The organism is Streptomyces sp. NPDC059851 (genome assembly GCF_042732005.1).
Classification (GTDB): domain Bacteria; phylum Actinomycetota; class Actinomycetes; order Streptomycetales; family Streptomycetaceae; genus Streptomyces.
This window is the reverse complement of sequence record NZ_JBHWJJ010000012.1, coordinates 1-56900: the sequence shown is the minus strand read 5'-3', so window position 1 is coordinate 56900 and position 56900 is coordinate 1. Positions and strand designations below refer to the sequence as shown.

Genomic DNA, 56900 nt, shown 5'->3' with positions numbered 1-56900 from the left:
CCAGGAGTCGAGCATCTCCCTCCTCGCCCGCCTCCACGACCAATTCCCCGCCGAAGAGGCAGAGTTCCTCATCCCCGACGGATCCGGCAGCCCGCTGCGCCGACACGTCGACGCCCAACGCGCCTACTACACCTGGGTGGTGGACGGCCTCGCCCCGTCCCCGCTCCTGGAGCGCTGCTTCGACCGCCTGGAGGAGCTCTGGCCCCCCGACGAGGGCCCCGCCGTCCTCAACTGGGGCGACGCCCGCATCGGCAACATCGTCTACGACGGCTTCGAACCGGTGGCCGTACTCGACTGGGAGATGGCCGCCTGCGCCCCGCGCGAGGTCGACCTCGGCTGGACCGTCTACCTCCACCGCTTCTTCCAGGACCTGACCGCCGGCTTCGGGCAGCGCGGCCTGCCCGGCTTCCTGCGCCGCGAGGACCTGGAGCGCCGCTACGCCGAACTCACCGGTCACACCCCGCGCGACATGGAGTTCCACACCCTCTACGCCGCCCTGCGGCACGGGATCGTCATGTTGCGCATCGCCTACCGGCAGGCCCACTTCGGGGAGGTGGCGGTCCCGGCCGATCCCGACCGGCTGATCCTGCACCACGCCACCCTCGACGCCATGGTGCGCGGCGCGTACTGGTGAGCCGTAGGAGTTGCCCCGCCGCAGGCCCCGTACGCCGGGCCGCCCGCAGGTCCCCCGACACGGCTGAGGCCCGGGCCGAACGGCCCGGGCCCGGTCATGGGCCCGCCGCGCTCCCGCGGCCGGCCGTCCGCCCTGATCAAGCGGCCTGGGCGTGCCGGCTCCGCTGCAGCGGGACCCGGGCCGCGAGCCGCACCGGACGCGAGCCGGGGCCGCCCACGTGCGAGAACGGCTGGGTACGCCAGTCCAGGCCCTGGGGGAGCGTCAGCATGACGACCTCCAGCTCCTGGTGGTCCGCGCCCGCGTCCGCGGCGGGCTGCGCCTCGGCGGCCGGGCGGCCCGTGCCGGCGCACACGGTCAGCCCGAACGGATTCCACGGGCTCGGGCAGAGCGCGTGCTCCGGCAGGTACTCCTCGTCCGCGACGAGGGCGATCGACTGGCCGCAGTCGGGGCAGATCGCGTGGCGGATCTCGAACCCCTCGCCGTCGTCGAGGTAATCGGCGTCGTCGGCGTAGTCGACCGCGCCCGGATCCAGGGGCTCCGGTTCGGTGCGACCGGTGCGCTTGGTGTTCTGCATGGATGTACTCCCCCTTGGGTGGGCCGGGCGGGCAATGTTCTTCGGCCTCGGCCACACCAAGCACTTCCCGTCGCGCGGCACGAGTAACCACAACAACCCGGCGCAGTAGGACATACCCTTGTGGCTTTGGTCACATGCCCGCCGCAGGTGCCACTTGTGGCCGGACAGCACTGTGCCTGGGGCGCCCTCGGGCCGTAGGTTGAGCGGCTATGAGCGCTATGGAGGAGCTGGACCGCCAGATCGTGGATCTGCTGGTACGGGACGGGCGGATGAGCTACACGGACCTGGGCAAGGCCACGGGACTGTCCACGTCGGCGGTCCACCAGCGGGTGCGCCGCCTGGAGCAGCGCGGCGTGATCCGCGGCTACGCGGCCGTGGTCGACCCCGAGGCCGTCGGCCTGCCCCTGACGGCCTTCATCTCGGTGAAGCCCTTCGACCCCAGCGCCCCCGACGACATCGCCGACCGGCTGGCCGGCGTACCGGAGATCGAGGCCTGCCACAGCGTGGCCGGCGACGAGAACTACATCCTCAAGGTCAGGGTCGCCACCCCGCTGGAACTGGAGGACCTGCTCGGCCGGCTGCGCGCCCTCGCCCACGTTTCCACCCGCACCACCGTCGTCCTGTCCACCCCGTACGAGGCGCGCCCGCCCCGCATCTAGCGGAAGCACGACCCGCCGGCGGGAGAACGGCCCGCACGCAGGGGGGCGCGGTCGAACCGGCACCCGCGAACCGGGAGACTGGTGCGCATGACTGACCGCACCGCCCACTCCGCCGACGACGCCGGAGCCTTCGCCTCCGCCTCGGCCCCCGACCGGACCGTCCTCCTGCGCCGCGGCGAGGTACACAGCCCCGCCGACCCCTTCGCCACCGCGATGGTCGTCGAGCGGGGCCACATCGCCTGGGTCGGGTCCGAGGGCGCAGCCGACGCCTTCGCACAGGGCGTGGACGAGGTCGTCGACCTCGACGGAGCGCTCGTCACCCCCGCGTTCACCGACGCGCACGTGCACACCACCTCCGCCGGTCTGGCCCTGACCGGGCTGGACCTCTCCCGGGCCGCCTCCCTCGCCGAAGCCCTCCAGCTCGTCCGCGCCCACGCCGCGCGCCGCCCCGGCGACCGCGTGCTGCTGGGCCACGGCTGGGACGCAGCCCGCTGGCCCGAGCGCCGAGCCCCCCGCCGCGCCGAACTCGACGAGGCCGCCGGCGGCCGCCCGCTCTACCTCAGCCGCATCGACGTGCACTCCGCCGTGGTCACCACCGCCCTGCTGGACCTCGTCCCGGCCGTCACCGTCCGCGGCGACGAACCACTGACCCGTGACGACCACCACGCCGTCCGCAAGGCCGCGCTCGCCGCCGTCACCCCCGGGCAGCGCGCCGAGGCACAGCGGGCCGCCCTCGACCACGCCGCCTCCCTCGGCATCGGCTCCGTCCACGAGTGCGGCGGCCCCGACATCTCCTCCGCCGAGGACTTCGCCGACCTCCTGAACCTCGCCCGGGAGCGGCCCGGCCCGCGGGTCTTCGGCTACTGGGCCGACCGTGACCTGGAGCAGGCCAAGGCCCTCGGCGCCATCGGTGCCGCCGGCGACCTCTTCGCGGACGGCGCCCTCGGCTCCCACACCGCCTGCCTGCACGCCCCGTACGCCGACGCCGGCGACACCACCGGCACCGGCTACCTCGACGCGGCCGAGATCGCCGAGCACGTCACCGCTTGTACGGAGGCGGGCCTCCAAGCCGGCTTCCACGCCATCGGCGACGCCGCCCTCACCGCCGTCGTCGAGGGCTTCCGCACGGCGGCCGACCGGCTCGGCCACGGCCGCGTCCGCGCCGCCCGGCACCGCGTCGAGCACGCCGAAATGATGACCCCCGAGACCATCGCCGCCTTCGCGGAGCTGGGCCTCACCGCCTCCGTGCAGCCCGCCTTCGACGCCGCCTGGGGCGGCGAGGACGGCATGTACGCGGACCGGCTCGGGGCCGAACGGGCCCGTACGCTCAACCCGTTCGCCGCCCTGCTCAAGGCCGGAGTGCCGCTGGCCTTCGGCTCCGACGCCCCCGTCACCCCCTTCGACCCGTGGGGCACCGTCCGGGCCGCCGCCTTCCACCGGACCCCCGAGCACCGCATTTCCGTGCGCGCCGCCTTCACCGCCCACACGCGCGGCGGCTGGCGGGCGCTCGGCCGCGACGGAGCGGGAGTGCTGGTGCCCGGCGCACCCGCCGACTACGCGCTCTGGCAGACCGGCGAGCTGATCGTCCAGGCCCCCGACGACCGGGTCGCCCGCTGGTCCACCGACCCGCGCTCCGGCACCCCCGGACTGCCCGACCTGACCCCGGGCCGGGACCTCCCGGTGTGCCTGGCGACCGTCGTCGGCGGCCGGGAGGTCTTCGTGCGGCCGCAGGGGTGATCCGTCGGGCCCGGGCCAGGGCCCCGCGGGCCGGTGGACAACGGTGAGGTCCACCCGCATCCGGCGGGAGCCGCACCGGCCCGAAGGACCGCGGGCCCCGACCACTGTTCTAGAGTCATCTCCTGTGACAGGACGTACGAGAACACGAAGGCGGACCCAGTGAGCGACGGCGGACAGCGAGGCCACGGACCGCTCGGCACGACCTTGGTGATCATTCCGACCTACAACGAGGCGGAGAACATCGGGCCGATCGTCGCGCGCGTGCGCGCGGCCGTACCCGAGGCGCACGTCCTGGTCGCGGACGACAACAGCCCCGACGGCACCGGCAAGCTCGCCGACGAGCTGGCGGCCGGCGACGACCACGTGCACGTCCTGCACCGCAAGGGCAAGGAGGGGCTGGGCGCCGCCTACATCGCCGGCTTCACCTGGGGCCTGGAGCGCGACTACGGCGTACTGGTCGAGATGGACGCGGACGGCTCCCACCAGCCGGAGGAGCTGCCGCGCCTGCTCACCGCGCTGGCCGGCGCCGACCTGGTGCTCGGCTCGCGCTGGGTGCCGGGCGGCCGGGTGGTCAACTGGCCCAAGAGCCGGGAGTTCCTCTCCCGCGGCGGTTCGACGTACTCCCGGCTGATGCTGGACGTCCCGATCCGTGACGTGACCGGCGGCTACCGCGCCTTCCGCCGCGAAACCCTGGAGGGGCTGGGCCTGGAGCAGGTCGCCTCCGCCGGGTACTGCTTCCAGGTGGACCTGGCCCGCCGGGCCGTGCGGGCGGGCTTCCGCGTCGTGGAGGTGCCGATCACCTTCGTCGAGCGCGAATTCGGCGACAGCAAGATGAGCCGGGACATCGTGGTCGAGGCCCTGTGGCGGGTCACCCAGTGGGGCCTGCAGTCGCACGCGGCCAAGCTGGCGGGCCTGGACAAGAGCCGCTCCCGGGACGGGGGCAGCAGGCACTGAGGCCTCCGGGACCGGCGGCTCCCGCCCCGTGCCGGGGGCTGCCGCCCGCCCGACGGGCAACCCCTAGGGGACGCCCGGTACCTCCGGCTGAGCCCGCTTTTACGCAGGTCCGGGCAGACTGGATGACATGACGACCGGCGCACCCACTTCGACGGCCCACCGGCGGCGGCGCTCGCCTGCCCGTACGTTCCTGCCCCTGGCGATCGCCGTATGGCTGATCCTGGAGATCTGGCTCCTCGGCCTGGTCGCCGACGCGGCGGGCGGCCTCACCGTCGCGGCGCTGATCGTGGGCGGAATCGTGCTCGGCGCCGTCGTCATCAAGCGGGCCGGGCGCCGCGCCTTCAAGAACCTGTCCGATGCCTTCCAGCAGGCCCAGCAGGCCCAGCAGGCCCAGCAGGGGCAGCCGCCCGCCGCGCCCCGGTCCGGCACGGGCAACGCGCTCACCATGCTGGCCGGCCTGCTCCTGATCCTGCCCGGCCTGCTCTCCGACGTCGCGGGCCTGCTGTGCCTGATACCGCCCGTCCGGGCGTGGATCGGCCGCCGCTCCGGACGCCTTCTGGAGCGCCGGATGGCCACGGCCCGCTCCGGGAGCTTGGCCGACGCCTTCCAGCAGGCCCGCATCCACCAGCCGGACGGCAAGGTGGTGCAGGGCCAGGTCATCCGGGAGGACCGGCCGGACGCCCAGGGCCAGGACCGGCCCGGCTCCGACACCGGGTTCCGGCCGCCGTTGGCACCCTGATCCGGGTGCGGCCCGCCGGCGCTCTCACCGACCTGCGTACGCGCCCGGCGGCGCTCTGAGCTGCGTACGAGACCACTGAAACGGGAACGGCAACAGCCGAGGGCCCCCGCCACGAGATGTGGCGGGGGCCCTCGGCTTGTTCTCTCGTCCGGCCGTCAGGCGGACTGGTGGTCCGGCCGTCAGGCGGACTTGCGGCTGTCCCGCGGATGCACGGCGATGTTCATGGCACCGGAGCGCAGGACCGCCAGCCTCTCGGCCAGCACCTCCTCCAGCTCCTCGCGGGTGCGCCGCTCCATGAGCATGTCCCAGTGCGTTCGCGCGGGCTTGCCCTTCTTCTCCTCGGGCCCGTCCCCGTCAACCAGGAGTGCCATGGCGCCGCACGCCTTGCACTCCCACTCCGGCGGAATCTCTGCCTCAACCGAGAACGGCATCTCAAATCGATGTCCGTTCTGGCATGCGTACTCCACCGCCTGGCGCGGGGCCAGATCGATGCCGCGGTCCGTCTCGTAGCTGGTAACCACGAGCCGCGTACCGCGGAGAGCTCGCTCACTCATGAATCGTGCCTCCCGGGCTTGTCGCCCACAGGACAGGTGTCGCTGTCGTCGTCATCCGGTCAACGTCCGGTCGGCGGTATAGATTCCCGCTCCGGGTGATGCGTCGCCCGTCGTGCCGCCCCTTGTTGTACCCACCAATGCCCGTTTTGTCACATCTGGCAGCAGATGTCACCCAACGTCTTCACTTCTTCAGCACGCAGTAACGGTCCGCCTGGCAGGCCAAAGGCGTACACTACCGGCCCTTTGCTTCGACGTCGAAATCCGTTCGGAAATCGCATGAAGATCCGGCCTCCGGTCGCCTGCCGGACGCGCCCCGGTCATGTCCTGATCACGGCCGCGGCCGCCGTCAGAGCCGCTCGGGAACAGGATTGCCCGCCGCCTCGACCGCACGCCGCACCGGCACCCGCGCCAGCAGCACGAAACCCAGTGCGAAGAAGACCACCAACGAGATGATCGCGTCCCGGTAGCTGCCGGTGACCTGGTACGTCAACCCGAACACCAGCGGCCCGACCCAGCTCATCCCGCGGTCGCTCAGCTCGTACGCGGAGAAGTACTCCGCCTCCTTGCCCGCCGGCACCAGGTGCGAGAACAACGACCGCGACAGTGCCTGGCTGCCGCCCAACACCAGCCCGATCATGGCGGCGAGTGCGAAGAACCACATCGGGGTCCGCGCCGGCAGGAAGTAACCGGCACCCAGGGTCAGCGCCCACGCGGCCAGCGAACCCAGGATCGTGCGCTTCGCGCCGTACCGTCCCGCCAGCCGGCCCATTGCCAGGGCCCCCACCACCGCCAGCACCTGCACCAGCAGCACCGCGGCGATCAGCGTGGACTGCTCCAGCTCCAGCTCCTCCGCGCCGTAGACCGAGGCCTGCGAGATCACGGTCTGGACGCCGTCGTTGTAGACCAGGTACGCCAGCAGGAAGGACAGGGTCAGCGGATAGCGCCGCATGTCCTTCAGCGTGGCGACGAGCTGCTTCCAGCCGCTCACCGCCGGAGCCGCACCTGGTTCCCGTACGACCGCCCGGTCCCGGAGCCGGCGCAGCGGGACCAGCGCGAACGCGCCCCACCACAGGCCCGCCGACGCGAGGCAGATCCGCACGGCCATGCCCTCGGAGAGCCCGAAGGAGTCGTGGCCCAGGTAGAGCGCGAGGTTCGCGACGAGCATCAGCGAGCCCGCGGTGTAGCCGAAGGCCCAGCCCCGCGAGGAGACGGTGTCGCGTTCCTCCGGGGTGGAGATCTGCGGCAGGTAGGCGTTGTAGAGCACCATCGACACCGACAGCGCGGAATTCGCGACGACCAGCAGCAGCCCGCCCAGCAGGTACCGCTCGCCCTCCAGGAAGAACATGCCCGTCGTGGCCGCGGCACCCACGTACGCGGCCGCCGCCAGCAGCGGCTTCTTCCGACCCGTCCGGTCCGCGAGCGCCCCCACCAGCGGCATGAGCAGCACTGCCAGGACCACCGATGCCGACACCGCGTACGCGAAGTACGAGCCCGCCCGCACCGGGATCCCCAGCGGGTGCACGAACCCCTCGGCGTCCGCGGCCGCCTTCGCCACCGATGTCAGGTACGGCCCGAGGAACAGGGTCAGCACGCTCGCCGAGTACACCGACACGGCGAAGTCGTAGAAGTACCAGCCCTGCTGTTCGCGCTTGCGCGCGGCGTCCACCGCCGCGGCAGGTCTGCCGTCCTCGGAGCCGGGTCCTGCCCCGTCCGTCGTCTGCGCACTCATCAGTGCCCCCTCGCTGGTCCCCGTGCCGCGCGGCTTCCCGGTACCGCGCGGCGGTCCCGCGGCCCCGTCAGGCCCAGGCCCCCCGCCGGTCCAGCACCGTGCGCAAGATGTCGATCCGGTCGGTCATGATGCCATCGACTCCCAGGTCGAGGAGAGCCTCCATACGTTCCGGTTCGTTCACGGTCCACACGTGGACCTGCAGCCCCCGCTCGTGCGCGGTGCGGACGAACCTCCGGTCGACCACCCGGATCCCGCCCTGCGTCTCGGGGACCTGCGCGGCCACCGCGCCCGCCCGCAGGGCCGCCGGGATCGCGAACGACCGCAGTCGCAGCCCGAGGACCCCGCGCACCCCGTACGAGGTCGCCAACCGCGGCCCCGCGATCTTGTGGGCCCGCGCCACCCGGCTCTCCGAGAACGAGCCCACGCACACCCGTTCCCACGCCCGCGCCCGGGCGATCAGGTTGACCAGCGGGTGCAGCGCCGACTCGGCCTTGACGTCGACGTTCCAGCGGGCGTCCGGGAACTCCTCCAGCAGCTCCTCGAAGAGCGGCAGCGGCTCGCTGCCGCCCACCCGGACCTGCCGCAGGTCCTTCCAGTACCGCTCCGCGATCCGGCCCGTGCCGTCGGTCACCCGGTCCAGCGTCGCGTCGTGGAAGGCGACCAGCTTGCCGTCGGCCGTGGCGTGCACATCGGTCTCGAAGTACCGGTACCCGGCGCGGGCGGCCCGCCGGAAGGCGGCGGCGGTGTTCTCCAGCCCGTCCGCGGCCCCGCCCCGATGGGCGAAGGGGATCGGAGCGGGGTGGTCCAAATACGGATGGCGAAGGCTTGCGTGCGTCACTGCCGCAGTATGCCCCTTCCTCGCGGCGGCCCGGCAGCCGTGCCGTGGAGCCCCGGTGAACCCACGGCAGCTCCGCGATGCGGGCTCCCGGATGCGGGCCCGCCCCCCGGGCCCGCATCCGGGAGTGCCCCGGGCGGCCGGGCCGGCGCCGCACCGGCCCCGGGCGGCAGCAGCACCGGTACCCCCGCCCTGGCCCGGGCGGCCCGCCCGTGGCACCCTGAGGCTTCACGGGCAATCCAATCCGGGGTTCGTCCCGGCCCCGGAGGGGCCAATCCGAGGAAGGTGGACCGGACGCAATGGCGGAGTGGACCTCGGCAGTGGGGGCCGCGCAGCTCGCGCGGCTCATCACCTCCCAGCAGCAGCGGCCCGGCACGGCCGGCACGCGCAAGCCGCCCGCGTACCGCTCCCTGGCCGACGGCATCCGCCTGCTGGTCCTCGAAGGACGCGTTCCGGTCGCCGCCCGGCTGCCCGCCGAACGCGAGCTCGCCGTCGCCCTCTCCGTTTCCCGCACCACCGTCGCCGCTGCGTACGAAGCGCTGCGCGGCGAGGGCTTCCTCGAATCCCGCCGCGGCGCAGGCAGCTGGACCTCCGTACCCGCCGGCAACCCGCTGCCCGCCCGCGGCCTCGAACCCCTGCCACCCGAGTCCCTCGGCTCGATGATCGACCTCGGCTGCGCCGCGCTACCGGCCCCGGAGCCCTGGCTCACCAAGGCCGTACAGGGCGCGCTGGAGGAACTGCCCCCGTACGCGCACACCCACGGCGACTACCCGGCCGGGCTCCCCGCCCTCCGCCGGATGCTCGCCGACCGGTACAGCGAGCAGGGCATCCCCACCATGCCCGAGCAGATCATGGTCACCACCGGGGCCATGGGCGCCATGGACGCCATCTGCAGCCTCTTCGCGGGCCGCGGCGAGCGGATCGCCGTCGAGTCCCCCTCCTACGCCAACATCCTCCAGTTGATGCGCGCGGCCGGCCTACGGCTCGTCCCCGTCGCCATGGCCGACGGACTGGCCGGCTGGGACCTGGCCGTGTGGCGGCAGGTGCTGCGCGACGCCGCCCCCCGCCTCGCCTACGTCGTCGCCGACTTCCACAATCCGACCGGCGCCCTGGCCTCCGCGGAGCAGCGGCGCGCCATGGTGGAGGCTGCACGCTCCGCCGGCACCGTGCTCGTGGTCGACGAGACCATGGCCGAGCTCAGGCTCGACCCCGGCCTGGAGATGCCCCGGCCCGTCTGCTCCTTCGACCCGTCCGGCTCCACGGTGATCACCGTCGGATCCGCCAGCAAGGCCTTCTGGGCCGGCCTGCGGATCGGCTGGGTCCGCGCCGCCCCCGACGTCATCCGCAGCCTCGTCGCGGCCCGGGCCTACGCCGACCTCGGCACGCCGGTGCTGGAGCAGCTCGCGCTGAACTGGCTGATGCGGACCGGCGGCTGGCGGGAGGCCGTGGAGCTGCGCCGCGAGCAGGCCCGGGAGAACCGGGACGCGCTGGTCGCCGCGGTGCGCCGGGAGCTGCCCGACTGGGAGTTCGAGGTCCCGCGGGGCGGGCTGACCCTGTGGGCCAGGGCCGGCGGGCTGTCCGGCTCCCGGCTGGCCGAGGTCGGCGAGCGGGTCGGCGTACGGGTCCCCTCGGGCCCGCGGTTCGGTGTGGACGGGGCCTTCGAGGGCTACGTCCGGCTGCCCTTCACGGTCGGCGGACCCGTGGCCGACGAGGCCGCGGTCCGGCTCGCGGCGGCCGCCCGGCTGGTGAGCACGGGTGCGGGCGGCAGCGGCGCGGAGCCCCCGCGCACGTTCGTGGCCTAACGGCGCGGGTCCCCGCGCGCGTGCAGGACCCCGCGCACGGGCGTGGCCCAGCGGCTCAAGGAGCCTCCGCCGGTACCTCCGTAGTACGGGCGGCGGTACCGGACTCCGGGCCCAGTGCCTGCGCCGGGGGCTGGGCCTGGAGCGACTTGGCCGGCGCGGGCCGCCCGCCCGCTCCGTCCCCTCCCGGGGACGTCTGTCCCCGGGAGGGCAGCAGCTCCAGCACCGCCTGCCGGTGCGCCGGGTCCGCGTCCTCGTCGTACGGGTCCGGCGCCGCCGGCACCTGGACGCGGTGCACCGGCCCGGAGCCGAGTCGGGCGTACCCGCGGCCCGGCGGCACCTGTGCGGCCGGGGTGGTGTGCGGCGGCAGCCCCAGCACGTCGCCGATCTGCCGGACCGATGCCGGGCCGAGCACCACCCGGGCCCGCGCGTGCTGCCGGACTGCGTCGCCCAGCAGCTCCAGGTGGTCGAACTGCTCGGCCACCACGACCGTGACGTGCGCGGCGCGGCCGTGCCGCAGCGGCACCTGGAGCCGGCCGAAGGGGTCGGGCGCCCCCTCGGCCGCCGCGACCTGGGCCAGTACGCCGGGCCGGTCCAGCAGGATCCACAGCGGCCGCCGGACGTCCTCCGGCACCGGACGGCCGGCCTCCCGCGCCCGGTGCGTGGCGACGAGGCGGCGCTCGGTCTCGTGTGCGGCCCACTCCAGCGCCGACAGTGCCCCGGCCGGCCCGCACTCCACGGCCGGCACGCCGGTCCGGCCCGACAGGCAGGCGAACTCGCCGCTGCCGCCGCCCTCCACGACCAGGACGTCGCCCCCCTGCCGCAGCGCCTGCAGGGCGATCGAGCGCAGCAGGGTGGACGTACCGCTGCCGGGGTGACCGACGGCCAGCAGGTGCGGCTCGGTGGACCGCGGGCCGGTGCGCCAGATCACCGGCGGCACGTCGCGCAGCTCGCCGTCCTCCACCACGGGCAGCGTGCGTGGTACGCCGTCCGCGTCCGTGAAGCCCAGCACGGTTTCGCCGGGCGAGGTGACGAACGGCTGGGCGGCGATGCCCGTGGGCAGGGGCTCCAGGACCCTCAGGTCCAGTTGGTTGCCCTCCTCGTCCCAGTCGAAGAGGTACTCCCGGCCGCGCCCCGACTTCGCGTGCAGCAGGGCTTCGATCCGGGCCCGGGAGCCGGGCTCGCCGTCGGTGAAGTACGCCGGGTAGCGGATCCGGAGCCGGGTGATCCGGCCCGCTCCGTCGAAGGCGTGGTCGCTGAAGGCCCGCTCCCACTCACCGCCGTGCGCGAAGAGCGGGCTGGGGTCCTCCGGTGCGGAGAAGTAGGGCACCAGGGCCTCGTACAGGGAGCCGAGCCGTTCGCGCTCGGCCTCGGTGGGCCCGGTCCCGACCGGGGAGCGCCGGCGGCCCTGCCAGGCCGCGGCCGCCATGAGGGTGGCCAGGGCGAGCCCGGGCCCGTACGGGACGAGTGCGAGGACCAGGACGACGGCGGTGCCCAGGAACAGGGCGGGACCGCGCTTGTCCTTGGGGGTGGCGGCCCACCTGCGCCGGGCGGCCGCGGCCAGGATGCGCAGGCCGCGCCCGATGACCAGCAGCGGATGGAGGACGTCCGTGGCACTGTCGGCCGCCGTTCGGGCGAGCTCGCGTCCCCGGGCGGGCGACAGGATGCCGCTGCCGAGGAGGCGGGGGAGTGGGCGCCGGGCCACGGGCGTCTCCTGGAGTGGTGGTGGGGCGGGGGCGGCTAGAGCTTGATCCCGCCGAGGAGGCTCGCGAGGCTGGCCGTACTCGCCGTGATGCTGGGGGCGATGGCGGAACCGGCGAGGAAGAACCCGAACAGCGCGCAGACGAAGGCGTGGCTGAGCTTCATCCCGTCCTTCTTGAAGAAGAGGAAGGCGATGATGCCGAGCAGAAGGACGCCCGAAATGGAGAGGATCATGAGAGTTTCTCCTGGTGGGTGGGGACAGTCACCATCAGTTGTCCCAAGCTCACAGGAAGTATCAATGCGATAAAAGGTGCATACGGGTGAATTTATGGATCTTTCACTTGACCGGCTCAGCCCGCGCGGCGACCCGGCCACCCGCGGGCGCCTCCCGGCGGGCTCCGTCCCGGCAGGGGTGCGGGTGGGAGGGTGCCCGCGCCGTGGACACGGACCCCGTCGGCGCAGGTCGGGGCGCTACCCTGGCGATTCACCCGAATGGACGCGCACGGAACCCGGCCGGCCCGGACCGGCGAGCACGGAACCGGCGAGCAGGGAGCCGCTGGAGGGGAACCGGCGCGCACGTGAGAGCAACGAGTGGAAGGCGGAACGCGACCGATGAGTGAGCACCAGCCCACCGACAGGGGCCCCGAGGACGCCCCCGACGCGGACGTCATCGAGCTGGCCAGCAAGGTCTTCGACCTCGCCCGCCAGGGCGAGACCGCCGTGCTCGCCGCCTACGTCGACGCCGGCGTCCCCGCCAACCTCACCAACGACCGCGGCGACACCCTCGTCATGCTGGCCGCCTACCACGGCCACGCCGACGCCGTCACCGCACTGCTCCAGCGCGGCGCCGAGCCGGACCGCGCCAACGACCGCGGCCAGACCCCGCTCGCCGGAGCCGTCTTCAAGGGCGAGGAAGCCGTCATCCGCGCGCTCCTCGCCGCCGGCGCGGACCCGCACGCCGGGACCCCGTCCGCCGTGGACACGGCGCGCATGTTCGCCAAGGCCGACTTGCTCGAACTCTTCGGAGTCAAGTAGTCCGCTTTCCGCCGTGACCTGGCATGGTGTGACCCGGCACCGACCTCACGGGTTGGTCACGGCGGCCGTAAATGTGGTCGCGGCGCACAAACCGGCTGGGTCATCATGGCGTCGGATTCGATTCGCGAGCACGGCGGACGGGCAGGAGGGGGCAGGACACGACCGTGTCCGGGCCCACCCCTGCGGAACCGGCCGCCCTGGTCGCGAAGCACCGACGAGAGTGAGAAGGCAATGGTCTACATCGAGCGGAACAAGACGGCGGACGTCCTCACATGCTGTTACGCGGCCCTGTGAATCCCGATTCCCGGTTGCGTCCCCAGCTTGATTTGAGGCCATTCCCATGTTCGAACCAGTCATAGCGCCAAGCGGGACCCTGCTCGGGCTCCTCCAGCGGGGCCGCGGCGACGGCACCCTGCACGCACTCGCGGCCCCCCGGGCCGAGGCCCTCCAGGCCCTCAACCAGTGCGTGCTCCGTGACCCGCGCCAGGACTGGCAGGTCGAGAACCGCTCCCTGTACTACGCCCGCCTGTACCTGGACCTCGACGGTCCCCTGGGCGAGATCGAGAGCCACCTCTTCAGCGCCGACGACCTCGTCGACGACAGCGACCACCGGACCGGCCTCGCCCTGTCCGTCCTGGGCCACCTGGCCTCGTACGGCCGCGACGACGCACTCGTCCTGCTGCGCCGGTACGCCGCCTCAGGCGCCAACTGGGCCTGGGCCCTCGACGAGCTCGCCCTGCGCGACGACGACGAGGGCCTGCTGTCCTTGGCCGCGCCCGTGCTCGCCCGCTTCCCCGGCACGGCGGAGGGTGAGGCGCGGCTGGCCGCCGCCGTCCGCGACGCCTACGAGCCCCGCCCCTGGCGCCTGTGGGAGGAGACCACCGAGCACGGCACCCGCCTCGGCGCGGCACGCCGCCAGGGCTCCTTCGACCGCTGGCAGCGCCAGCTCACCCCCAACGGCCCCCGCCCCGGCTGGGGCGTCCAAGCCGTCTTCGACTGGGCCGCCGACGGGCTGCGCCGCGGCACCCCGCTGCACGTGCCCGCCGCGCGCTGTCTCGCCGCCGTAGCCTCCCCCGAGGACCGCGGCACCATCCTCGCCGCGGCCGCAGGCGCCACCGGTGACGCCGCACGGGCCACCGCCCTGCACCACCTGGTCCTCGCCGAGCCGGAGAACCCGGTCGTCCTGGACCTCATCGAAGCCGCCGCCGACGAGCCCGCCGTCGCCGCCTACGAGCGCATGTCCGGCCCCGCCGCCCTCGACCGCGCCCGCACCTGGGTCCACCGCCCCGACGCCCTCGGCGAGGCCGCCGCCGCCCTCCTCGCCGCCCACGGCGAAGCCGAGGACGCGAACCTGGTCCTCGGCGCCCTCCGCTCCGCCGTCCGCGGCTCGGGCCCGGACTCCCCGCGCCTGTACGCCCTCGTCGACGGCGCCGGCCGGCTCTCCATCGGCTGCGCTGCGCCCGTCCTGCGGCACATCTACCGCGAGACGGCCTCCTCCCACCTCCGCGGGCGCGCCGCCCGCGCCTTGGCGGGCACCGACCCCACCTTCGCCTCGGGCTTCGCGGTGGAGTGCCTGTGGGACTGCGAGGAGACCACCCGCGAGGTGGCGGCCCGCCACGCGGAAACCGCCGACGTCCGGGTCGCCCCGAGGCTCCGCCGCCTGGCGTCCGATCCGGCGGAGGAGGAAGACGTCCAGTCCGCCGTCCGCAGCCGCATCGCCCCGGAGACGGCCCTGTAGGGCGGTCCGGCCCGCCTGCGGGCCCAGGCGTACCCACGCGCACCGCGCAACGCGTCGACCCGGCCGTTCAACGGCCGGGTCGACGCGTTCCGCGGTCGCCACTGGCCCGGCCCCGAACGCGGGGTCGGCTGCGGGTTCCGGCCGGCGGCCGCGGGCAGGACCACCAGCCCCACCGTCACGGCCGTCGCCGCGGCGATGGCGGACGGTACGCCGTACCGGCAGGGGTAGGACGGGCTGACCCGGACGGGGTGGCCTGGACGATTCCCCGGGGCGCGCGGCCTCGGCCGGGCTGAGCCCGTCGACGACGGCCGCGTCCCGGACGCGCGCCCCGGTGGGCCGGTGGCAGGAGCTCGTCGGGAGGCCCGGAACCCGTCACCGGAAGGGAACTCACCGGGAGGGCACTCACCGGGAGGGCACTCACCGGGAGGGGACTCACCGGGAGGGGACGAACCTGACCGGAACCCCCGGCCGGGCCTGCGCGGCGGCGTCCAGGGCAGGGCCCGGCGGGACCACGCCCACCACCGGGTAGCCACCCGTCACCGGATGGTCGGCCAGGAACACCACCGGCAGGCCGTCCGGCGGCACCTGCACCGCGCCCAGCACCATGCCCTCGCTCGGCAGCTCCCCGACCCGGGCGCGGGCCAGCGGCGTCCCCGCCTCCGTGCGCAGGCCGATCCGGTTCGACGCGGGGGAGACCCGGTAAGCCGAACGCCACAGCGAGGCCAGCGAAGCCGGCTCGAACCAGTCCGCCCGCGGCCCCGGACAGAGCGGCAGCACCAGCTCCGCCGGAGCCGCCGGCACCGGCAGCACGTCCGCGCCCCGCACCGGATCCGGCCCGGCCGGGCCCACCGGCAGCACGGTCCCGCCCGACGGCACGGCCGGCCCCAGGCCCGACAGCAGGTCCGTGGAGCGACTGCCCAGCACCGGCGGCACGGCTAGGCCGCCCCGCACGGCCACGTAGCTGCGCACCCCCGACTCCGCCCGGCCCACTTCCAGATCCGCTCCCGCCGGGACCCGGACCGGCGCCCCCCAGGCCACCGGGCGGCCTGCCACCCGTACGGCGCAGGGAGCGCCCGTGACCGCAACCGTCACCGCGCCGGCGGATCCGGCCCGCAGCCCCACCCCGTCCAGGGTGGTCTCCAGGACGGCCGCGTCCGGCGGATTGCCCACCAGCCGGTTGGCCAGGGCGTACGCGGCCGCGTCCAGCACACCCGACCGGGGCACGCCCAGGTGCGCGTGACCGGGCCGGCCCGCGTCCTGGACCGTGGTCAGCGCGCCCGGCCGGACCACCTCCAGCACCCTCGCCCCGCTCACCCGGCCACCTCCTCGAAACGCACCCGTACCCCCGGCGCGAACAGGGCCGCAGGCTCGCGCGCCGGGTCCCACAGCACGGCGTCCGTGGTCCCGATCAGCTGCCAGCCGCCGGGAGAGGAGCGCGGGTACACCCCGGCGTACTCGCCCGCCAGCGCCAGCGACCCTGCCGGGACCGCAGTGCGCGGGCTGTCCCGCCGCGGCAGGTGGAAGCGCTCCGGCAGACCGGTCAGGTAGCCGAAACCGGGCGCGAAACCGCAGAACGCCACCCGGAAGACGACCGACCCGACGACCTCCGCCACCTCCCGCTCCCGCATCCGCCACAGCCCGGCCACCTCCGCCAGGTCCGGCCCGTCGTACCGCACCGGGACGGTGACCAGCGGCCCCTCGGCCTCCGCGAGCGGCGGCACCTCCCAGCGCACGATCCGTTCCGCCAGCGCCGCGGGCTCCCGCACCCCGTCCAGCAACACCGTGCGCGCGGCCGGTACGACGTCCCGTACGGGCCCCAGCCCGCCCGCGTCGCGCCGCCGCAACACCTCGGCGTGGAGCGCGGCGACCTCCGCCGCCGAGTCGAGCTCGACCAGCACGGCCTCGACGCCCACGACCAGGGCCCTCACGCGAAGGCCTCCACGCGCACGCCGGCCGCTTCCAGGGCCTGCCGCACGCGCCGCGCCAGCCCGGCCGCCCCCGGCGTGTCCCCGTGCACGCACAGCGAGCGCGCCGGCACCGCGATCGTCGAGCCGTCCGCCGCCGCCACCGCGCCCTCGGCGGCCAGGGCCACCGCCCGCGCGACCACGGCGTCCGGGTCGTGCAGCACCGCCCCCGGCTCCCCCCGCGGCACCAGCGTCCCGGCGGGTGTGTACGCCCGGTCCGCGAACGCCTCGGGGACGGGCGTCAGACCGGCCGCCTCCACCGCGCTGAGCAGCAGGGAACCCGGCAGGCCCAGGACCGGCAGATCGCCGTCCGGGCCCGCCGCCGTGCGGACGCCCGCGACGACCGCGGCCGCCTGACCGGCGTCGTAGACGGTCCGGTTGTACAGCGCGCCGTGCGGTTTCACGTACGACACACGGGAACCGGCCGCCCGGGCGAACACCTCCAGCGCCCCGATCTGATAGGCGACCTCGTCCGCCAGCTCGTCAGCCGGCACGTCCATCGCACGCCGCCCGAAGCCCGCCAGATCGCGGTACGAGACCTGCGCGCCGATCCGCACCCCCCGCTGGACGGCCAGCTCGCAGACCCGCCGCATGATGGACGGGTCCCCGGCATGGAAGCCGCACGCGACGTTGGCACTGGTCACGACCGACAGCAGGGCTTCGTCATCGGTGAGCGTCCAGCGCCCGAAACCCTCACCCAGGTCGGCATTGAGATCGATCAGAGGCGTGATCACGGAAGCCATGGCGTGAGCCTAGAGCAGTGCCCGGCCGGCGCGGCCGCCCCGCGGGCGTCTGCGCAGGCGTCTGCGCAGGCGTCTCCGCGGGTGCCGGGGCGGCCCGCCCCGGCGACGCACCAGGTCGGGGACCGATCAGGCCGAACCGTGCCGTTTGGGCCGTTGTCCCTGTCAGCGCCTAATCTTTGTCCGTGACTCTCCTTGCCCCGGCGAAGACCCCTCCGTCCCCGGCGCCGGGCCCGGCCGCCGACGAGGGCCTGGCCCGGCGGCTGCGCGCGCTCGCCTGCACCGCCCCGCTCCACGACCTCGACGTACGCAAGGCCAACCTCGCCGGCGAGTACGGGATCTACGCGATGGCCGAAGTCGCCCTCGCCGCGATCGACCTGGTCACACTCCACATGGACTTCGACACCGGGGCCGACCACGACCAGATAGTGGCCCGGCTGCTGCCGCGCGTGGCCGCCCAGGCCCCCGACCGCCCCGCCGCCGAGCACGAGCGGGTGGCCCGCTGGGTCCTCGAGAACCTGATCAACGTGGGCAGCGTCGACCGCGGCTTCCGCGCGATCTACGGCACGTTCGGCCCCGACGGCGTCTACGTCCGCCGCGACTACGACTTCAAACTGCTCGAAGAGGTGCCCGGCTACGGCGGCGCCGTCTACCTGCGCACCACCGACGAGGCCGTCAACGTCCTCGTCGGCGCCCTCGACACCGACGTCACCAGCGCCCAGATCGCCGCTGAGGTCAAACTGGAGGTCCTCGTCAGCCGCGGCCGCCTCGCGGACGCCCAGCTCGCCGCCGAACAGGCCCGCTACCGCACCGTCCAGTACGCCGAGACCCTGCGCCGCACCCTGGAGGCGACCCGGCGCAACGTCCGGGCCGTCGACTGGCTCCAGTCCGTTCCCGACATGATCGAGGAGGCCCTGGACCACGTCGCCGACCGCTACCGGCACGAAAACGCCATCCTGACGAACATCCGCAAGGTGCGGGACGAGGCCGAGGAGCCGGAGAACAAGCGGCGCGCCGCCGAACTCGTCGACATCGTCAAGGACTGCATCCGCCGCCACACCCAGCTCCAGTCGCGGCTGCTCGAAGCCGGCCCCCTGTTCCGCGCCGAACAGGACCGCCAGGCCTTCGCCGCCCCCGCACCGCGCTCCGGGATCGACCTGTACGGGCAACTGGTGGCCCCCCTGCTGCCGCTGCCCGTCGCCGAAGCGACCCGCGTCACCGACGCCTTCTTCGCCTCCGGCACCGGCCTGCGCACCCCCGTCTCCGTACGCGTCGCCGACCTGGTCGACATCCTGCTGACCCCGCCCGTCGAACGTGAGCACCTCGGCGCCGAAATGCCCGAGCCCGACCTCATCGCCACCCCCGACGACAGCCGCTTCAGCGAGGAGCAGCTCGCCGCCGCGATGGAACTCCTGGACCTGCCGCACGACGCCCCGCGCCGCCTGTCGGGGCTGCTCGCCGAGGCCCGCCGCACCGACCCGGACCTGCCGTACCTGGTGGCCCTGCTCGCCGTCCACGCGGCGAGTCCGGCCGTCGGAACGGCGTACCGCCAGGGCGAGGAGCGGCTCCTGTTCGCAGTGGACGACGGCACCGAGCTCTTCGACCCCGAGTTCGGCGGTGCCGACCTGATCGTCGGGACCGCCCTGCTCGATGCGGCGGCGATGGCCGCCGACCGCACGGAGGCCGCATGACCCCCCGCGCCGGCACCCCGTCCCGCACCGCCACCACCGCCCGGCACCGGCCCCGGCCGTACCGGGCCGCCGGACACCGGACCCGGCCGTACGGCGCCGACCCGGCCGCCGTGCGCGCCCGCACCACCACCGCACACCACGAGAGGCAGTACCCGTGACCGACCACCACGCCGAGCACCCCGCGTGGAGCGAGGCCGACGCCCCGACGGCGCCGTCCGCCCCGGCCGGCTCACACGTGACCCCGGCCGACGCCGCGGACGCGGCCCGGCTCGTCGCCTTCGGGCTCCAGCCCAAGCTGCTGCCGGCCCGTGACGCCGAGTACGCCGAACTGCTGCGCCGCTACCGCGAGGACCCCGGCTTCGGCCGCCTCGCCGACGCCGTCGCCACCGGCCTCGGACTCGTCGTCCTGGAGGTGTCCCCGCGCGCCGGCATGGCCGTCGCCGCCGGAGAGGACTCCGTCTTCGCCGTCCGCATGGGCGACTACGCCCGCCGCACCACCGCCGACTCCGGCGACCGCTTCCTGCACGGCCTCGCCCACCTCGCCCTCGCCGCCCTCGCCTTCCCCCGCCCCGAGGACCTCGCCGACGACGGCTACATCGGGCGCGTCACCGTCAACGGCGTCGACGCGTTCGTCCGCCAGGCCTGCCGCCGCCTGGAGGAGCGGGCCGAGGAGACCGGCGAGAACACCGACCCGGCCACCGACGCCCCCGGCCTGGAGGCCGCGTGGCGGGTCTACGCCCGCCGCAGCGCCACCGGCGCCACCAAGGACGCCCGCCGCCTCGCCGGATCCACCACCGGCATCGTCGGCAAGGCCGCCGCCTTCCTCACCGACTCCGGGTTCCTCCAGCGCACCGGCGACGACGCCGGCGGCACCTACCGCACCACCCCCCGCTACCAGCTCCAGGTCCGCGACATGGCGGGCAGCGCGGCGATGGCCGAGCTCCTGGAGCTCGGCGTGGTCCCCGTCAGCGACGGCACCGCCAGCCTCCTCCCGCCGCCCGAGGGCGACGACCTGGAGCTCGCCCCCGACGCCGGCCTGCCCTTCCACGCCTGAGCCCCGCGCACGCCCGAGCGCCGCGCCCCCACCGCAGACCCCCGTACCACCCACCAGACACCACGAGAGCCCGCCGCCATGTACGAGCTGTCCCGGATCCGCCTCTACTCCATCGGGCCCGCCGGCGCACGCTACGCCGACACCGTGCTCGACCTGCGCGGAGTGGGCGAACCGGTGCCCCACCCGGCACCCGCCCAGGCGGAGTTCTTCGAGGACGAGCCCGCCGGTCCGCCGCGCCGCCCCGCCCCCGCCGGCGTGCTCTTCCTGGAGAACGGCGGCGGCAAGTCCGTCCTGCTCAAGCTGATCTTCTCCGTGATGCTGCCCGGCCACCGCAACACCCTCGGCGGCGCCAGCTCCGGCGTCCTGCGCAAGTTCCTCCTCGCCGACGACTGCGGCCACGTCGCCCTGGAGTGGCAGCACACCCAGACCGGCGAATGCGTCGTCGTCGGCAAGGTCAGCGAATGGCGCGGCCGCCAGGTCTCCAACGACCCCCGCAAGTTCGCCGAGGCCTGGTACTCCTTCCGCCCCGGCCCGGGCCTCAGCCTCGACAACCTGCCCGTGGCCGAGTCCACCGCCGTCCGCCCGCCCGTCGAGGGAGCCTCCGGAGCCCAGGGCCGCCGCCGCACCATGAAGGGCTTCCGTGACGCCCTGACCGAGGCGGGCAAGGCGTACCCGCACCTGGAGGTGTACTTCGAGGAGATCCACGACCGCTGGAACGAGCACCTCACCGAACTCGGCCTCGACCCCGAACTCTTCCGCTACCAGCGCGAGATGAACGCCGACGAGGGTGAGGCCGCAGGCCTCTTCGCGGTCAAGAAGGACTCCGACTTCACCGACCTCCTGCTGCGCGCCGTCACCGACACCCGCGACACCGACGGACTCGCCGACCTCGTCCACGGCTTCGGCAACAAGCTCGGCCGCCGCGCCGAGCTCATGGCCGAGCGGGAGTTCACCGCAGGTTCGGTGGACCTCCTCACCAAGATCGTCGAGGCTGCGGAGACGCGTTCCCGGCTCCGCGACGTCCACGCCGGAGCCGAGCGCCGCACCCGCACCCTCGCCCGGCGCCTTTCCGCGCGCGCCGCCGGGGAACGCGACCGCGCCGCCGAACTGGCCCAGCGCGTCACCGGCGCCGCCCACGCCGTCACCACCGCCGAGACCTCCCGCGACCGCAGCGCCGCCATCGCCGCCGAACTCGCCTACCGGCACGCCTCGCTGGCCCTGACCGTCGCCGACAAGGCCGCCACCGCCCAGCGCCGCGAGCTCCTGGAGGCCCGCACCCTGCACGCCGCCTGGCAGGCCGCCGAGACCGTGCTGCGCCACCGCGCCGCCGCCGACCGCTCCGCCCGCGTCGCCGCCGCCATCCTGGAGGCCGAGCGGGACGCCGCCCCGGCCCTCGCCGCCCGCGCCTCGGCCGCCGCCGCCCTCGTACGGGCCCTGCACACCGCTGCCGAACAGGGCGAGAACGTCGCCAACGAGGAGGAGGAACGCTCCGCCGCCCTCCAGGCCGCCGGAGAGGCAGCCCACCGCGACGCCACCGCCGCGGCCACCGCCGCCCAGCGCGCCCGAAGCGAGGCCGAGCACCTGCGGGCCCGGCTCGCCGAGGTCGAGCAGGAGACCGCCGAGGCCGTCCGGGCCGGCTGGCTCGACGACTCCGCGCCCGACGCCGACCCGGCCCGTGCCGCCCTCGCCGCCAGCGACGCCGAAACCGTCGCCGTCGCCGCATGGGACGAGGCCCGGGACGCCGCCCGCACCGCCGCCGACACCGCCCGGGAGGCCGCCGCCGCGGAATCCCGCGCCGAACTCACCGCCGCCCGCGCCGCGGACGCCGCCGACGCCGCCGAAGCCGCCCACGCCGCCGAACGGCTCGCCGCCGCCTCCCTGGCCGAGTCCCCCCGCCTCGCCGAACTCCTCGGCCTGCCGCTCGCCCGGCCCGCCACCGTCCCGCGCCCGCGCAGCGCGGACGGCACCCCGGCAGCCGCCCCCGACACCGCCCCGGCCCACGACCCGGCCGCCGGTGCACTCTCCGCCGCCGACCTCGACCGGAACGCCGAGGACCTCCGCGGCCTCCTCACCGACGCCGTCGCCTCCGCCGAGCGCCAACTCTTCGACCTGCGCACCGCCGCCGCCGACGACGCGCGCATCCTCGGCGCCCTCGGTGACGGCGGCCTCCTGCCGCCCGGCCCCGACGTCCTCGCCACCGTCGAATACCTCGGCGAGCACGGCATCCCCGCCCTGCCCGGCTGGCGCTACCTCGCCCAGTCCGTCGACCCCGCCGACCACGCCGCCGTCCTCGCAGCCCGTCCCGAACTCGTGGACGGCGTCATCATCACCGACCCCGACACCCACTCCCGGGCCCGCGAGGTCCTCGGCGGTGCCGCCCTGCTGCCCCGCTCCACCGTCGCCGTCGGCACGGCCGCGGCCCTCCTCGCCCCCGTCCCCCCGGCCGGGGCCGGCCCGGCCGGCGACGCCTCCGGCATCTTCATCGTCCCGCCGAACCCGGCCATGCACGACGAGCACGCCGCCGACGAGGAACGCCAGGCCCTGCGCGCCCGCGCCACCGCCCGGGACACCGAGATCCGCGAACTCGCCGCCCGCCTCGCCGGCGACCGGGAACTCGCCGCCCGCCTCGCCTCCTGGCGCACCGGCTGCCCACCCGGCCGCCTCACCGAACTCGCCGAGCAGGCCACGGCCGCCCGCGCCTTCGCCGAAGAGGCCGACGCCGAACTCGCCGAGGCCCGCACCGTCCGCGCCGAGGCCGACGAGGCCGCCGCGGACGCCGCCCGCGTCCGCGACGAGCGCCAGGACGCCGCCCAGCGCGCCCGCCGCGCCGCCGACGCCCTCGCCGGCCTCGCCTACCGCCTGCGCGAACGAGCCGGCTGGCAGGCCAAGGCCCGCGAGCTCGCCGACGAGGCCGCCGAGTGCGAGGCCCGCGCCGAAATCTGCCTCGACCGCGCCCGCGCCGCCGACGAGGACCGCCGCGCCGCCCAGCGCGCCGCCGATGACGCCCGCCGCACCGCGCGCGCCCTGCGAGCCGAACGCGCCGAGATCGCAGGCGCCCCCGAGACCCTCCCCGAGGACGAGACCGCCGCCCAGGACGGCCACCGCCCGCTGCCCGACCTCCGCGAGGCCTACCGGGCCGCCTCCCAGCTCTACGAGAAGGTCGGTGTCGGCGCAGACCTGCGCGCCGAACAGGCCCGCGCCGAGAGCGACGAGAGCGCCGCCCTCGCCGAACTCGACCGGCTCACCAACAAGGTCCGCACCCGCGCCGCCCAGCTCCTCGAAGGCACCGACGGCGCCGACGGCCCCTCCCGCCAGGCGGCCGCCGCCCGCGCCGAGGCCCTCGTCCACATGCTGGAGAGCCGCGCCTCCGCGGCCAGCGAGCAGCTCGGTCGGCTCCGCGGCGAGGCCGAACGCCACGCGCCCGCCGAAGGCGAGGCCCACACCGACCTGCCCGAGGAGATGATCCCCGAGGACGTCGAACAGGCCCAGGTCCTGCTGCGCACCGCCACCGCCCAGCTCGCCGCCCACACCGCCGCCGTGGAAGCCGCCCGCGCCGCCCACACCGACCTGCTGCGCGCCCACCGCGCCGCAGAGGACGGCGCCGGAGGCTTCGACGAGACCGCCGCCCTCCTGCGGGACCTCCTGCGCGACCACACCCCGCACGACGACGAGCAGGAGCAGGCCCCCCACCCCGGCACCCTGGAGGAGGCCCGGCAGTCCGCCACCGAGACCCGCCGCGCCCTGCGCGCCGCGGCCGCCGACCTCTCCGCCGCCGAGGCCGCCGTGCGCGAGGCGAGCGACGTCCTCGTCCGGCACGCCAACGCCAGCCGCTACGAGCAGGTACGCACCCCCGCGCGCCAGCAGATCCGCGAACTTCCCGCCTCCGCCCTGCCCGAGCACGCCGCGGCCTGGGCCGCCGCCTTCGCACCCCGTCTGCGCGTCCTCACCGACGAGCTCGCCCAGCTGGAACGCAACCGCGACAGCATCGTCGACCGGCTCCGCGGACTCGTGGAGTCCGCCCTGGCCACCCTGCGCTCCGCCCAGCGGCTCTCCCGCCTCCCCGACGGCCTCGGCGAATGGTCGGGCCAGGAGTTCCTGCGCATCCGCTTCGAGGAGCCCGACCAGGCCACCCTCACGGAACGGCTCGGCGAGGTCATCGACGACGCCACCCGCTCGGCGGTCAAGAAGAACACCGCCTTCGGCGAGGGCCGCCGCGACGGCATGTCCCTGCTGCTCCGCGGGGTCCAGGCGGCCCTGGAGCCCAAGGGCATCGCGGTGGAGATCCTCAAGCCGGATGCCGTGCTGCGCGCCGAGCGCGTCCCCGTCGGCCAGATGGGCGACGTCTTCTCCGGCGGCCAGCTGCTGACCGCCGCGATCGCGCTCTACTGCACCATGGCGGCACTGCGCAGCAACGACCGCGGCCGCGACAAGCACCGTCACGCGGGCACGCTGTTCCTCGACAACCCCATCGGCCGCGCCAACGCCACGTACCTGCTCGAACTCCAGCGGGCGGTCTCCGACGCGCTGGGCGTCCAGCTGCTGTACACCACCGGCCTGTTCGACACGACGGCCCTCGCTGAGTTCCCGTTGGTCATCCGGCTGCGCAACGACGCGGACCTGCGGGCCGGACTGAAGTACATCAGCGTCGAGGAGCACCTGCGCCCCGGCCTGCCCCAGCCCTCCGCCGAGGGCGAGACGATCCACGGTGAGATCACGGCGACCCGCATGTTCCGCCGTACCGGCGCGGCCTCCTGACCACCCGCGCCCGCGCCCCCGCCCGCGGGCCGGCCCGCCCGGCCCGCCCGGCCCGCGAGCAGCGCCCCACCGGTCTGCCGACCGGCCGGCCGTCGGTGGGGCCGGCCGTCCCCGCCGGGCCCTGTCGCGCCCGCGGCCGGGCGGCGGATCAGCCCCTGCCCGAGGTCGCCCCGTAGCGGGAGTCCGCGGACGCGGACGGCCACACGGCCCGAGGCCTGCCCTTCCTCGGTATTCGCCCGGCGGACCGGGCCTCGCGCCGGGCCCGGCGCGCCTCGCGCCGCGTGCTCCGCGCCGTGCTGCTCGGCTCCGACAGCACCCCGTACCGCTGGTTCCACATCTGTCGGGTGATCAGCACGTCCAGCACGGACCACGTCGCCACCACGGTCCCGGCTATCGACGCGAGGGCCATCGGGAAGGCCAGCCACGAGCCGGTCAGCGTCAGGAAGAAGGTGATCGTCGCCCCGGTCAGCGTGACGGCCACGATCAGTACCGCCCGCACCGCCGACTCCCGCACCGGGTCCGGCAGCCGTCGCCGCCCGACCGGCTCCTCCTGCCACAGAGAGGCCCTCGGCACGCCCGGGCCGGCCCCCCGTCCCGCGCCCGCCCCGGCGTCCCTTCCCGCTTCCGTGCCCCTGCCCTCGTAGATCCCCATGGCCCGCGCCTTCCCCTCCGCACTGCCGGTCATGTCTACCCGGCCGCCCCCGGCCGAACGACCCCGCCCGACGAATCCCCTCGAACAGGTAGACGTACGACGACGCCGAGGGATTCCCGCATCGCGGACTTTCCCCCACCCCGCCGACCACCGCGAACCCCGTCCGAGCCCGCCCGGAACGAAGACTTCCAGCCATCCGTTCCCTCGGCGGGACCGAGGCCCCACGAAGTGTCATCTGCCACATAACGGGCCGTGCTTGACCGGAAGTATCGGACAACTCGTGATCTTCGCCAAGGCGTCCGGCCGAAAACGTCCGGACACGCCTTCGAAGCCGTCGCACGGCAGTAGTAGGCTCACGCCGTTTGAACGACGGAACACCAATCCCCTGAACGGGGGTTGAGCTGGGGGAGGCTGGGGAGGCCATGCGGCTTCGCGGGAAGTCCATCCGCCGGAAGATCGTGGCGCTGTTGCTCGTGCCGCTCGTCTCCCTCACCGCGCTCTGGGGCTTCTCCACCGTCGTCACCGGCCGCGAGGCCCTCCAACTCCTCGACGTCGCCTACGTCATCGACAAGGTCGGCTACCCCGTCGAGGACGTCGTCCGCGTCCTGCAGAAGGAACGCCGCCAGACCCTCGTCGTCATCGGCGACCCCCGCGCCTCCGCCGCCACCGCAGAGCTCGCCAAACGGCGGGCCGCGACCGACCAACTCCTCGACCGCATCAGCAAGAACGCCAAGGACCCCGAGGTCGCCGAGGAGCTCGCACCTGCGGCCGCCCAGCGGCTGGACTCCATCCTCGACGCCTTCCACGGCATCGGCGCACTGCGCCGCTCCGTCGACCAGAACACCCTCGACCCCAACCAGGCGCTCGATCTCTACAGCCGCCTCGTCGACCCCTGCTACGACTTCCTCATGAACCTCCACGCCCTGGAGAACGTGGAGATGGACAAGCAGGGACGCGCCCTCGTCGGCATCACCCGCGCCCGCGAGACGCTCTCCCGCGAGGACGCCGTCATCGCCTCCTCCCTCGCCGCCCGCAACGTCAGCACCACCGACCTCCGGCACGTCTCGGACTTCGCCGCCAACCGCAACCTGCTCTACGGCCTCAACCTCGCGATCCTCCCCGCCGCCGACCGGGAGGTCTTCGAGCAGTACTGGAACGGCCCCCAGACCAAGTCGCTGCGCGACGCCGAGGAGCGGTTCCTCGCCGGCGGCGCCGGAAAGAACCCGCGCAGCCTCACCCCCGCCCAGTGGGACGAGGCCGCGAACAAGGTCCTCGACGACCTCGCCACCATGGGCACGGCCGCGGGCGACCGCTACCAGGAACGCGTCGAGCCCGTCGCGCTCAACGTCCTCCTCCAGGCCGCCATCGCCGGCATCCTCGGCTTCGTCGCCCTCCTCGTCTCCCTGATCCTCTCCGTGCGCATCGGCCGCGACCTCGTCCGCGACCTGTCCCGGCTGCGCAAGGAGGCCCACGAGGTCTCCGGCGTCCGGCTGCCCGCCGTCATGCGCCGCCTCGCCGCGGGCGAGCACGTCGACGTCGAAACCGAAGCGCCCCGCCTGGAGTACGAGAAGGACGAGGTCGGCCAGGTCGGCCAGGCCCTCAACACCCTCCAGCGCGCCGCCGTCGAAGCCGCCGTCAAGCAGGCCGAACTCCGCAAGGGCGTCTCCGAGGTCTTCGTCAACCTCGCCCGCCGCAACCAGGTGCTGCTGCACCGCCAGTTGACCCTGCTCGACACCATGGAACGGCGCACCGAGGACGCCGAGGAGCTCGCCGACCTCTTCCGCCTCGACCACATGACCACCCGCATGCGCCGCCACGCCGAGGGCCTCGTGATCCTCTCCGGCGCCGCCCCCTCCCGCCAGTGGCGCAAGCCCGTCCAGCTGATGGACGTCGTACGGGCGGCGGTCGCCGAGGTGGAGGACTACGAGCGCATCGAGGTGCGCCGCCTGCCGCGCCTCGGCATCGCCGGCCCCGCCGTCGCCGACGTCACCCACCTCGTCGCCGAACTCCTCGAGAACGCCACCGTCTTCTCGCCCCCGCACACCGCCGTCCAGGTCCACGGCGAGCACGTCGCCAACGGCTTCACCCTGGAGATCCACGACCGCGGCCTCGGCATGAACCCCGAGGCCCTCCTCGACGCGAACCTCCGGCTGGCCGAGACCCCCGAGTTCGAGCTCTCCGACACCGACCGGCTCGGACTGTTCGTCGTCAGCCGCCTCGCCCAGCGCCACAACATCAAGGTCGTCCTCCAGCCCAGTCCGTACGGAGGCACCACCGCCGTGGTCTTCCTCCCCGTCGCCCTGCTCACCGATGCCCCCGACACCAACGGCGCCGGCCTCCGCGTCGGCGACGCCAAGCACGGCAGGCCCGGCTCGGCGCCCGGCGCCGCCGGCAAGCGGCCCGCGCGCACCGCCCCGACCGCCCTGCGGCACAACCCCGCCGGCCGCCCCCTGCGCTCCGGCGACAGCCGCCGCCCGGTCGAGCTGGAGGCCCCCCTCGGCGCACTCGGCCTCGACGCCCTCGACGACCCCGCCGCACCGGACGGGATGACCACCGGCGCCGGCGGCCGCCCCGCCATGGCCACCCTCGACGACGAGACCCCGCCCCACGGCACCCCGCGCAGCGCCCTGCTGGGACTCCGCCCGGCCGACCGGTCGCACCCCGACCGGAGGCCGGCCCGCGACCGCGAACGCGAGCCGCTGGCCCCCACCGGCCCGGTCCGGCTCGACAGCCACCGCTCCGACACGCTGCGCGGCGCCCGCCCCGACGGCACCCGCAGTTCCGGGCCCGTGCCCCTGCCCCGCCGTCGGCCCACCCCGACGCTCGTCGCCGAGCACGGCCGCCGCGTGGAACCCCGCCCGGTCTCCGCGGTCCCCCCGGCCCCGCAGCCCACGGGCGAGCCCGAACCGGCCCCCGGGCGGGCCACGGGCCCCGGCGGGCTGCCCAAGCGCATCCGCCAGGCCAGCCTGGCACCGCAGCTGAGGAAGAAGACGGATGCGGCACGCGCCGAGGCCGCCGCCGATCCGGTGACCGACCGGGACGCCGAGGAAGTACGTACGCGGATGTCCGCACTCCAGCGAGGCTGGACGGCGGGCCGCGAACAGCAGGCACAGCAGCAGTCCGAGGCCGGGACGGGCACCAGCACCGCCGGTCCCGTGCACACGAGCGAGAACGAGAACGAGGGGGACGGTCGATGACCGCACCGCAGACCGGCAACGACATCCGGAGCCGCGGCTCCGGTCAGCTCAACTGGCTGCTCGACGAGCTCGTCGACCGGGTCGGCAGCATCCGCAAGGCAGTGATCCTCTCCGGGGACGGCCTTCCCACGGGCAGCTCCAAGGACCTGACCCGCGAGGACAGCGAGCACCTGGCCGCCGTCGCCTCCGGCTTCCACAGCCTGGCCAAGGGCGTCGGCCGCCACTTCGACTCCGGTGGCGTCCGCCAGACCGTGGTCGAACTGGACGAGGCCTTCCTCTTCGTCATGGCCGCTGGCGAGGGCAGCTGCCTGGCCGTGCTCTCCGACGCCGACTCCGACGTGGGCCAGGTCGCGTACGAGATGACGTTGATGGTCAAGCGGGTGGGCGACCACCTGTCGACCGCGCCGCGCTCCGGGCTGCCAGCCGGGGGGTGAAACGGACCGTATGAGCGATCCAGGCCAGGACCACCCGGACCACCGGGACCAGCCGGACCACGGGGACCACGCAGACCACCGGGATTACGGGGCCTACGCGGGCCACGCCGCCCACGGGGCCCACGGCGGCAACGGCACGGCCCCCGCCGGGTCCCCCGGCGCGGGCGGCGCGCCGGACCCCGCCCACCCCCACTGGTTCGACGACGAAGCCGGTCCCGTCGTCCGCCCGTACGCCATGACCCGCGGCCGGACCAGCCACGCCGCCCGCCACCGGCTCGACCTGATCGCGCTCGTCGTCGCCGAACCGGCGGCCGACGATCCGGTCTGGGAGCTGACCCTGTCCCCGGAGCACGCCCACATCCTCGACCTGTGCCGCGAGCGGCCGCAGTCGGTCGCCGAGCTCGCGGCCGAACTCGACCTGGCGGTCGGTGTCGTACGGGTCCTGATCGGGGACCTGGCCGACGAGGAACTGGTCCACGTGACCCGGCCGGTACCGCCGGCCGAACTGCCCGATGAATCCATTCTGCGTGAGGTGATCGATGGCCTTCGGGCGCTCTAGTCGTACCGGCGCCATGCACGCCGTGTCCCCGGTCGAGCCGCTGACCCTGAAGATCCTCGTCGCGGGGGGCTTCGGGGTCGGCAAGACCACGCTGGTCGGAGCCGTCAGCGAGATCAGACCGCTCCGGACCGAGGAGGACCTCTCCGAACCCGGCACCGGCATCGACGACACCGGCGGCGTGGAGAGCAAGAGCACCACCACCGTGGCCATGGACTTCGGGCGCATCACCCTGCGCGAGGACCTGGTCCTGTACCTGTTCGGTACTCCCGGACAGGACCGCTTCTGGTTCCTCTGGGACGAACTGGCCCAGGGCGCCCTCGGCGCGGTGGTCCTCGCCGACACCCGCCGGCTCGCCGACTGCTTCGCGGCCGTGGACTACTTCGAGCGCCGCGGGATCCCGTTCACGGTCGCCGTCAACTGCTTCGACGGTGCCGAACGACACCCGGTGGTGTCCGTGCGCGAGGCACTCGACCTCGATCCCGGGGTGCCGGTGCTGCTGTGCGACGCGCGTGACCGGGAGTCCGTCAAGGACGTCCTCGTCGGGGTCGTGGAACACGCGATGTCCCTGGCCCGCGCCCGCCGCCGGAGCCTGCCCGCCGGCACCTGAGCCCGGAGCCCCGAGCGCGGCAGCCCACGTACACGGAGGCGGCCCGTACCCCCGCCGACTGGGGTACGGGCCGCAGCTCTCACGGGGGGTTCCGGGGTCTGCGCGCGAGACCGTGGAGCGAGTGTGAACCCGCGGCCGGGGGCCGTCAAGCACGAGCACAGCACCGGTTTCCGTGGGCCCGCCCGCCCGCCCGCCCGCGCGCGCGCCCGCCCCCGAGCCCGCACCGCCCCGCGGAGCCCGCGCCGGCCTCCCGAGGGCCCGCGGCCCGTCTTCCGCGCGCCCCCGGCCCGGCTCTCCGCAGGACCGCCCGCCACGCGTCGTCACCGCACGGCGACGACGGCCGACCCGTGCCCGAACAGCCCTTGGTTCGCGGTGATCCCGACCCGCGCCCCCGGCACCTGCCGCTCCCCGGCCGTACCGCGCAACTGCCACGTCAGCTCGCACACCTGGGCGATCGCCTGTGCCGGCACCGCCTCCCCGAAGGAGGCCAGCCCGCCACTGGTGTTGACGGGCACCCGCCCGCCGAGCGAGGTCACCCCCTTCCGCAGCAGCGCCGCCCCCTCCCCCTCACCGCACAGACCGATGTCCTCGTACCACTGGAGCTCCAGCGCGGTGGACAGGTCGTACACCTCGGCCAACGAGAGGTCCTCCGGCCCGATCCCGGCCTCCTCGTACGCGGCCCGGGCGATGGACGCCCGGAACGGGCCCGGCGCAGGCACCCCGCCCGTCAGGGAGTCGGTGGCGATGTCCGGCAGGTCCAGGATCGTACGCGGATACACCGGCGTCACCGTCGACACCGCCCGGATCCGCACCGGATCCGCCACCCCGCGCGCCCGCGCGAAGTCCATGCTGCTCAGCACCAGTGCCGCAGCCCCGTCCGATGTCGCGCAGATGTCCAGCAGCCGCAGCGGATCGGCGACCACGGCCGACGCCGCCACCTCCCCGGCCGTCACGGCCCTGCGGTATCGGGCGAGGGGGTTCAGCACGCCGGCCGCCGCGTTCTTGACCTTCACCAGCGCGAAGTCCTCCGGTGTGTCCCCGTACACGGCCATCCGGCGGCGGGCGTACAACGCGAAGTAGGTCGGGTTCGTCGCGCCCAGCAGCCGGAACCGCAGCCAGTCCGGATCGTCCGGCCGGTCCCCGCCCGCCGGCGCGAAGAACCCCTTGGGAGCCGCGTCCGCCCCGACCACCAGCACGACGTCGGCCAGCCCCGCCAGGATTTGGGCCCGGGCCGCACCGATGGCCTGGGCCCCCGAGGCACACGCCGCGTACACGCTGGTCACCCGCGCCCCCTGCCAGCCCAAGGCCCGGGCGAAGGTCGCGCCGGCGACGTAGCCGGGGTAACCGGAGCGCACCGTGTCCGCCCCCACGACGGACCGTACGTCGGCCCAGTCCAGCCCCGCGTCGCAGAGCGCGGCCCGCGCGGCCGCCCGCCCGTACGTGACGAAGCTGCGACCCCACTTGCCCCACGGATGCATCCCGGCCCCGAGCACGGCCACGTCGCCGTGCCCGCTCACGACGCGCCCTCCGCGGCCCCGGCCCCCGCGCCGGACACCGGCCGGAACCGCCAGGTCGTCCACCGGGCCCCGCCGGTCGGGTCGTCCCCGCCGGCCCCCTCGTCCCCGTCGAGCACCCCGCCCACGACCTCGACCTCCATGCCGACCGCCAGATCGGCGACCGTGACGCCGGGCGCAGCCTGCCCGAGCACGACCATCCCCTCGGCCTCCAGTTCCACCGCGACCAGGGCGTACGGCTCCCAGGGCGCGTCCGGATCCGACACGTAGGGCGCAGGCGGCCGGTAGCGCCCGTCGGTGTACGACCACACCCGGCCGCGCGGCGACAGGGGCACCTCGGCCAGGACGCCGTCACCGGGGCAGCGGGGGTTGCGGCAGTACGCGTCCTCCCGCGGGAAGAACACCGCGGCGCAGGCGGAGCACCGGGTGCCGAGCAGCCGGAAGCCGCCTTCCGTCCCCGTGTCGGTGAACCACCCGTCCACGACGGGTGCCGGTGTGCGTTCCAAGACCCCTCCCGAGCAGCGTGATCGGTCTGACGCAGCCGCGTTGGCTGACGGAGCGTCAGAAGTGTGCCACGCCGCGCACGGAACGGACAGCGACCGGGAAGTCGAAGTAAGTGCTCGCGAACGCCTCCGGCTCGAAGGTGTAGTGCCACCACTCCTCAGGCAGGTTCACGAAGCCCTCCGCCCCGAGCACCCGCTTGAGCAGCTGCCGGTTGGCCCGGGCGGCGGCCGGAACCCGCGGGTCATCGGTGTGCGACAGGGGATCGAACAGGTCGAACGGCGTCCCCATGTCCACCGCGCGCCGTGACGGCAGCCGCACCAGCGTCACGTCCACCGTGCTCCCGCGACTGTGCCCGGACCTCTCGGCGATGTACCCGTCCGGGATCAGCCGCGCCTTGTCGACCCGCGGATAGAACTCGGCCTTCGTCTGCTGGTCCTCCGGGTCCGCGGCCCACCGCACGAACCGGTCCACGGCCCGCTGCGGCCGGTAGCAGTCGTACACCAGGAGCGAATACCCCTGTGCCAGCAGCGCCCGCTGGGCCCTCCGCAGCGCCTCGGCCGCCGGCCGGGCCAGCAGGCAGACCGGCTCCTCGTACCCGTCGACGACGCCACCGGTGAAGTTGTTCGGGCTGGCGTACCGGATGTCCTGGCCGATGGTCGGATCCACATCCGCCAACACCGCGAACCCCGGCGCGCCCGACCCACCGGCCAGCACCGCCACACATCCCGCAACCACAGCCGTACGCATGCCCCTTGCCTTACCATCGCGGGATGCCGCCACACCTGAGGGACTCGCACTGCTCCACCTGCGGAGCCTCGTTCGGCACCGCCGACTGGCCCCGTAGGTGCGGCGCCTGCGGCGCTGTCACCTATCGCAACCCGCTGCCGGTGGCGGTCGCACTGCTCCCGGTCGAGGACGGGTCCGGGACCGGCCTGCTGGTGATCACCCGCACGATCGAGCCGGCCCTGGGCGGCATCGCCCTCCCGGGCGGCTTCATGGACTTCGGAGAGGACTGGCGCGAGGCGGTCGTGCGCGAGCTGCGCGAGGAGACGGGCGTCGACGCCCGGGCCGAGGACGTCGCCCTCGCCGACGCCCTGAGCTCCCCGGGCGGCCACCTGCTGGTGTTCGGGCTCCTCCCGCCGCGTCCGGTGGCGTCCCTCCCGCCACCGGAGCCGACGGACGAAACCCTGGGCTGGCACGTCCTCCACGCCCCCACGGAACTGGCGTTCCCCCTCCACACACGGGCGGCGAAGGCCTGGTTCGCGGGCAGCTACGGCTGAGCGCGGCGGGGGAGGGGCGGCCGATCGGGCCGCATTCCCCGCCCCGCAGGGCGGGACCACGCCACCGCAGCGCGTCGCGCCCGCCCCCCGCTACACCGGCAGCTCCCTCACGAAGCCGGCGATCGCCGCCACGGCCACGGCGGCAGCCGTCACCGTCAGACCGCGCCGCCACAGGGTGGTCGCCGGGAGCGGGTGCCCGCGCAGCCACGCTCCTGCGACCGTGGGGAGCACCGCGATCGCCGCCGTGCAGGCCCACACCACCCCGAACGCGGGGGCCGACGCAACATGACCGTGCAGCCACCACCGGACCAGGACCGCCGGGGGTGCCGAGACCGGCACCATCAGCACCGCCACCGCGACAGGCTCCGGCCACGCCGTCAGACGGGCCGTCAGCCGGCCCATCAGCGCCAACGGTTTGACGAGCAGCACCCCGTGCAGGAAACCCGCCGCCACGGCCGCAACCGGTCCGACCGCGAGCACCAGCAAGCCCCTGCCCGGAGCCGGCTGCTGCGTCGCGACGACGAGCAGCGCCCATCCCGCGAGCAGCTGGCACGCACCCACGACCTCCGCTCCGGGCGCCACGTCCCATGCACGCGGGCCCTGTAACCACCGCAGCCGGGGGGCGTACGGCCGCGCAGCCCCCGCCGGGCTCGCCGAGACCATGACCAACCAACCCCCTGATCGACCCGCTCCGCGCAGCACGGCCGGTCCGCCGCGCTCGGGCAGGTTCCCGCGAGGACCTATGGCGGACCTACACCGTCCGCGGAGTCAGGACCGTACCCGAAAGCGCCGGCCGTATCCGTACTCGCCACCACACCCGCACCCCCGCCCGTGCTCACGCCCCCACCTCCAGCACCTCGACCACCCGCACCCACGTCAACCCCCCGCACCACGACACCCTCGACCAGCCCCCCGCCCTCGCCCTCCACCACCACCGCATCCCCCACCCACCGCACCGTGTACCGCTCCACCACGCCCGGCTCGAAGCCCGGCCCCGCGTCCCGGACCAGCACCCCGCCCCCCGTACGCCCCCGCGCCGGTGCCCACGCCTCCAGGGCCACCCCCTCGCCCCCCGGCCCGCGGACCGGCAGCACGGTCCCCGCCCGGACCAGCACCGGGATGCGGTCCGGCGGGGCGTCGAGGAGGACCTGGCCCGGGCCCTCGTACGCCCTCCCGGTCGCGGTGTCGTACCAGCACCCCCGCGGGAGCCGGACCGCCCGCCGCTCGACCCCGGGCTCCAGCACCGGCGCCACCAGCAGGGCGTCCCCCAGCAGGAAGACGTCCTCGCAATCCCGCAGCGCCCGGTCCTCCGGCGCCCCCCACCACACCGGCCGCACGTACGGCGCCCCGGTCCGCCGCGCCAGCTGGGCCAACGTCAGGAAGTACGGGCGCAGCCGCTCCCGCTCCGCCAGCACGGCCCCCGCGTGCCGCTCCACCTCGGGCCCGAACTCCCAGGGCTCCCGCCGCCCCGCCCAGATCGCCGAGTGCGTCCGGAACAGCGGCAGGTACGCACCCAACTGCAGCCACCGCAGGTACAGCTCCGGCGACGGCGAACCGCCGAACCCGCCCACGTCCGGGCCCGAGTACGGCACCCCGCACAACCCCATCCCCAGCACCAGCGCCAGCGAGGCCCGTAGCCCCTCCCAGCCGGTCTCCACGTCCCCGGACCAGGTGCCCCCGTACCGCTGCATGCCCGCCCACCCGGACCGGGAGAACAGGAACGGCCGCTCGTCGGGCCGCAGTCGGACGAGGCCCTCCCAGCCGGCCCTGGCCATTCCCAGCGCGTACACGTTGTGCGCCGACCGGTGGTCCCCACCGGCCCCGTCCATGGCGTGCCGGGCCGACCTGGGTAGCGTCGGGTCCCCGAACGGGGCGAAGGAAACGGGCTCGTTCATGTCGTGCCACACCCCGGAGAACCCCTGCGCCAGGCGCTCCGCGTACAGTCCGCCCCACCACTCGCGCACCGCCGGGTCCGTGAAGTCCGGGTAGGCGCACTCGCCCGGCCAGACCTCGCCCCGCACCTCGTCGCCCCGGGCGTCCCGTACGAACGCCCCAGCCGGCCCCACCGCCCGCCCGGCCGTGTGCAGCGGGTCGCCGACCTTCACCGCCGGATCGACGATCGACACGAGCCGTACGCCCTGCTCCCGCAACTCCCGTGCCAGGCCGGGCAGATCCGGAAACCGCTCACCGTCCACGGTGAACACCCGGTGCTCCGCGAAGTGGTCGATGTCCAGGTGTACGGCCGACAGGGCCAGCCCGCGAGACCGGTAGCCGGACACCACCCGCCGCACCTCCTCCGAGCTCCCGAACCCCCACCGCGCGTGCTGGTAGCCCAGCGCCCACGCGGGCGGCACGGCGGGGGCGCCGGTCAGCGCCGACCAGCCCTGCAACACCCGCGCCGGTGTTCCCACCAGCACCCAGCACCGCAACGGCCCGCCGTCCATGCGCAGCTCGCACGTCCCCGGCCGGTCGGGACCCGAGCCGGCGCCCTCCCGGCCCTCCCGCAGCACGACCCGCCCGTCCCACGGGTCGTCGTGGAACACCAGGTGCGTCCCCGCGTCCGCGACGACCATCTGCACCGGCATGGTGATGTACAGCGGGTCGTCGCCGGGCCCGAAGCCGCCCTTGGGGTCGGTGTTCCACAGCCGGTACACGCCGTCGCGCAGCCGCGGCCCGTCGGCCCGCCCGCCGAGCCCGAAGAACCGGGCGTCGGCCGGCACCTCGGCACGCACCGCCCAACGCGCCTCACGCCCACCACCCGCCGTGCCCGCCGCACCACGGGAACCACCGACATCACCCACGTCGCCCACACCGTCGCGACCGCCCGACCGCGCCCCCACCGGCTCCCACCACCGCGGGGGCAGTTCCCGCCGCAGCACCACCCCGCCGGGCGTGCGCACCTCCACGGCCCCGTGCCGGGACACGGCGACCGTCACCCGCTCCGACACCACCCGCCAGCCGCCGCCGGTGTCCGGCTCCAGCACCGCCCGCGGGTCGGGCTCCGGCCCGTCCCCCACCACGGCGTACGAGGGCGTAGCGCCGGCCCCGTCCCAGCTCCAGAACACGGCGCCGCCCGCCGCGACCCGCACGAGCAGCGCCGAGCGGGCGAACCGCAGCACCCCGCCGCCCGGCCTCGGCTCGGTACCGATCAGCGCCCCCGGCACACGAGCCCGCTCCGGCCCCCGACGCGGGAGCCCCACCGCGTCCGCGCGCCGGTGGCGCAGCGCTGCCCGCCATGCCCGCCGCCCCCGCTCCGTACCGATCTCCCTCACCGCATTCACCGCACGCACCAGATCGCGACCGTTCATGCTGCTCACCCTGCCACTGGCCGCCGACCGCACGGGGTGCGTTCAACTTCCGTTCACCCGTCCATCCACCTCCCGGGCACCCCTGGTGCAGAGGTAGATCACATGGCATCGTCCCTGTGTGCCGCCGCACGCACACCCACCGCGCGATGGCACCGTACGCACATCCCGCGCGCACCCCGCGCGAGCCGCAGACTGACCGGGAGCCCACCCATGACCTCGACCACCCAGCCGGAACCCCTCTGGTCCCCGGGGCCCGACCGGATCGCCGGGGCCCGCATCACCGCCTTCCAGGCCTGGGCCGCGGAGCGCCACGGCGCCCCCGCCGACGGCGGCTACCCCGCGCTGCACGCCTGGTCCGTCGCCGAGCTCGACACCTTCTGGCAGGCCGTCGCCGAATGGTTCGACGTACGGTTCACCACCCCCTACGAATCCGTCCTCGCCGACCGCTCCATGCCGGGCGCGCGCTGGTTCACCGGCGCCACCCTGAACTACGCCGAGCACGCCCTGCGCGCCGCCGAGGACGCGGCACGCGCCGACGACGCCGCCCTGCTGTACGTGGACGAGACCCACGACACCACCCCCATCACCTGGGCCGAGCTCCGCGGCCAGGTCGGCGCGCTCGCCGCCGAGCTGCGCGCCCTCGGCGTACGCCCCGGCGACCGGGTCAGCGGCTACCTCCCCAACATCCCGGAGGCGGTGGTCGCGCTCCTCGCCACCGCGGCCGTCGGCGGTGTGTGGACCTCCTGCGCCCCCGACTTCGGCGCCCGCAGCGTGCTCGACCGCTTCCAGCAGGTCGAGCCGGTCGTCCTGTTCACCGTCGACGGCTACCGCTACGGCGGCAAGGAGCACGACCGCCGCGACACCGTCGCCGAGCTCCGCGCGGACCTGCCCTCGCTCCGGGCCGTCGTCCACATCCCGCTGCTCGGCACGCCGGCCCCCGACGGCACGCTGGACTGGGCGGACCTGACCTCCGCCCGCACCGAGCCGGTCTTCGAGCCGGTGCCCTTCGACCACCCGCTGTGGGTGCTGTACTCCTCCGGCACCACCGGGCTGCCCAAGGCGATCGTGCAGTCGCAGGGCGGCATCCTCCTGGAGCACCTCAAGCAGCTCGGCCTGCACTGCGACCTCGGGCCGGAGGACCGGTTCTTCTGGTACACCTCCACCGGCTGGATGATGTGGAACTTCCTCGTCTCCGGCCTGCTGACCGGCACCACCGTGGTCCTGTACGACGGCAGCCCCGGCTACCCCGACACCGGTGCCCAGTGGCGCATCGCCGAGCGGACCCGGGCCACCCTGTACGGAACCTCGGCCGCCTACGTCATGGCCTGCCGCAAGGCCGGGGTGCACCCCTCGCGCGACCACGACCTCTCCGCCGTGAAGTGCGTGGCGACCACGGGTTCGCCGCTGCCGCCCGACGGTTTCCGCTGGCTGCACGACGAGGTCGCCGAGGACCTGTGGATCGCCTCCGTCAGCGGCGGCACGGACGTCTGCAGCTGCTTCGCCGGCGCCGTCCCCACCCTCCCCGTCCACATCGGCGAGCTCCAGGCCGCCTGCCTGGGCACGGACCTCCAGTCGTGGGACCCGTCCGGAAAGCCGCTCATCGGGGAGGTCGGCGAGCTGGTCGTCACCAACCCCATGCCCTCCATGCCGATCCACTTCTGGAACGACCCGGACGGCAGCCGCTACCGCGACAGCTACTTCGAGATGTTCCCCGGCGTCTGGCGACACGGGGACTGGATCACCCTCACCGAGCACGGCTCGGTGGTCATCCACGGCCGCTCCGACTCCACCCTCAACCGGCAGGGCGTACGGATGGGCTCCGCCGACATCTACGAGGCCGTCGAACGCCTCCCCGAAATCAAGGAATCCCTGGTCATCGGCCTGGAGGAGCCGAACGGCGGCTACTGGATGCCGCTGTTCGTGCACCTCGCCCCCGGCGCCACCCTGGACGACGACCTGCGCGCCCGCATCAAGGCCACGATCCGCGAGGAGCTCTCCCCGCGGCACGTGCCCGACGAGGTCATCGAGGTCCCCGGCATCCCGCACACCCTCACCGGCAAGCGCATCGAGGTCCCGGTCAAGCGCCTGCTCCAGGGCACGCCCCTGGAGAAGGCCGTCAACCCGGGCTCGGTCGACAACCTCGACCTCCTGCCCTTCTACGAGGAGCTCTCCCGCACCCGCACCCGCTCCTGAACCCACTGTCAGTGGCCGTCGTTACTCTGAGTGAGCAATTGACTGCTCATTCAGGGGGGACCCCATGTCCGGAACGCACCGCACCCCAACCGGCGACCACGGCACTGACCGCACCAGCCGCTCCGGCAAACGCCGCATGCTGCGCCGCGAGATCCCCGGAACCATCGGCCTCCTCGCCGACCCCGGGGATTTCGCGGCCATGCGCCGCTACCGCAGCTTCGCCTTCGACGACCACCAGGACTACCTGCGGCACGTCGACGAACTCCTCAGGTCCCTCGCCGCCCAGGGCATCCACACCACCGTGGCCCTCTTCGACCCGGAGGAGTACGCCGACTTCTGTGCCGAGCAGCGCCTCGACCCGGACAGCGCCGCCTCCCGCAGCCGCTTCACCGCCGAGCTCGCCGGCACCGGCCCCGGCCTGCCCTACACCGGCCGCCCCATCGACGAGATCGTCCCGCTCCTGATCGACGAGGCCGTCCGCCAGGCCACCTGGGAGTACGCCACCGCGCTCCTCGCCGACCTCGGCACTTGCGCCGACTGCGGCGAGGACATCGGCCGCTCCTCCTTCGAACGGGCCGCCGACCTGCTCACCCGCCTCGTCCGAGGAGCCGGACCGGGCCACCACCACCTCGTCTGCAGCATCCCCACCAAGGACCGGCAGCTCCTGGCCGTGCTCCACACCGAGTCACCCGCACACCCACCCGGACATTCACCCGCGAGCGCCGGACCGGACGGCCCGGACCGCACGCCGCGTCCCGACGGCCGCGACAGCCTCGACTTCGTGACCGTCCTGGCCGCCGGCCTCGCCCTCGGCGGCCCGGGGGGACTGGTCCTGCGCACCACCGGCGCGGGATCCGGCGACCGCGTCCACGGATGGCGCCTCGACCGGGGCCGCCTGGTCCCCCTGTCCGCGGCGGCCGTCTTCAACGCCTACTGCACCGACGCCGACACCGGCGAACCCGTGGCCCCGGAGCACGGCGTCGAACACTGCCCCGGATACGAGGTGGACGACCCCGACCCCCACCACGGGAGGAGGTAGCCGACGCGGCCGGGACCGAACGGCCGGGGGGGGGGCCCCCCCCCCCCGGCGGGGGGGGGGGGGGGGGGGGGCGCGGGCCCCCCCCCCCGGAGCCCGGTGCGCGCGGGATACCGCCGCTGACCTGTGCTTACAGCACCGGGAGGTTCTTGCGGAGTTCGAAGGCGGTGACCTCCGAGCGGTATTCCTCCCACTCCTGCTTCTTGTTGCGGAGGAAGAAGTCGAAGACGTGTTCGCCGAGGGTTTCGGCGACCAGTTCGCTCTTCTCCATCAGGGAGATCGCCTCGCCCAGGTTCTGCGGGAGGGGCTCGATGCCCATCGCACGGCGCTCGGAGTCGGACAGCGCCCACACGTCGTCGTCGGCGCCGGCCGGGAGTTCGTAGCCCTCCTCGATGCCCTTCAGGCCGGCGGCCAGGAGGACGGCGTACGTGAGGTAGGGGTTGGCGCCCGAGTCGATCGAGCGGACCTCGATGCGGGAGGAGCCCATCTTGCCCGGCTTGTACATCGGGACGCGGATCAGCGCCGAGCGGTTGTTGTGGCCCCAGCAGATGTACGAGGGGGCCTCGCCGCCGGAGCCGGCGGTGCGCGAGGAGCCGCCCCAGATCCGCTTGTACGAGTTGACCCACTGGTTGGTGACGGCCGAGGTCTCCGCCGCGTGCCGCAGCAGGCCCGCGATGAAGGAGCGGCCGACCTTGGAGAGCTGGTACTCGGCGCCGGACTCGTAGAAGGCGTTGCGGTCCCCCTCGAAGAGGGAGAGGTGGGTGTGCATGCCGGAGCCGGGGTACTCGGAGAAGGGCTTCGGCATGAAGGTGGCCTGGACGCCCTGCTCCAGGGCGACCTGCTTCATGACCAGGCGGAAGGTCATGATGTTGTCGGCGGTGGAGAGGGCGTCGGCGTAGCGCAGGTCGATCTCCTGCTGGCCGGGGGCGCCCTCGTGGTGGCTGAACTCGACGGAGATGCCCATGGATTCGAGCATGGTGATCGCCTGGCGGCGGAAGTCCATGCCGACGTTCTGCGGGGTGTGGTCGAAGTAGCCGGAATTGTCCGCCGGGACGGGGCGTGAACCGTCCAGCGGCTTGTCCTTCAGCAGGAAGAACTCGATCTCCGGGTGGGTGTAGAAGGTGAAGCCCAGGTCGGAGGTCTTGGCCAGGATCCGCTTCAGGACGAAGCGCGGGTCGGCGAAGGAGGGGGAGCCGTCCGGCATGAGGATGTCGCAGAACATGCGGGCGGTGCCCGGGGCCTCGGCGCGCCAGGGCAGTATCTGGAACGTGCCCGGGTCCGGCTTGGCGATCATGTCGGACTCGTACACCCGCGCGAAGCCCTCGATGGCCGAGCCGTCGAAGCCGATGCCCTCGTCGAAGGCCTGCTCCAGCTCGGCCGGGGCGACGGCCACCGATTTCAGGAAGCCCAGCACGTCGGTGAACCACAGGCGCACGAAGCGGATGTCGCGCTCCTCCAGCGTCCGGAGGACGAATTCCTGCTGCTTGTCCATGCCTTCATCCTCGCAGTTCAGACGGCTTGTGCACCACCGCCCCCAGGGGTGGTCGCACAGGAGGGCGGGCCCAGTATCGCCAGCCGCGGTTTCCGCCACATTACGCACCCCGCAAAGGTGGCGGCACCCCCGCACTGACCTCGGACCCGTCATGAGCATTACCATCTGCGGCCATGGGGGGACGGGAGCACACGCGGCACGGGCGCATCGGACGCCACCTGCCCCGGCGCGCCCTCATCGCGGTCGCCCTCTCCGTGCTGCTCGGCGCGCTGCTGCTGTGCGTACGCCCGGGTGAGCCGCACGCCGTGACCGCGGCTGCCGGGGTCACGGCTTCCTCCGGTCCCGTCGTGCGCGGGCACGCACATCCGGCCCCGCACGCCCCCGCGCATGCCGTGTGCGTGTCGCACGACGACCTGCCCGGCTGCTCGCCCTTCTCCCACGTCACCCCCGGCGTCCTGCCCGCCCCGCCGCCCGCCGTGCCGGTGGCGGCGGCCGCCGCGGATCCCGTCGCGCGCGTCGCCGACGCCGGGCGGGCCCGCCCGCACGGCACGCTCGCCCGGGCCCCCGACCTCCACGCCCTCCAGGTGTTGCGGACCTGACAGGTCCGGTGCGCTCCAGCGCGCGCCCCGACCGGATCCACACCTCCACCCCCCTCAGCAAAGGAACAGGGCTCATGGCCGGCACCACCAGGAACGACCAGCACTCCCGTCAGGCGCGCATAGCCGAGATGCGCCGCGCGGAACGCTCCCGCGAGCGCCGCAACAAGGTCATCGCGATCACCGCCTCCGTGGCCGTCGTCGGCGGCCTCGTCGGCTTCGGCACATGGGTGCTGGTCGACCAGAAGAACAAGGAGAAGGCCGAGGCCGCCGCCGTCGAGGCCGCCCGTACGACCCCGATCGCCCAGGAACAGACCTGGGAGGCCAAGACGCTGGGCCGCAACCACGTCGAGACCCCCGTGTCGTACCCGATGAACCCGCCGGTCGGCGGCGACCACAGCCTCCGCTGGATGAACTGCAACGGCGACGTGTACAAGGAGCCGATCCCGCAGGTGAACGCCGTGCACTCGCTGGAGCACGGCGCGGTGTGGGTGACGTACAACGAGAAGGCCCCGCAGGCCGAGGTCGACAAGCTCGCCGAGACGGTGGCGAAGACCCCGTACTCGCTGATGAGCCCCGTCAAGGACCAGGCCGGCGCCATCATGCTGAGCGCGTGGGGCAAGCAGGTCACCGTCGACAGCGCGTCCGACCCCCGGGTGAAGCAGTTCTTCACCCAGTACGTGCAGGGCCCGCAGACTCCCGAGCCGGGCGCGGCCTGCACCAACGGGCTGGCCGGCAAGTGAGGCGCACGTACTGGGCGGCCGGCACGGCGGTCCTGCTCGCGCTGGTGTTCGCGGTGGCGGCCACGGTCGCCGCCGCGAACGGAAGCTCCGGCGCCGGCACCGCGCGCGAGCAGCGGACACCGGCCCTGTACTCGCCGGACGCGGGCTTCGCCCGGGACATGGCCGTGCACCACCAGCAGGCCGTGGAAATGTCCTTCATCGTGCGCGACCGCACCCAGGACGAGGCCGTGCGCAACCTCGCCTACGACATCGCCAACACCCAGGCCAACCAGCGGGGCATGCTGCTGGGCTGGCTGGACCTGTGGGGCCTGCCGAAGGTGCTGGCCGACGAGCCGCCGATGTCGTGGATGTCCACGGGCGGCGGCAGCGGAGGCGGCGGCAACGGCAACGGCCACTCCGGGCACGACATGGGCGGCGTCACCGCCAAGCCGGGCGCGCTCATGCCCGGCATGGCGACCAAGGAGGAGCTCGCCGCTCTCGGCGCCGCTCAGGGCCGGGACGCGGAAGTGCTGTACCTCCAGCTGATGACCGACCACCACAAGGGCGGCGTCGCGATGGCCCAGGGCTGTGCGACGCAGTGCCGGACCCCGGCCGAGCGGACGCTCGCCCAGGGCATGGTCGACGCCCAGCAGTCGGAGCTCACCTTGATGGCGGACATGCTGCGGCAGCGCGGGGCTGCGCCGCGCGGGTGACGGAACACCCTCGTACGGTGGTGGGAGGGCGCCCTCACCGGCCCTCCCCCATCGGCCTCCCGAGGGCGCCGGGGCCGGCGCGACCGCGCCGGCCGCGCGACGGCATGCTCAGGAGGTTCCCCCATGACCACCGCGGCAGACATCATGCACCCCGGAGCCCAGTGGATCCCCGCCACGGAGACCTTGGACCGGGCTGCCGAGCTCATGGGCCGGCTCGGCGTGGGCGCGCTGCCCGTCAGCGACGCCGACGAACGGATGTGCGGCATCATCACCGACCGCGACATCGTCGTGAAGTGCGTTGCCAAGGGCCACGACCCGGCGAAGGTCACCTGCGGCGACCTGTGCGAGGGCACCCCGCGCTGGATCGCCGCCGACGCGGACGTCTCCGACGTCCTGAACGAGATGGAGTCCCACCAGATCAAGCGGCTCCCCGTCATCGAGAACAAGCGCCTGGTCGGCATGATCAGCGAAGCCGACCTGGCCCAGCACCTTCCGGAGGACCAGCTCGCGGAATTCGTGGAGAGGGTCTACGCCCGCCGCTGAGGGGGCGCCGGGGCGCCGGTAGAAGCACTCAGGACCGCTCGGGCCGTTTGGTCCGGGCGGTCCAGCATGACCAGGTGACCGGCGGGGGCGACGGTCTCGAAGCGGGCTCCCAGGGCGGCCGCCAGGCCCCGCTGGCGGTCCAGCCAGTGCAGGGCCGCCGCCGAACCGGAGCCGTCGTACCCGGCGAGGACCGTGGTGGGGGCGGTCAGCGGCCGGTGGGAGCGCAGCGCGAGGACCTCGGCGGCCATGTCGGGGTAGCGGGCGTTCTCCAGCAGGATCCCGCGCCACACCCGGCCGGTGCGGTAGCAGCGGCGTACGAGGTCCCGCGCGGCCGGGTCGGGACCGCCGGTCCGGGACAGGCGGACGGCGGCCCGGCGCGCCGCGGGCCCCACGGCGGCCGGGAGCCCGGCCGCCGCCAGGGCCCGGCCCAGCGCGCGGGCCGCGCCGGTACGGAGCCCGGTGGGCAGGACCGCGTGCGGCTGCTCCTCGACGCTGCCGTCGACCAGGACCAGGGCGGCGGTGCGCTCCGGGTACAGGCGGGCGAAGGCCTCGGCGTGGAAGGCGGCGATGGAGTGCCCGGCCACGGTGACCGGGGCGGCGCCCACGGGGCCCAGCGCGTCCAGCAGCCCGGCGATCCGGCGGGCCTCACCGGCGGCGGTCGGCGGCGCCGTGGCGGGTCCGCTCAGGCCGTGCCCGGGACGGTCGAAGCGGATCACGGTCCGGCCGGCGGCGACGAGCAGCGCCGCGACCGGGTCCCAATCGAACCAGGCCATGGCGAGCCCCGTACTCAGCACGACGGGCGGACCGCTGCCCTCCACGACCACGTGGAGCGGAACCCCGTCGTCCGACCGGACGAACGCGGGGACGACCGCTGCGCCGGCGGTGGCTGAAGCACCTGGGCCAGCTGGGGCACCTGGGGTACCTGGGGCAGCTGGGGCGCCCGGGCCCGTCATGTACGGCGCTCCTCGTACACGGAGTAGGCCAGCAGGCCCAGCCAGAGCGCCACGAGCAGCACCTGCATCCGCTGCCCGGCCCCCAGCGCCCAGGTGCCGTGCCCGGCGGTGAACAGCGAAATGGCGGTCAGGGTCCAGGCGGTGGCGAGGAGCTCCATGACGACCAGGACGGGCCCGTACTCGGCGAGCGCCGCGAAGCGGCCGTAGCGGCGGGCCGCGACGGTCAGGGCGACGATCCCGATGAGGGCGCCGGTCATCGCGAGGCTGCTGCTGACGGCATGGGCCTGGTGGGTGGCCGGAACCAGTTTGGCGGTCTCCAGGGCGGCGCACTCCGGGTCCACGGTGGGGGTGCAGCTCAGCGGGAGCCAGGCGTCCGCGGCGGTGGCGGCACCGAAGAGCGTGATCCCGGCCCAGCCGGTGACGGACCAGCGGCGACGGGCCTCGTGGTGCCACCGGAGCCGGATCAGGGCCAGCAGGCCGCCCGCGAAGGCGAGCAGGCCCGCGGTGAAGTCGGTGGCCCTGAAGAGGCCGCCGAGCGGCTGGTCCTGGGCGGCGAGCTCGCTGACGTACGTCTGGATGGGGTTCAGGCCCGTGGAGAGGACGACCTCCATGACCCAGGCCGTGTACGCCGTGGCGGCGAGGCCGATCAGCACGGCGATGACCTGCGGCCCCCTGGACGCCACCGACCTCCCGGACGCCCCGGACCTCCCCGAGGTCCCCGACGTCCCCGACGTCTCGGAGCTCCCCGACGTCCCGGACCCGGGGGCACCCCCGGACCCCGTGGTGCCCGCGGGATCACTGGGGTTCCCGGTGCTCCGCGAGCGGCCTATTCGGCCCTCGGCCCCCGCTCCACGCATCCCCCTGGCGCTGGCCTTTGCGACTTTCGTGGTCATATTCCCCATCATCCTTAACACGGCCGAGCCGGCCCTCCGTTCGGATACCCACCCGGGGTAGCGTTCCGGGCGTGGCGGCCCCGTTCCGCGCACAACCCCGCGAGCCGCCCCGGCGGCCCCCCGGGCCGTCCGAGTCCGTCCCCCGCCCTGGATGACGTGACCCCGGCCGCTTGCGTTGCCTCGGCCGCCGAGTGCGTCGGACCACACCGCCTCCCGCAGCGCCTCGCCGCCGGACCGGAACCGACCGGACCGGGCACGGAATGTCGGGTACGGCCCGGCTGCCCGTTCCTACGGTGGGGACCGCAGAGAGAAAGACAGAGGAAGGAAGCCGGGATGCTGGAGCGGCTCAACCGAGCCATGGACCACATCGAGGAGCGCCTCCACGACCACGTGGACGCGGCCGAGCTGGCCCGGATCGCGATGACGTCGGAGTACCACTTCCGGCGCCTGTTCTCCGCACTGGCCGGGCTGCCGCTGTCGGAGTACGTCCGGCGCAGGCGGCTGACCGTCGCGGGTGCCGAGGTGCTGGCCGACGAGCGGACGCTGCTCGACATCGCCGTACGCCACGGCTACACGTCGGTCGAGGCGTTCGGGCGGGCGTTCCGGGCCGTTCACGGCATCGGCCCGGGCGAAGCGCGGCGCACCGGTGCGGTCCTGCGGTCACAGCCCCGGATGTCCTTCCGCCTCGTCGTCGAAGGGAGTACGACCATGCAGTACCGGATCGTGGAGAAGGCGGAGTTCCGGATCGTCGGCAGGAGGACGCGGGTGCCGCTCGTCCACGAGGGGGTGAACCCGGCCATCGTCTCGTTCGTCGAGCAGGTCGGGCCGGAGCTGGCCGAGCGGACGGCCGGGCTCTCCGACCAGGAGCCGGCCGGCATCGTCTCGGTGACGGAACACCTGGGCGACAGCCGCGAGGAGGGCGTCGAACTCGACTACCACCTCGCGGTGGTGACCGGCGCCGCGGCTTCGCAGATCCCGGGGGACCTGGACGTGCGGGTCGTCCCGGCCGGCGCCTGGGCCGTCTTCGAGAACACCGGACCGTTCCCGCAGGCCCTCCAGTCCTTGTGGCGGGACGTCTACACCCAGTGGTTCCCCTCCAACCCGTACGCGCTACGGCCCGGCCCGGAGATCCTGCGCACCCCGCGGTCGGTGGAGGGGGCGAACGTGACGACCGAGCTGTGGATTCCCGTGGAGCGGACGGCGGTCTGACGGGGCGCCACTGAGCGGGCCGGTCCTGCCCTCCGGGCCCGGAGGGCAGGACCGAAAGCTTTTGGCCGCGTGGGAAGCGCCGTGGCAGGCTGTCCGATCATCAGACTGCCTCTTTCGATCAGACGAGGACGTTTCCGCCGCATGAGCACGCCTCCGAACCCGCCCGGCCCGCCCACGGAGCCCGAGGGCACACCCGTGCCCCAGCCGGAGGCGGCCCCGACGCCCGAGCCGTCGCTGAGCAAGCCCGCGGACGCCGCCGCGGCTCCGGCCACCGAACCCGCGCCGGCCGCCGCGCCCACCCCGCTCTCGCTCACCAAGACCCCCGAACCGGAACCGCAGCCCGCCGCCACCCCGGCGGAGCCCGCCCCCGAGCCGACCTCGGACGAGCCCGCGCCGGCCGCCGCGCCAGGCGCGGTCCCGCTCACCAAGACCCCCGAACCAGAACCGCAGCCCGCCGCCACCCCGGCGGAGCCCGCCCCCGCAGGTGCCACCGCCGAGGTTGCCGCCGCCCCGGCCGCCGATCCCGCGCCGGCCGCTGACCCCGTCCCGGCCGCTGACCCCGTCCCGGTCGCCGCGTCCGCGCCGGTCGCCGATCCCGCGCCGGCCGCCGCCGCGACGCGGCCCGATCCCTGGGCCACGCCCGTCCCGGGCGCCACGCCGCCCCCGGCAGCCGCCCCCGCTCCGGAGACGGCCCACACCGCCCAGCACGGCTTCGCGGCGCCCGCCCCCGGACCCGCTCCCGTGCCCGGCTACGGCGGGGCCGTGCCGCCGGGGGCCGGGCCGTGGGCCGCGCCCGGTGCCGGTGGCGCCTGGTTCCGGCCGCCCGCCCCCGTCACCAACGGGCTGGCCGTCGCCGCCCTCGTCGTCGGCCTGGTCTCGCTGCCGATCGGCCCGATCCCGTTCCTCTTCTGGCTCGGCGGGATCCTCGGCGTGACCGCCATCGGCCTCGGCATCGGCGCCGTCAACCGCGCCTCGGCCGGCGCCGGCCGCAAGACGATGTCCGTCTTCGGCACCGTCCTCGGCGTGCTCGGCATCGCCGCCTCCATCGGCGGCTACTTCATCACCCAGAACGTGATCGGCGACTTCGCCGACCGCGCCGCCGAAGCCCGCTTCGACGGCCCCGCCTGGGACGACCCCGAGTACGACCCCGGCGCCGACGAGCCCTGGCCGCCGCAGCCGTCCAAGCCCGCCGTGCCGAAGCCGTCGCGTACCGCGCCCACGGGCCCCGGCATGACCACGCCGCTGCCGTTCGGCGAGACGTACACGTACCCGAACGGCATCAAGGTCAGCCTGTCCGTGCCGAAGGAGTACGTGGCGAAGAGCAAGTACTCCAGCATCCGCAACGCCGTGCAGATCACGCTGACCATCACCAACGGCTCCACCGAGAACCACAACGTGATCCACGCCGTGCCCGAGGTCCGCGACGACAAGGGCATGACCGCCCAACTCGCCTTCGACGGCGGCAACATGCCCAAGCTCATCCGCGGTGACATCCTGCCCGGCCAGTCCGCCAGCGGGATCATCGCCTACGAGGTGCCCGAGGGCACCACCAGCCTCACCGCCTCGATCTCCCCCGGCGTCCTGATGCCCGGCGCGAAGTTCGCCGGCCCGATCGGCTGAGCCGACGGCGGCCGGCAGCAGACCCGCCCGAGCCGCCGGAACCCTTGGGGCACGGGGCTTCCCAGGACATCGCGTCAGAAAGACGATTACACTGGGCCCGTGCCCCAACTACGTCTCGCTCTGAATCAGATCGACTCGCACGTCGGCAACGTCTCCGCCAACGCCGACTCCGTCGTCCATTGGACCCGGCACTCCGCCGAGCAGGGCGCCCACCTCGTGGCGTTCCCCGAAATGATGCTGACCGGGTACCCCGTAGAGGACCTCGCCCTGCGCGCGTCCTTCGTCGAGGCCTCCCGCACCGCGCTGCGCGGGCTGGCCGGGCGGTTGGCCGCCGAGGGCCTGGGCGAGGTGCCGGTGATCGTCGGATACCTCGACCGCGCGGAGCGGGCCGCCCCGCGCCTGGGTCTGCCCGCCGGCTCCCCGGAGAACGCGGCCGCCGTACTGCACCGCGGCGAGGTGGTGCTCCGCTTCGCGAAGCACCACCTCCCCAACTACGGCGTGTTCGACGAGTTCCGTTACTTCGTGCCGGGCGACACCCAGCCCGTGATCCGCGTCCGCGGCGTCGACGTCGCCCTGGCGATCTGCGAGGACCTGTGGCAGGAGGGCGGCCGTGTGCCCGCCACCCGCTCCGCGGCCGCCGGCCTGCTGATCTCCGTCAACGCTTCCCCGTACGAACGCAAGAAGGACGACGTCCGCCTCGAACTGGTGCAGAAGCGGGCCCAGGAGGCGGGCTGCACCCTGGCCTACCTCGCGATGATCGGCGGCCAGGACGATCTCGTCTTCGACGGCGACTCCATCGTCGTCGCCGCCGACGGCCGGGTCATCGCCCGCGCCCCGCAGTTCTCCGAGGGCTGCGTCCTGGTCGACCTGGACCTGCCCGCGGCGCAGGCCGACGCCCCCGAGGGCATCGTCGACGACGGGCTGCGGATCGACCGCGTGATCCTGTCCGAGGAGCCGGTCGAGCCCTACGAGCCGGCCGTCCCCGGCGGCTACGCCGACCGCCTCGACGACGACGAGGAGGTCTACGACGCGCTGGTCGTGGGCCTGCGCGCGTACGTCAAGAAGAACGGGCTCCGCTCCGTCCTGATCGGGCTCTCCGGCGGCATCGACTCCGCGCTCGTCGCCGCCATCGCCTGCGACGCGATCGGCGCACAGAACGTGTACGGCGTCTCGATGCCCTCGAAGTACTCCTCGGAGCACTCCAAGGGCGACGCCGCCGAACTGGCCCGCCGGACCGGCTTGAACTTCCGCACCGTGCCGATCGAGCCGATGTTCGACGCGTACATGGCGGCACTGGGGCTGACGGGCCTGGCCGAGGAGAACCTCCAGTCCCGGCTGCGCGGCACGACGCTGATGGCGTTGTCCAACCAGGAGGGCCACATCGTCCTCGCCCCCGGCAACAAGTCGGAGCTGGCCGTCGGCTACTCCACCCTGTACGGCGACTCGGTCGGCGCGTACGGCCCGATCAAGGACGTGTACAAGACGGACGTCTTCCGGCTCGCGCGGTACCGCAACCGGGCCGCGACCGAGCGCGGGGAAACCCCGCCCATCCCGGAGAACTCGATCGTGAAGCCGCCGAGTGCCGAGCTGCGCCCGGGCCAGGTGGACACGGACTCGCTGCCCGACTACCCGGTGCTGGACGCGATCCTGGAGCTGTACGTGGACCGTGACCTGGGCATCGAGGCGATCGTCGCGGCCGGGTTCGACCGGGAGCTCGTGGCGCGGACCCTGCGGATGGTGGACACCGCCGAGTACAAGCGCCGCCAGTACCCGCCGGGCACGAAGATCTCCGCGAAGGGCTTCGGGAAGGACCGCCGCCTGCCCGTCACGAACGGCTGGCGCGAGCACGCCTGACGCCCGCCGGCACCGGGAGCTCCGCCCGGCTGCTCCGCCCGGTTGCCCCGTCCGGCTACTTCGTGATGGTCACCCGGGCCGCGACCGGCAGGTGGTCGCTGCCGGTCTGCGGCAGGGTCCAGGACGCCTCCGGCTTCATCCCACGGACCATGATCTGGTCGATCCGGGCCATCGGGAAGGGGGCCGGCCAGCTGAAGCCGAAGCCGTCGCCCGCCGCGCCCTGGGTCGAGCGCATCTGCGAGGTGACCTCGGACAGGGAGCGGTCGTTCATGGTGCCGTTGAGGTCGCCGAGCAGGATGACCTTCCGCAGCGGCTCGGCGGCGAGCGCGGCGCCCAGCGCGTCCGCGCTCTTGTCGCGCTGGTTGGCGGTGAAACCGGCGTTCAGCTTGACCCGTACGGAGGGCAGGTGGGCCACGAACACGGCGACCTGCCCCTGCGGGGTCTCGACGGTGGTGCGCATGGCCCGGGTCCAGCCAAGCCTGATGTCGACCGGCCGGCTGGAGCTGAGCGGGTACTTGCTCCACACGCCGACGGTCCCCTCGACCGCGTGGTACTTGTAGGTGGCCCGCAGCGCCTGCTCGTAGGCGGGGACGGCGCTGCCCTTGAGCTCGGTCAGGGCCAGGACGTCGGCCCCGGCCCCGGCCACCGACCGGGCGGTGCCGCGCGGGTCGGGGTTGTCGGCGTCGACGTTGTGTGCGGCGACCACCAGGTTGCCGCCGGGACCGGACTTGTCGGTGACCAGGCCGCCGAAGAGGTTCACCCAGACGACGGCCGTCAGCAGTATCGCGATCAGCGCGGTGGCGGACTTGCGGATCACCGCGGCGGCGAGCAGGAGCGGGACGAACACCCCCAGCCAGGGCAGGAACGTCTCGGTGAGGCTGCCCAGGTTGCCGACGCTGTTCGGCAGCTCCGCATGGAGGATCATGACGAGCGCCAGCAGCACGGCGAGCACCGCGAGCACGATCCCCCGCCGCCAGATGCCCCGGTCGCGCCGCAGCTCGGCCAGGCCGCGCCGGATCCGGGACCCGCGGGGCTCGGGCTCCGAGCCGCCGTTCCCCGTCTCCGTCATGTACGCCTGTGCCATGCCACTGCCCTCGCTGCCGTGCTCGCGCTCCGTCCCCCCACCATGACCCTAGGCGATGGACGCAGCCTTCCGTGCCGTTGTTCCGACCGTACGTCCGGGAGGACGAACGGCCATGCGGCCCAGGTTCCGCTTGTCACGAAACGCGCACATTCGGTCAGCGCACCCCCTTCGCACCCGGCTGGCGCCCCCGCCGGTGAGGTGTGACGGGACGGTCACCCCCTCCACTTTCGCGCCCGGCCGGGCAGGTGCCACCATGGGGTGAGTCCGGGGACGCCGTCAGGGCGCCTCGAGATGACATCAAGGAGCAGTTGCAATGACGCATGCCGTTTCGCCTGCCCGCGAAGCCGCCTCCCCCACCCTGTACGGAGGCACGGGCACCCGACGGATCACCGTCCGCGACCTGACGCTCGCCAAGGAGCGCGGCGAGAAGTGGCCCATGCTCACCGCCTACGACGCGATGACCGCGTCCGTCTTCGACGAGGCCGGCATTCCGGTCATCCTCGTCGGCGACTCGATGGGCAACTGTCACCTCGGCTACGAGAACACCGTCCCGGTGACGATGGACGAGATGACGCTGCTGTCCGCGGCCGTGGTGCGCGGCACCCGGCGGGCCCTGGTCATCGGTGACCTGCCGTTCGGCTCGTACCAGGAAGGCGCCGTCCAGGCGCTGCGCAGTGCCACCCGGCTCGTCAAGGAGGCCGGTGTCGGCGCCGTGAAGCTGGAGGGCGGCGAGCGCTCGCTGCACCAGACCGAGCTGATCGTGCAGTCCGGCATCCCCGTCATGTCCCACCTGGGCCTGACCCCGCAGTCCGTCAACGCCATGGGCTACCGGGTCCAGGGCCGCGGCGACGAGGCCGCGCACCAGCTGCTCCGCGACGCCAAGGCGGCACAGGACGCGGGGGCCTTCGCGGTGGTGCTGGAGCTCGTACCGGCCGAACTGGCCGCCGAGGTCACCCGTTCGCTGCACATCCCGACGGTCGGCATCGGCGCGGGCGCGGACTGCGACGCGCAGGTGCTGGTGTGGACCGACATGATGGGTCTGACCGGGGGGAAGATGCCGAAGTTCGTGAAGCAGTACGCGAACCTCCGGCAGACCATGGGCGACGCGGCGAAGGCGTTCGCCCAGGACGTGGTCGGCGGAACGTTCCCCCAGGAGCAGCACACCTTCCACTGACCCACCGACCCGCTCGGATCGGCTCGGCTCGGCACGACCCGAACCGGCAGCCCGTCGGCCCCGTCCGGGCCGGCGGGCTGCCGTCGTCCCGCCGGGCGTCGGTGGGCCGTCGGTCGGCTGTCGGTCGGCTGTCGGTGCTTTGTCGGCGGCGGCTGGTCCCATGGGGGCATGACGCGAAACGACAAGAACCCCCCGAGCGGCGGGAACGCCGTCGAAGTGAGGGGACTGGTCAAGCACTTCGGCGGGACCAAGGCCCTCGACGGTGTCGACCTGGACGTCCGCCAGGGCACTGTCCTCGGGGTCCTCGGCCCCAACGGCGCCGGCAAGACCACCCTGGTGCGCTGCCTGTCCACCCTCCTCGTGCCGGATGCCGGAACCGCCCGGGTCGCCGGCTACGACGTGGTCCACCAGCCGCGGCAGCTGCGCCGCACCATAGGCCTCACCGGCCAGTACGCCTCGGTCGACGAGCGACTGTCCGGCTGGGAGAACCTCTACATGATCGGCAGGCTGCTGGACCTGTCCCGCAAGGACGCCCGCCGCCGCGCCGACGAGATGTTGGAGCGGTTCTCGCTGACCGACGCGGCGAAGAAGGTCGCCGGGACGTACTCCGGCGGCATGCGCCGCCGCCTGGACCTCGCGGCCTCCCTGATCGGGAACCCGGCCGTGCTCTACCTGGACGAGCCGACCACCGGCCTGGACCCGCGCACCCGCAACGAGGTGTGGGACGAGGTGCAGCGGCTGGTGGCCGAGGGCGCGACCGTCCTGCTCACCACCCAGTACATGGAGGAGGCCGAGCAGCTGGCGAGCGAGCTGACGGTCATCGACCGGGGCAAGGTCATCGCCAACGGCAAGGTCGACGAGCTGAAGGCCCGGGTCGGCGGCCGCACGCTGCGGATCCGTCCGGTGGACCCGGCGGAGCTGCCCGGGATGGCCCGGGCCCTGGCCGAGGCGGGACTCGACGGCGTCGCCGGCTCCCAGGCCGTGCCGGACGAGGGCGTGCTGCTGGTCCCGATCCTCAGCGACGAGCAGCTGACCGCGGTGGTCGGACTGCTGGCGGCCCGCGGCTACGCCATCGCCGACCTGGGCACGTACCTGCCCAGCCTGGACGAGGTGTTCCTCTCCATCACCGGCCACCCGGCCACGTCCCCCGAGGACTCCGTTCCCACCGGCACGACCGAGGAGGTCGCGGCATGAGCACGACGACTACCGCCCCGGCCCGCGAGGCGGCCGCCGGAACGCCCGCGCCGAAGGCGGCGCAGTCCGCGGAGGGCCGGATCGGCCTGCGCGGCAACCTGCGGCACATAGGCGCCCTGGCACGCCGCAACGCCCTCCAGATCAAGGCGAATCCGGAGTCGGTGTTCGAGGTCGTGCTGATGCCGATCATCTTCATCCTGCTGTTCACGTACGTCTTCGGCGGCGCGATCGCGGGCAAGGGCAACCAGGACGCCTACGTCAACTACCTGGTCCCCGGCATGATGGCGATGACGGGCCTGAACATCGCCATGGCGGTGGGCACCGGCGTCAACGAGGACTTCAAGAAGGGCATCATGGACCGCTTCCGGTCCATGCCGATCGCCCGCTCCTCGGTCCTCGTCGCCAAGATCGTGGTCGAGGTCGGCCGGATGCTGGTGGCCACCGCGATCCTCCTCGGCATGGGCTTCCTGCTGGGTCTGGAGATCAAGACCTCGGTGCTGGACCTGCTCGCCGCGGTCGGCCTGTCGGTGGTCTTCGGCGCCTCGCTGATGTGGATCTTCATCCTGCTCGGTCTGAGCATGAAGACCGCCCAGGGCGTCCAAGGGGTGGCGATGCTCGTGCTGATGCCGCTCCAGTTCGGCAGCTCGATCTTCAGCCCGCCGTCCTCGATGCCCGGCTGGCTCCAGTCCTTCACGGACTACAACCCGCTGTCCAACCTGGCCGACGCGGCCCGCAACCTCATCAACGGCGGCCCCGTCGCCCACTCGGTGTGGATGACGCTGGGCTGGGCCGTGGTGATCACCGTGGTCACGGCGCCGCTGGCGGTCGCGAAGTTCCGCAAGAAGACCTGATCCGGCCGGACGGTCCGTTCCGGATCGCGTCCCGGACGGGCCCCGCACGGCGGGCCGGGTCAGACGAGGGCGGTGGCCTCCTCCAGGGTGAGGCCGCCGCCTTCGGCGTACGCCGCCCCGTACGCGGCATCGCCGAGGGCCGCGCGGGCCAGCTCCTCGGCCCGGGCCGAGTCCTCGCGCTCGGTGCTGACCGGGAAGTGCCCCACGGGCAGCAGGGCCCGGTACGCGCCGAGGAGTCGCGCCGCGTCGTACGCCTGCCCGGGGCCGCCGAGGGTGGCGCGGGCGCGGGCCGCCGTCAACAGGTACACGGCGGGCATCTGCGGGGCCACCATCAGGGCGAGCGGGTCCTTGGCGGCGCTCATGGCCTGCCGGACCAGCACCAGTGCCTCCTCGGGCCGTCCGTCCTGGTTGTCGAGCCAGGCCATGGTGCCGAGCAGGAACCCGTCGAAGATGGCGTACGCGCCGAAGGCGAAGTCGTCGCGCAGCTGCTGGAGCTGGGCCCGGCCCTCGGGGATGCGGCCGCTGCGCCCGTAGCAGCAGGCCAAGAACATGCGGGCGGCTGGCAGGGCCTCGTTGCCGTACGCGTGGGGGGTGCTCAGGACGTCGGTGAGCAGCTCCTCCGCCTCGGCGGCCCGGCCGCTCTCGATCAGGACCCCGGCCATCCGTACGCGCAGTACCGTGACCTGGGAGGAGGCGCCGAGGCGCTCCGCGTACTCGATCGCGGAGCGGAAGTCCTCGGCGGCGAGCGCGTACCGGCCGCGCTTCTCGTGGGACTCGGCGCGCGCGGACAGGGCCTCCGCGGCGCCCCAGTCGTCGCCGAGCTCGGTGAACAGGGCCAGGCTCTCCTCGGCGTCGCGCACCGCGTCGCCGGGCCAGGAGGCGCGGTTGGCCAGGATGTTGGCCCGCATTTGGAGGGCGCCGGCCAGCTCCCAGCGGTAGTCCAGTGCGCGGGCGGTGTCGACGGTGGCGTCGATGACCCGCTGGAGCAGGTCCGCGTCCCCGGAGAGCATCGTGGCGTAGACCCACAGCGAGCCGGGGGTGTTGCAGGTCTGCGGCATGCCGGGCCTGTAGGCGGAGACGATCCCTTCGATCTGGTGCCGGACCTCCGGGGAGGTCCAGCTCTCGTTGCTCTGGTCGCGGGCGGCGAGCTGGATCATGCGGATGCCGCGCCAGGCTTCGGTGAGCCGCTCGCCGCCGTACGGCGGCGGCGTGTCCACGAGGCGCCCGTGCACGGGTTCGGCGGGGGTGACGGGCGGCTGGAAGGGGTCAGGGCCCAGGGCGCCGGCGGCGTTCGCCCAGTGCCGGGACTCGGCGCGCAGGTCGTGCATCTGCCAGTACCAGACGAGGGAGTGCACCAGGCACAGCACTTCGCCGGCGTCGCGGGCGGCGACGGCGCGGCGCAGGGCGGTGCGGAGGTTCTCGTACTCGGTGGCGAGGCGTTCGGCGGCGGCGCGCTGGCCGTGTCCGCGCAGCTGCGGCTCGGTGGTGCGGGCGAGTTCCCGGTAGTGGACGAGGTGGCGACGCTCGGTGGCCGCCCGGTCCCCGGGGACCTCGTCCAAGCGCTCGCCGGCGTACTCGGCGACGGTCTCCAGGAGCCGGTAGCGCATGCCGTCGGGCGTGGGGGCGGCGATGACGAGGGATTTGTCGACGAGGGAGCCGAGGACGGCCGCGACGTCGGCGCTGCCCCGCGGGGTGTCGGCGCACACAGCCTCGGCGGCGGGCAGGTCACAACCGCCGGCGAAGACGGACAGGCGGGCCAGGACGGTCCGCTCGGGCTCGTCGAGCAGGTCCCAGGACCAGTCGACGACCGCGCGGAGGGTCTGCTG

The 56900-nt window shown here is 74.2% G+C and carries 48 protein-coding genes and 1 pseudogene (1 of these 49 running past the window's edge); 29 read left to right on the top strand and 20 right to left on the bottom strand.

What is annotated here, in order from left to right:
* Positions 1-634, top strand: partial view of a phosphotransferase family protein gene (locus ACFV7Q_RS06235; protein ID WP_385424171.1) — the 3' portion only. Its footprint begins 512 nt before the window's first position; only the last 634 of its 1146 coding nucleotides appear in the window; the start codon falls outside the window, past its left edge; the stop codon is at positions 632-634.
* A 136-nt stretch (positions 635-770) separates the two neighbouring features.
* Here the strand turns inward: ACFV7Q_RS06235 and ACFV7Q_RS06230 are convergent, their stop codons facing one another.
* Entirely contained in the window at positions 771-1208 is a 438-nt protein-coding gene (locus tag ACFV7Q_RS06230; protein WP_385424168.1) for a hypothetical protein, read from the bottom strand.
* A gap of 218 nt (positions 1209-1426) precedes the next feature.
* On the opposite strand from ACFV7Q_RS06230, the gene ACFV7Q_RS06225 reads away from it, so the two are divergent.
* From ACFV7Q_RS06225 to fxsA, 4 genes are all read left to right on the top strand, one after another.
* Positions 1427-1867, top strand: a complete 441-nt coding sequence (locus tag ACFV7Q_RS06225; RefSeq protein WP_179178588.1) for an Lrp/AsnC family transcriptional regulator — start codon at positions 1427-1429, stop codon at positions 1865-1867.
* Positions 1868-1954: 87 nt separating this feature from the next.
* A complete protein-coding gene (locus ACFV7Q_RS06220; protein ID WP_385424165.1) occupies positions 1955-3604 on the top strand; it encodes an amidohydrolase in 1650 nt (549 codons plus the stop codon).
* 159 nt (positions 3605-3763) lie between these two features.
* Complete coding sequence (locus ACFV7Q_RS06215) at positions 3764-4558, top strand: polyprenol monophosphomannose synthase (RefSeq protein WP_385424162.1); 795 nt, start codon at positions 3764-3766, stop codon at positions 4556-4558.
* A 127-nt stretch (positions 4559-4685) separates the two neighbouring features.
* A complete protein-coding gene (gene fxsA / locus ACFV7Q_RS06210; protein WP_385424159.1) occupies positions 4686-5297 on the top strand; it encodes an FxsA family membrane protein in 612 nt (203 codons plus the stop codon).
* A gap of 179 nt (positions 5298-5476) precedes the next feature.
* Here fxsA and ACFV7Q_RS06205 read toward each other — a convergent pair whose 3' ends face one another.
* From ACFV7Q_RS06205 to ACFV7Q_RS06195, 3 genes are all read right to left on the bottom strand, one after another.
* Positions 5477-5851 (bottom strand): RNA polymerase-binding protein RbpA, encoded by a 375-nt coding sequence (locus ACFV7Q_RS06205; protein ID WP_007262928.1) that lies wholly within the window; start codon positions 5849-5851, stop codon positions 5477-5479.
* A 346-nt stretch (positions 5852-6197) separates the two neighbouring features.
* A complete protein-coding gene (locus tag ACFV7Q_RS06200; protein WP_385424156.1) occupies positions 6198-7580 on the bottom strand; it encodes an MFS transporter in 1383 nt (460 codons plus the stop codon).
* 67 nt (positions 7581-7647) lie between these two features.
* Positions 7648-8418: a glycerophosphodiester phosphodiesterase family protein gene (locus ACFV7Q_RS06195; protein ID WP_385424154.1), complete on the bottom strand. Its 771-nt coding sequence runs from the start codon at positions 8416-8418 to the stop codon at positions 7648-7650.
* Positions 8419-8714: 296 nt separating this feature from the next.
* On the opposite strand from ACFV7Q_RS06195, the gene ACFV7Q_RS06190 reads away from it, so the two are divergent.
* Entirely contained in the window at positions 8715-10217 is a 1503-nt protein-coding gene (locus ACFV7Q_RS06190) for a PLP-dependent aminotransferase family protein (protein WP_385424151.1), read from the top strand.
* A gap of 55 nt (positions 10218-10272) precedes the next feature.
* Here ACFV7Q_RS06190 and ACFV7Q_RS06185 read toward each other — a convergent pair whose 3' ends face one another.
* Both ACFV7Q_RS06185 and ACFV7Q_RS06180 read right to left on the bottom strand, forming a co-directional pair.
* The gene (locus ACFV7Q_RS06185; RefSeq protein ID WP_385424149.1) at positions 10273-11919 is read right to left on the bottom strand and encodes a hypothetical protein; all 1647 of its coding nucleotides are present in this window, start codon (positions 11917-11919) and stop codon (positions 10273-10275) included.
* 35 nt (positions 11920-11954) lie between these two features.
* The gene (locus ACFV7Q_RS06180; protein WP_385424148.1) at positions 11955-12149 is read right to left on the bottom strand and encodes a hypothetical protein; all 195 of its coding nucleotides are present in this window, start codon (positions 12147-12149) and stop codon (positions 11955-11957) included.
* Positions 12150-12527: 378 nt separating this feature from the next.
* Here ACFV7Q_RS06180 and ACFV7Q_RS06175 point away from each other — a divergent pair, with 378 nt between their 5' ends.
* The gene (locus ACFV7Q_RS06175; RefSeq protein WP_385424145.1) at positions 12528-12950 is read left to right on the top strand and encodes an ankyrin repeat domain-containing protein; all 423 of its coding nucleotides are present in this window, start codon (positions 12528-12530) and stop codon (positions 12948-12950) included.
* Positions 12951-13290: 340 nt separating this feature from the next.
* Entirely contained in the window at positions 13291-14688 is a 1398-nt protein-coding gene (locus ACFV7Q_RS06170) for a HEAT repeat domain-containing protein (protein ID WP_385424142.1), read from the top strand.
* A 432-nt stretch (positions 14689-15120) separates the two neighbouring features.
* Here ACFV7Q_RS06170 and ACFV7Q_RS06165 read toward each other — a convergent pair whose 3' ends face one another.
* Genes ACFV7Q_RS06165 through ACFV7Q_RS06155 form a run of 3 tightly spaced genes read right to left on the bottom strand, consistent with a single transcriptional unit; the run spans position 15121 to position 17374 of the window.
* Complete coding sequence (locus ACFV7Q_RS06165) at positions 15121-16002, bottom strand: biotin-dependent carboxyltransferase family protein (RefSeq protein WP_385424140.1); 882 nt, start codon at positions 16000-16002, stop codon at positions 15121-15123.
* The gene (locus tag ACFV7Q_RS06160) at positions 15999-16616 is read right to left on the bottom strand and encodes an allophanate hydrolase subunit 1 (RefSeq protein WP_385424137.1); all 618 of its coding nucleotides are present in this window, start codon (positions 16614-16616) and stop codon (positions 15999-16001) included. Before ACFV7Q_RS06160 ends, ACFV7Q_RS06165 begins: the two co-directional genes overlap by 4 nt.
* The gene (locus tag ACFV7Q_RS06155; protein WP_385424289.1) at positions 16613-17374 is read right to left on the bottom strand and encodes a LamB/YcsF family protein; all 762 of its coding nucleotides are present in this window, start codon (positions 17372-17374) and stop codon (positions 16613-16615) included. The genes ACFV7Q_RS06160 and ACFV7Q_RS06155 overlap by 4 nt, the downstream gene beginning before the upstream one ends.
* A 203-nt stretch (positions 17375-17577) precedes the next feature.
* On the opposite strand from ACFV7Q_RS06155, the gene ACFV7Q_RS06150 reads away from it, so the two are divergent.
* The 4 genes from ACFV7Q_RS06150 to ACFV7Q_RS06135 all read left to right on the top strand — a co-directional run bounded on the left by ACFV7Q_RS06150 (position 17578) and on the right by ACFV7Q_RS06135 (position 24892).
* Complete coding sequence (locus ACFV7Q_RS06150) at positions 17578-19083, top strand: hypothetical protein (protein WP_385424134.1); 1506 nt, start codon at positions 17578-17580, stop codon at positions 19081-19083.
* Positions 19080-19241, top strand: coding sequence for a hypothetical protein (locus ACFV7Q_RS06145; protein WP_385424131.1), 162 nt, complete (start codon positions 19080-19082; stop codon positions 19239-19241). The genes ACFV7Q_RS06150 and ACFV7Q_RS06145 overlap by 4 nt, the downstream gene beginning before the upstream one ends.
* The gene (locus ACFV7Q_RS06140) at positions 19238-20137 is read left to right on the top strand and encodes a hypothetical protein (RefSeq protein ID WP_385424129.1); all 900 of its coding nucleotides are present in this window, start codon (positions 19238-19240) and stop codon (positions 20135-20137) included. Before ACFV7Q_RS06145 ends, ACFV7Q_RS06140 begins: the two co-directional genes overlap by 4 nt.
* A gap of 78 nt (positions 20138-20215) precedes the next feature.
* Positions 20216-24892, top strand: coding sequence for a hypothetical protein (locus tag ACFV7Q_RS06135; protein ID WP_385424127.1), 4677 nt, complete (start codon positions 20216-20218; stop codon positions 24890-24892).
* 148 nt (positions 24893-25040) lie between these two features.
* Here the strand turns inward: ACFV7Q_RS06135 and ACFV7Q_RS06130 are convergent, their stop codons facing one another.
* Positions 25041-25544 carry a hypothetical protein gene (locus tag ACFV7Q_RS06130; protein WP_385424124.1) on the bottom strand — a complete coding sequence of 168 codons (504 nt, stop codon included), beginning with the start codon at positions 25542-25544 and terminating at the stop codon, positions 25041-25043.
* Between the two features lie 422 nt (positions 25545-25966).
* Here ACFV7Q_RS06130 and ACFV7Q_RS06125 point away from each other — a divergent pair, with 422 nt between their 5' ends.
* The 4 genes from ACFV7Q_RS06125 to ACFV7Q_RS06110 are packed head-to-tail and all read left to right on the top strand — an operon-like array spanning position 25967 to position 30341.
* Positions 25967-28741: a nitrate- and nitrite sensing domain-containing protein gene (locus tag ACFV7Q_RS06125; protein ID WP_385424122.1), complete on the top strand. Its 2775-nt coding sequence runs from the start codon at positions 25967-25969 to the stop codon at positions 28739-28741.
* Positions 28738-29175, top strand: coding sequence for a roadblock/LC7 domain-containing protein (locus tag ACFV7Q_RS06120; protein WP_385424119.1), 438 nt, complete (start codon positions 28738-28740; stop codon positions 29173-29175). Before ACFV7Q_RS06125 ends, ACFV7Q_RS06120 begins: the two co-directional genes overlap by 4 nt.
* Positions 29176-29185: 10 nt before the next feature.
* Positions 29186-29734, top strand: a complete 549-nt coding sequence (locus tag ACFV7Q_RS06115) for a DUF742 domain-containing protein (RefSeq protein ID WP_385424117.1) — start codon at positions 29186-29188, stop codon at positions 29732-29734.
* Positions 29715-30341, top strand: a complete 627-nt coding sequence (locus tag ACFV7Q_RS06110; RefSeq protein WP_385424114.1) for an ATP/GTP-binding protein — start codon at positions 29715-29717, stop codon at positions 30339-30341. The genes ACFV7Q_RS06115 and ACFV7Q_RS06110 overlap by 20 nt, the downstream gene beginning before the upstream one ends.
* A gap of 320 nt (positions 30342-30661) precedes the next feature.
* Here ACFV7Q_RS06110 and ACFV7Q_RS06105 read toward each other — a convergent pair whose 3' ends face one another.
* Genes ACFV7Q_RS06105 through ACFV7Q_RS06095 form a run of 3 tightly spaced genes read right to left on the bottom strand, consistent with a single transcriptional unit; the run spans position 30662 to position 33106 of the window.
* Entirely contained in the window at positions 30662-31858 is a 1197-nt protein-coding gene (locus tag ACFV7Q_RS06105; protein WP_385424111.1) for a lipid-transfer protein, read from the bottom strand.
* Positions 31855-32361 (bottom strand): Zn-ribbon domain-containing OB-fold protein, encoded by a 507-nt coding sequence (locus tag ACFV7Q_RS06100; protein WP_385424108.1) that lies wholly within the window; start codon positions 32359-32361, stop codon positions 31855-31857. Before ACFV7Q_RS06100 ends, ACFV7Q_RS06105 begins: the two co-directional genes overlap by 4 nt.
* Positions 32362-32416: 55 nt before the next feature.
* Positions 32417-33106, bottom strand: a complete 690-nt coding sequence (locus ACFV7Q_RS06095; protein ID WP_385424105.1) for a M15 family metallopeptidase — start codon at positions 33104-33106, stop codon at positions 32417-32419.
* A gap of 23 nt (positions 33107-33129) precedes the next feature.
* Between ACFV7Q_RS06095 and ACFV7Q_RS06090 the strand changes: the two genes are divergently transcribed.
* Complete coding sequence (locus ACFV7Q_RS06090; RefSeq protein WP_385424102.1) at positions 33130-33639, top strand: NUDIX domain-containing protein; 510 nt, start codon at positions 33130-33132, stop codon at positions 33637-33639.
* A 90-nt stretch (positions 33640-33729) separates the two neighbouring features.
* Here ACFV7Q_RS06090 and ACFV7Q_RS06085 read toward each other — a convergent pair whose 3' ends face one another.
* Together ACFV7Q_RS06085 and ACFV7Q_RS06080 are read right to left on the bottom strand one after the other, a co-directional pair.
* Entirely contained in the window at positions 33730-34200 is a 471-nt protein-coding gene (locus ACFV7Q_RS06085; protein ID WP_385424099.1) for a hypothetical protein, read from the bottom strand.
* 179 nt (positions 34201-34379) lie between these two features.
* On the bottom strand, positions 34380-36947 hold the full coding sequence (locus ACFV7Q_RS06080; RefSeq protein WP_385424097.1) for a glycoside hydrolase family 31 protein: 2568 nt from the start codon (positions 36945-36947) through the stop codon (positions 34380-34382).
* Positions 36948-37157: 210 nt separating this feature from the next.
* Here ACFV7Q_RS06080 and ACFV7Q_RS06075 point away from each other — a divergent pair, with 210 nt between their 5' ends.
* Complete coding sequence (locus tag ACFV7Q_RS06075) at positions 37158-39140, top strand: acetoacetate--CoA ligase (protein ID WP_385424094.1); 1983 nt, start codon at positions 37158-37160, stop codon at positions 39138-39140.
* A 64-nt stretch (positions 39141-39204) separates the two neighbouring features.
* Positions 39205-40179 carry a hypothetical protein gene (locus tag ACFV7Q_RS06070; protein WP_385424091.1) on the top strand — a complete coding sequence of 325 codons (975 nt, stop codon included), beginning with the start codon at positions 39205-39207 and terminating at the stop codon, positions 40177-40179.
* Between the two features lie 127 nt (positions 40180-40306).
* Here ACFV7Q_RS06070 and ACFV7Q_RS06065 read toward each other — a convergent pair whose 3' ends face one another.
* Positions 40307-41668 (bottom strand): glutamine synthetase family protein, encoded by a 1362-nt coding sequence (locus tag ACFV7Q_RS06065; RefSeq protein ID WP_360638282.1) that lies wholly within the window; start codon positions 41666-41668, stop codon positions 40307-40309.
* 173 nt (positions 41669-41841) lie between these two features.
* On the opposite strand from ACFV7Q_RS06065, the gene ACFV7Q_RS06060 reads away from it, so the two are divergent.
* The 4 genes from ACFV7Q_RS06060 to ACFV7Q_RS06045 all read left to right on the top strand — a co-directional run bounded on the left by ACFV7Q_RS06060 (position 41842) and on the right by ACFV7Q_RS06045 (position 44242).
* Positions 41842-42267 carry a hypothetical protein gene (locus ACFV7Q_RS06060; RefSeq protein ID WP_385424088.1) on the top strand — a complete coding sequence of 142 codons (426 nt, stop codon included), beginning with the start codon at positions 41842-41844 and terminating at the stop codon, positions 42265-42267.
* A 74-nt stretch (positions 42268-42341) separates the two neighbouring features.
* A complete protein-coding gene (locus ACFV7Q_RS06055; RefSeq protein WP_385424086.1) occupies positions 42342-43007 on the top strand; it encodes a DUF3105 domain-containing protein in 666 nt (221 codons plus the stop codon).
* Positions 43004-43699, top strand: a complete 696-nt coding sequence (locus tag ACFV7Q_RS06050; protein WP_385424083.1) for a DUF305 domain-containing protein — start codon at positions 43004-43006, stop codon at positions 43697-43699. Before ACFV7Q_RS06055 ends, ACFV7Q_RS06050 begins: the two co-directional genes overlap by 4 nt.
* A 123-nt stretch (positions 43700-43822) precedes the next feature.
* Positions 43823-44242, top strand: coding sequence for a CBS domain-containing protein (locus ACFV7Q_RS06045; protein WP_385424080.1), 420 nt, complete (start codon positions 43823-43825; stop codon positions 44240-44242).
* Here ACFV7Q_RS06045 and ACFV7Q_RS06040 read toward each other — a convergent pair.
* Together ACFV7Q_RS06040 and ACFV7Q_RS06035 are read right to left on the bottom strand one after the other, a co-directional pair.
* Entirely contained in the window at positions 44227-45066 is an 840-nt protein-coding gene (locus ACFV7Q_RS06040; RefSeq protein ID WP_385424078.1) for an alpha/beta fold hydrolase, read from the bottom strand. The two genes, ACFV7Q_RS06045 and ACFV7Q_RS06040, sit on opposite strands and share 16 nt — an antisense overlap.
* A 125-nt stretch (positions 45067-45191) precedes the next feature.
* A complete protein-coding gene (locus ACFV7Q_RS06035) occupies positions 45192-45806 on the bottom strand; it encodes a DUF998 domain-containing protein (protein WP_385424286.1) in 615 nt (204 codons plus the stop codon).
* A gap of 615 nt (positions 45807-46421) precedes the next feature.
* On the opposite strand from ACFV7Q_RS06035, the gene ACFV7Q_RS06030 reads away from it, so the two are divergent.
* The 3 genes from ACFV7Q_RS06030 (at position 46422) to ACFV7Q_RS06020 (ending at position 50771) form a co-directional block, all read left to right on the top strand.
* Positions 46422-47297, top strand: coding sequence for a GyrI-like domain-containing protein (locus ACFV7Q_RS06030; RefSeq protein ID WP_385424075.1), 876 nt, complete (start codon positions 46422-46424; stop codon positions 47295-47297).
* Between the two features lie 141 nt (positions 47298-47438).
* Positions 47439-48917, top strand: coding sequence for a DUF4190 domain-containing protein (locus ACFV7Q_RS06025; protein WP_385424072.1), 1479 nt, complete (start codon positions 47439-47441; stop codon positions 48915-48917).
* 99 nt (positions 48918-49016) lie between these two features.
* Positions 49017-50771, top strand: a complete 1755-nt coding sequence (locus ACFV7Q_RS06020) for an NAD+ synthase (RefSeq protein ID WP_385424069.1) — start codon at positions 49017-49019, stop codon at positions 50769-50771.
* A gap of 55 nt (positions 50772-50826) precedes the next feature.
* On the opposite strand, the pseudogene ACFV7Q_RS06015 reads toward ACFV7Q_RS06020, so the two are convergent.
* A pseudogene (locus ACFV7Q_RS06015) lies at positions 50827-51772 on the bottom strand (endonuclease/exonuclease/phosphatase family protein); the annotation flags it as partial.
* 396 nt (positions 51773-52168) lie between these two features.
* Between ACFV7Q_RS06015 and panB the strand changes: the two are divergent.
* The 3 genes from panB (at position 52169) to ACFV7Q_RS06000 (ending at position 55074) form a co-directional block, all read left to right on the top strand.
* Positions 52169-53029, top strand: coding sequence for a 3-methyl-2-oxobutanoate hydroxymethyltransferase (gene panB / locus ACFV7Q_RS06010; protein WP_385424066.1), 861 nt, complete (start codon positions 52169-52171; stop codon positions 53027-53029).
* A 168-nt stretch (positions 53030-53197) separates the two neighbouring features.
* A complete protein-coding gene (locus ACFV7Q_RS06005; protein WP_385424063.1) occupies positions 53198-54223 on the top strand; it encodes an ATP-binding cassette domain-containing protein in 1026 nt (341 codons plus the stop codon).
* Positions 54220-55074, top strand: a complete 855-nt coding sequence (locus ACFV7Q_RS06000) for an ABC transporter permease (protein ID WP_385424060.1) — start codon at positions 54220-54222, stop codon at positions 55072-55074. Before ACFV7Q_RS06005 ends, ACFV7Q_RS06000 begins: the two co-directional genes overlap by 4 nt.
* Before the next feature lie 59 nt (positions 55075-55133).
* On the opposite strand, the gene ACFV7Q_RS05995 is transcribed toward ACFV7Q_RS06000, so the two are convergent.
* Positions 55134-56900, bottom strand: a 1767-nt coding sequence (locus ACFV7Q_RS05995; protein WP_385424058.1) for an ATP-binding protein, incomplete at its 5' end; no start/stop codon positions are given.

Excerpts from the sequence above, each read along its gene's own strand:
- ACFV7Q_RS06225 (WP_179178588.1), top strand. The coding sequence starts at position 1,427 with ATGGAGGAGCTGGACCGCCAGATCGTGGATCTGCTGGTACGGGACGGG.
- ACFV7Q_RS06170 (WP_385424142.1), top strand. The coding sequence starts at position 13,291 with ATGTTCGAACCAGTCATAGCGCCAAGCGGGACCCTGCTCGGGCTCCTC.
- ACFV7Q_RS06220 (WP_385424165.1), top strand. The coding sequence starts at position 1,955 with ATGACTGACCGCACCGCCCACTCCGCCGACGACGCCGGAGCCTTCGCC.
- ACFV7Q_RS06180 (WP_385424148.1), bottom strand. The coding sequence starts at position 12,149 with ATGATCCTCTCCATTTCGGGCGTCCTTCTGCTCGGCATCATCGCCTTC.
- ACFV7Q_RS06115 (WP_385424117.1), top strand. The coding sequence starts at position 29,186 with ATGAGCGATCCAGGCCAGGACCACCCGGACCACCGGGACCAGCCGGAC.
- ACFV7Q_RS06230 (WP_385424168.1), bottom strand. The coding sequence starts at position 1,208 with ATGCAGAACACCAAGCGCACCGGTCGCACCGAACCGGAGCCCCTGGAT.
- ACFV7Q_RS06000 (WP_385424060.1), top strand. The coding sequence starts at position 54,220 with ATGAGCACGACGACTACCGCCCCGGCCCGCGAGGCGGCCGCCGGAACG.
- ACFV7Q_RS06145 (WP_385424131.1), top strand. The coding sequence starts at position 19,080 with ATGACCCCCCGCGCCGGCACCCCGTCCCGCACCGCCACCACCGCCCGG.
- ACFV7Q_RS06045 (WP_385424080.1), top strand. The coding sequence starts at position 43,823 with ATGACCACCGCGGCAGACATCATGCACCCCGGAGCCCAGTGGATCCCC.
- ACFV7Q_RS06055 (WP_385424086.1), top strand. The coding sequence starts at position 42,342 with ATGGCCGGCACCACCAGGAACGACCAGCACTCCCGTCAGGCGCGCATA.
- ACFV7Q_RS06135 (WP_385424127.1), top strand. The coding sequence starts at position 20,216 with ATGTACGAGCTGTCCCGGATCCGCCTCTACTCCATCGGGCCCGCCGGC.
- ACFV7Q_RS06030 (WP_385424075.1), top strand. The coding sequence starts at position 46,422 with ATGCTGGAGCGGCTCAACCGAGCCATGGACCACATCGAGGAGCGCCTC.
- ACFV7Q_RS06110 (WP_385424114.1), top strand. The coding sequence starts at position 29,715 with ATGGCCTTCGGGCGCTCTAGTCGTACCGGCGCCATGCACGCCGTGTCC.
- ACFV7Q_RS06065 (WP_360638282.1), bottom strand. The coding sequence starts at position 41,668 with ATGGACAAGCAGCAGGAATTCGTCCTCCGGACGCTGGAGGAGCGCGAC.
- ACFV7Q_RS06190 (WP_385424151.1), top strand. The coding sequence starts at position 8,715 with ATGGCGGAGTGGACCTCGGCAGTGGGGGCCGCGCAGCTCGCGCGGCTC.
- ACFV7Q_RS06125 (WP_385424122.1), top strand. The coding sequence starts at position 25,967 with ATGCGGCTTCGCGGGAAGTCCATCCGCCGGAAGATCGTGGCGCTGTTG.
- ACFV7Q_RS06095 (WP_385424105.1), bottom strand. The coding sequence starts at position 33,106 with ATGCGTACGGCTGTGGTTGCGGGATGTGTGGCGGTGCTGGCCGGTGGG.
- ACFV7Q_RS06025 (WP_385424072.1), top strand. The coding sequence starts at position 47,439 with ATGAGCACGCCTCCGAACCCGCCCGGCCCGCCCACGGAGCCCGAGGGC.
- ACFV7Q_RS06130 (WP_385424124.1), bottom strand. The coding sequence starts at position 25,544 with ATGGGGATCTACGAGGGCAGGGGCACGGAAGCGGGAAGGGACGCCGGG.
- ACFV7Q_RS06080 (WP_385424097.1), bottom strand. The coding sequence starts at position 36,947 with ATGAACGGTCGCGATCTGGTGCGTGCGGTGAATGCGGTGAGGGAGATC.
- panB (WP_385424066.1), top strand. The coding sequence starts at position 52,169 with ATGACGCATGCCGTTTCGCCTGCCCGCGAAGCCGCCTCCCCCACCCTG.
- ACFV7Q_RS06060 (WP_385424088.1), top strand. The coding sequence starts at position 41,842 with ATGGGGGGACGGGAGCACACGCGGCACGGGCGCATCGGACGCCACCTG.
- ACFV7Q_RS06075 (WP_385424094.1), top strand. The coding sequence starts at position 37,158 with ATGACCTCGACCACCCAGCCGGAACCCCTCTGGTCCCCGGGGCCCGAC.
- ACFV7Q_RS06205 (WP_007262928.1), bottom strand. The coding sequence starts at position 5,851 with ATGAGTGAGCGAGCTCTCCGCGGTACGCGGCTCGTGGTTACCAGCTAC.
- ACFV7Q_RS06005 (WP_385424063.1), top strand. The coding sequence starts at position 53,198 with ATGACGCGAAACGACAAGAACCCCCCGAGCGGCGGGAACGCCGTCGAA.
- fxsA (WP_385424159.1), top strand. The coding sequence starts at position 4,686 with ATGACGACCGGCGCACCCACTTCGACGGCCCACCGGCGGCGGCGCTCG.
- ACFV7Q_RS06120 (WP_385424119.1), top strand. The coding sequence starts at position 28,738 with ATGACCGCACCGCAGACCGGCAACGACATCCGGAGCCGCGGCTCCGGT.
- ACFV7Q_RS06070 (WP_385424091.1), top strand. The coding sequence starts at position 39,205 with ATGTCCGGAACGCACCGCACCCCAACCGGCGACCACGGCACTGACCGC.
- ACFV7Q_RS06175 (WP_385424145.1), top strand. The coding sequence starts at position 12,528 with ATGAGTGAGCACCAGCCCACCGACAGGGGCCCCGAGGACGCCCCCGAC.
- ACFV7Q_RS06200 (WP_385424156.1), bottom strand. The coding sequence starts at position 7,580 with ATGAGTGCGCAGACGACGGACGGGGCAGGACCCGGCTCCGAGGACGGC.
- ACFV7Q_RS06090 (WP_385424102.1), top strand. The coding sequence starts at position 33,130 with ATGCCGCCACACCTGAGGGACTCGCACTGCTCCACCTGCGGAGCCTCG.
- ACFV7Q_RS06035 (WP_385424286.1), bottom strand. The coding sequence starts at position 45,806 with ATGGAGGTCGTCCTCTCCACGGGCCTGAACCCCATCCAGACGTACGTC.